This is a genomic window from Fluviispira sanaruensis, assembly GCF_004295685.1.
GTDB classification, from domain to species: Bacteria; Bdellovibrionota_B; Oligoflexia; order Silvanigrellales; family Silvanigrellaceae; genus Silvanigrella; species Silvanigrella sanaruensis.
On sequence record NZ_AP019368.1, the window covers coordinates 402,501 to 460,171 of the forward strand.

At 33.4% G+C, this 57,671-nt stretch carries 55 protein-coding genes and 3 tRNA genes (2 of these 58 cut by a window edge); 43 read left to right on the forward strand and 15 right to left on the reverse strand.

Translation table 11 applies throughout. The annotated features are described in order from the left end of the window. Nucleotides 1-711, forward strand: partial view of a DEAD/DEAH box helicase gene (locus tag EZS29_RS01680; RefSeq protein WP_130605905.1) — the 3' end only. Its footprint begins 819 nt before the window's first position; 711 of the gene's 1,530 nt are visible here — the last part of the coding sequence; its start codon lies off the left edge, out of view; its stop codon occupies nt 709-711. An 8-nt stretch (nt 712-719) separates the two neighbouring features. Here the strand turns inward: EZS29_RS01680 and EZS29_RS01685 are convergent, their stop codons facing one another. Then, nucleotides 720-2,009, reverse strand: a complete 1,290-nt coding sequence (locus EZS29_RS01685) for a YihY/virulence factor BrkB family protein (RefSeq protein WP_172603719.1) — start codon at nt 2,007-2,009, stop codon at nt 720-722. A 657-nt stretch (nt 2,010-2,666) separates the two neighbouring features. On the opposite strand from EZS29_RS01685, the gene EZS29_RS01690 reads away from it, so the two are divergent. Next, the gene (locus EZS29_RS01690) at nt 2,667-3,260 is read left to right on the forward strand and encodes a hypothetical protein (RefSeq protein WP_130605909.1); all 594 of its coding nucleotides are present in this window, start codon (nt 2,667-2,669) and stop codon (nt 3,258-3,260) included. 865 nt (nt 3,261-4,125) lie between these two features. Then, nucleotides 4,126-4,608, forward strand: coding sequence for a hypothetical protein (locus EZS29_RS01695; protein ID WP_130605911.1), 483 nt, complete (start codon nt 4,126-4,128; stop codon nt 4,606-4,608). 87 nt (nt 4,609-4,695) lie between these two features. On the opposite strand, the gene EZS29_RS01700 is transcribed toward EZS29_RS01695, so the two are convergent. After that, the gene (locus EZS29_RS01700; RefSeq protein ID WP_172603720.1) at nt 4,696-6,861 is read right to left on the reverse strand and encodes a DUF455 family protein; all 2,166 of its coding nucleotides are present in this window, start codon (nt 6,859-6,861) and stop codon (nt 4,696-4,698) included. A 163-nt stretch (nt 6,862-7,024) separates the two neighbouring features. Here EZS29_RS01700 and EZS29_RS01705 point away from each other — a divergent pair, with 163 nt between their 5' ends. From EZS29_RS01705 to EZS29_RS01775, 15 genes are read left to right on the forward strand one after another with little or no spacing between them, the layout of a single operon-like run. Next, nucleotides 7,025-7,837, forward strand: coding sequence for a flagellar basal body-associated FliL family protein (locus EZS29_RS01705; RefSeq protein ID WP_130605915.1), 813 nt, complete (start codon nt 7,025-7,027; stop codon nt 7,835-7,837). A gap of 3 nt (nt 7,838-7,840) precedes the next feature. After that, a complete protein-coding gene (gene fliM, locus EZS29_RS01710) occupies nt 7,841-8,818 on the forward strand; it encodes a flagellar motor switch protein FliM (protein ID WP_130605917.1) in 978 nt (325 codons plus the stop codon). Nucleotide 8,819: 1 nt separating this feature from the next. Beyond that, nucleotides 8,820-9,269 (forward strand): flagellar motor switch protein FliN, encoded by a 450-nt coding sequence (gene fliN / locus EZS29_RS01715; protein WP_130605919.1) that lies wholly within the window; start codon nt 8,820-8,822, stop codon nt 9,267-9,269. Between the two features lie 26 nt (nt 9,270-9,295). Continuing rightward, nucleotides 9,296-10,294: a flagellar biosynthetic protein FliO gene (locus EZS29_RS01720; protein ID WP_130605921.1), complete on the forward strand. Its 999-nt coding sequence runs from the start codon at nt 9,296-9,298 to the stop codon at nt 10,292-10,294. A 24-nt stretch (nt 10,295-10,318) separates the two neighbouring features. Further along, entirely contained in the window at nt 10,319-11,152 is an 834-nt protein-coding gene (fliP, locus tag EZS29_RS01725; RefSeq protein ID WP_246035207.1) for a flagellar type III secretion system pore protein FliP, read from the forward strand. An 11-nt stretch (nt 11,153-11,163) separates the two neighbouring features. Continuing rightward, the gene (gene fliQ / locus EZS29_RS01730) at nt 11,164-11,442 is read left to right on the forward strand and encodes a flagellar biosynthesis protein FliQ (RefSeq protein ID WP_130605923.1); all 279 of its coding nucleotides are present in this window, start codon (nt 11,164-11,166) and stop codon (nt 11,440-11,442) included. Nucleotides 11,443-11,449: 7 nt separating this feature from the next. Beyond that, entirely contained in the window at nt 11,450-12,268 is an 819-nt protein-coding gene (locus tag EZS29_RS01735) for a flagellar biosynthetic protein FliR (RefSeq protein WP_172603721.1), read from the forward strand. A gap of 14 nt (nt 12,269-12,282) precedes the next feature. After that, nucleotides 12,283-13,374, forward strand: a complete 1,092-nt coding sequence (locus EZS29_RS01740) for an EscU/YscU/HrcU family type III secretion system export apparatus switch protein (protein WP_130605927.1) — start codon at nt 12,283-12,285, stop codon at nt 13,372-13,374. A 3-nt stretch (nt 13,375-13,377) separates the two neighbouring features. Beyond that, nucleotides 13,378-15,492 (forward strand): flagellar biosynthesis protein FlhA, encoded by a 2,115-nt coding sequence (gene flhA, locus EZS29_RS01745; RefSeq protein WP_130605929.1) that lies wholly within the window; start codon nt 13,378-13,380, stop codon nt 15,490-15,492. A 31-nt stretch (nt 15,493-15,523) separates the two neighbouring features. Further along, nucleotides 15,524-16,927, forward strand: coding sequence for a flagellar biosynthesis GTPase FlhF (gene flhF / locus EZS29_RS01750; protein ID WP_130605931.1), 1,404 nt, complete (start codon nt 15,524-15,526; stop codon nt 16,925-16,927). Between the two features lie 26 nt (nt 16,928-16,953). Continuing rightward, nucleotides 16,954-17,871, forward strand: coding sequence for a MinD/ParA family ATP-binding protein (locus tag EZS29_RS01755; protein WP_130605933.1), 918 nt, complete (start codon nt 16,954-16,956; stop codon nt 17,869-17,871). Between the two features lie 17 nt (nt 17,872-17,888). Continuing rightward, nucleotides 17,889-18,710: a sigma-70 family RNA polymerase sigma factor gene (locus EZS29_RS01760; RefSeq protein ID WP_216678700.1), complete on the forward strand. Its 822-nt coding sequence runs from the start codon at nt 17,889-17,891 to the stop codon at nt 18,708-18,710. Nucleotides 18,711-18,737: 27 nt separating this feature from the next. Further along, the gene (locus EZS29_RS01765; RefSeq protein ID WP_130605935.1) at nt 18,738-19,130 is read left to right on the forward strand and encodes a response regulator; all 393 of its coding nucleotides are present in this window, start codon (nt 18,738-18,740) and stop codon (nt 19,128-19,130) included. Nucleotides 19,131-19,176: 46 nt separating this feature from the next. Beyond that, nucleotides 19,177-19,644: a hypothetical protein gene (locus EZS29_RS01770; protein WP_130605936.1), complete on the forward strand. Its 468-nt coding sequence runs from the start codon at nt 19,177-19,179 to the stop codon at nt 19,642-19,644. Beyond that, nucleotides 19,641-20,249 (forward strand): hypothetical protein, encoded by a 609-nt coding sequence (locus EZS29_RS01775; RefSeq protein ID WP_130605938.1) that lies wholly within the window; start codon nt 19,641-19,643, stop codon nt 20,247-20,249. Before EZS29_RS01770 ends, EZS29_RS01775 begins: the two co-directional genes overlap by 4 nt. Nucleotides 20,250-20,251: 2 nt before the next feature. Here the strand turns inward: EZS29_RS01775 and EZS29_RS01780 are convergent, their stop codons facing one another. Together EZS29_RS01780 and EZS29_RS01785 are read right to left on the reverse strand one after the other, a co-directional pair. Then, entirely contained in the window at nt 20,252-21,340 is a 1,089-nt protein-coding gene (locus EZS29_RS01780) for a substrate-binding domain-containing protein (protein WP_130605940.1), read from the reverse strand. After that, nucleotides 21,337-22,398, reverse strand: coding sequence for a substrate-binding domain-containing protein (locus EZS29_RS01785; RefSeq protein WP_172603722.1), 1,062 nt, complete (start codon nt 22,396-22,398; stop codon nt 21,337-21,339). The genes EZS29_RS01780 and EZS29_RS01785 overlap by 4 nt, the downstream gene beginning before the upstream one ends. Nucleotides 22,399-22,703: 305 nt before the next feature. Here EZS29_RS01785 and EZS29_RS01790 point away from each other — a divergent pair, with 305 nt between their 5' ends. Both EZS29_RS01790 and EZS29_RS01795 read left to right on the forward strand, forming a co-directional pair. After that, on the forward strand, nt 22,704-23,222 hold the full coding sequence (locus EZS29_RS01790) for a hypothetical protein (RefSeq protein ID WP_130605944.1): 519 nt from the start codon (nt 22,704-22,706) through the stop codon (nt 23,220-23,222). Between the two features lie 370 nt (nt 23,223-23,592). Continuing rightward, the gene (locus tag EZS29_RS01795; RefSeq protein WP_130605946.1) at nt 23,593-23,838 is read left to right on the forward strand and encodes a hypothetical protein; all 246 of its coding nucleotides are present in this window, start codon (nt 23,593-23,595) and stop codon (nt 23,836-23,838) included. 125 nt (nt 23,839-23,963) lie between these two features. Here EZS29_RS01795 and EZS29_RS01800 read toward each other — a convergent pair whose 3' ends face one another. Then, nucleotides 23,964-26,861, reverse strand: a complete 2,898-nt coding sequence (locus EZS29_RS01800; protein WP_130605948.1) for a TIM-barrel domain-containing protein — start codon at nt 26,859-26,861, stop codon at nt 23,964-23,966. 947 nt (nt 26,862-27,808) lie between these two features. On the opposite strand from EZS29_RS01800, the gene EZS29_RS15825 reads away from it, so the two are divergent. Continuing rightward, nucleotides 27,809-27,964: a hypothetical protein gene (locus tag EZS29_RS15825; RefSeq protein WP_172603723.1), complete on the forward strand. Its 156-nt coding sequence runs from the start codon at nt 27,809-27,811 to the stop codon at nt 27,962-27,964. Here the strand turns inward: EZS29_RS15825 and EZS29_RS01810 are convergent. Both EZS29_RS01810 and EZS29_RS01815 read right to left on the reverse strand, forming a co-directional pair. Further along, nucleotides 27,954-28,640, reverse strand: a complete 687-nt coding sequence (locus EZS29_RS01810) for a hypothetical protein (protein WP_130605952.1) — start codon at nt 28,638-28,640, stop codon at nt 27,954-27,956. The genes EZS29_RS15825 and EZS29_RS01810 overlap by 11 nt on opposite strands. Nucleotides 28,641-28,916: 276 nt before the next feature. Beyond that, nucleotides 28,917-30,644: a M3 family metallopeptidase gene (locus EZS29_RS01815; RefSeq protein ID WP_130605954.1), complete on the reverse strand. Its 1,728-nt coding sequence runs from the start codon at nt 30,642-30,644 to the stop codon at nt 28,917-28,919. A gap of 112 nt (nt 30,645-30,756) precedes the next feature. On the opposite strand from EZS29_RS01815, the gene EZS29_RS01820 reads away from it, so the two are divergent. From EZS29_RS01820 to EZS29_RS01830, 3 genes are read left to right on the forward strand one after another with little or no spacing between them, the layout of a single operon-like run. After that, the gene (locus tag EZS29_RS01820) at nt 30,757-31,128 is read left to right on the forward strand and encodes a hypothetical protein (protein WP_130605956.1); all 372 of its coding nucleotides are present in this window, start codon (nt 30,757-30,759) and stop codon (nt 31,126-31,128) included. Between the two features lie 58 nt (nt 31,129-31,186). After that, nucleotides 31,187-32,122 (forward strand): chemotaxis protein CheX, encoded by a 936-nt coding sequence (locus EZS29_RS01825; protein WP_172603724.1) that lies wholly within the window; start codon nt 31,187-31,189, stop codon nt 32,120-32,122. Between the two features lie 23 nt (nt 32,123-32,145). After that, nucleotides 32,146-33,108: a class I SAM-dependent methyltransferase gene (locus EZS29_RS01830; RefSeq protein ID WP_130605960.1), complete on the forward strand. Its 963-nt coding sequence runs from the start codon at nt 32,146-32,148 to the stop codon at nt 33,106-33,108. A gap of 1 nt (nt 33,109) precedes the next feature. Here the strand turns inward: EZS29_RS01830 and EZS29_RS01835 are convergent, their stop codons facing one another. The 3 genes from EZS29_RS01835 to EZS29_RS01845 form a co-directional block, all read right to left on the reverse strand. Then, nucleotides 33,110-33,904 carry a matrixin family metalloprotease gene (locus EZS29_RS01835; RefSeq protein WP_130605962.1) on the reverse strand — a complete coding sequence of 265 codons (795 nt, stop codon included), beginning with the start codon at nt 33,902-33,904 and terminating at the stop codon, nt 33,110-33,112. Nucleotides 33,905-33,986: 82 nt separating this feature from the next. Beyond that, nucleotides 33,987-34,706 (reverse strand): hypothetical protein, encoded by a 720-nt coding sequence (locus EZS29_RS01840; RefSeq protein WP_130605964.1) that lies wholly within the window; start codon nt 34,704-34,706, stop codon nt 33,987-33,989. A gap of 154 nt (nt 34,707-34,860) precedes the next feature. Continuing rightward, on the reverse strand, nt 34,861-35,943 hold the full coding sequence (locus tag EZS29_RS01845; RefSeq protein WP_130605966.1) for a L,D-transpeptidase family protein: 1,083 nt from the start codon (nt 35,941-35,943) through the stop codon (nt 34,861-34,863). Between the two features lie 173 nt (nt 35,944-36,116). On the opposite strand from EZS29_RS01845, the gene EZS29_RS01850 reads away from it, so the two are divergent. From EZS29_RS01850 to murA, 6 genes are all read left to right on the forward strand, one after another. Further along, nucleotides 36,117-37,172 carry a hypothetical protein gene (locus EZS29_RS01850; RefSeq protein ID WP_130605968.1) on the forward strand — a complete coding sequence of 352 codons (1,056 nt, stop codon included), beginning with the start codon at nt 36,117-36,119 and terminating at the stop codon, nt 37,170-37,172. After that, entirely contained in the window at nt 37,148-37,828 is a 681-nt protein-coding gene (locus tag EZS29_RS01855; protein ID WP_130605970.1) for a hypothetical protein, read from the forward strand. The genes EZS29_RS01850 and EZS29_RS01855 overlap by 25 nt, the downstream gene beginning before the upstream one ends. A 12-nt stretch (nt 37,829-37,840) precedes the next feature. After that, the gene (locus EZS29_RS01860; protein ID WP_130605972.1) at nt 37,841-38,839 is read left to right on the forward strand and encodes an amidohydrolase family protein; all 999 of its coding nucleotides are present in this window, start codon (nt 37,841-37,843) and stop codon (nt 38,837-38,839) included. A gap of 11 nt (nt 38,840-38,850) precedes the next feature. After that, nucleotides 38,851-38,927 (forward strand) — tRNA-Val (locus tag EZS29_RS01865). Nucleotides 38,928-38,988: 61 nt separating this feature from the next. After that, nucleotides 38,989-39,065 (forward strand) — tRNA-Val (locus EZS29_RS01870). Between the two features lie 164 nt (nt 39,066-39,229). Beyond that, nucleotides 39,230-40,630, forward strand: coding sequence for a UDP-N-acetylglucosamine 1-carboxyvinyltransferase (gene murA / locus EZS29_RS01875; RefSeq protein WP_172603725.1), 1,401 nt, complete (start codon nt 39,230-39,232; stop codon nt 40,628-40,630). Between the two features lie 3 nt (nt 40,631-40,633). On the opposite strand, the gene csrA is transcribed toward murA, so the two are convergent. After that, nucleotides 40,634-40,945, reverse strand: coding sequence for a carbon storage regulator CsrA (csrA, locus tag EZS29_RS16175; RefSeq protein WP_130605976.1), 312 nt, complete (start codon nt 40,943-40,945; stop codon nt 40,634-40,636). A 273-nt stretch (nt 40,946-41,218) separates the two neighbouring features. Here csrA and EZS29_RS01885 point away from each other — a divergent pair, with 273 nt between their 5' ends. From EZS29_RS01885 to EZS29_RS01900, 4 genes are read left to right on the forward strand one after another with little or no spacing between them, the layout of a single operon-like run. Further along, the gene (locus EZS29_RS01885) at nt 41,219-42,022 is read left to right on the forward strand and encodes a tetratricopeptide repeat protein (RefSeq protein WP_130605978.1); all 804 of its coding nucleotides are present in this window, start codon (nt 41,219-41,221) and stop codon (nt 42,020-42,022) included. A 23-nt stretch (nt 42,023-42,045) separates the two neighbouring features. Further along, a complete protein-coding gene (locus tag EZS29_RS01890) occupies nt 42,046-43,518 on the forward strand; it encodes an outer membrane protein assembly factor BamB family protein (protein ID WP_130605980.1) in 1,473 nt (490 codons plus the stop codon). Nucleotides 43,519-43,537: 19 nt separating this feature from the next. Continuing rightward, nucleotides 43,538-44,098, forward strand: coding sequence for an rRNA maturation RNase YbeY (gene ybeY, locus EZS29_RS01895; protein ID WP_130605982.1), 561 nt, complete (start codon nt 43,538-43,540; stop codon nt 44,096-44,098). Between the two features lie 14 nt (nt 44,099-44,112). Beyond that, a complete protein-coding gene (locus EZS29_RS01900; protein WP_130605984.1) occupies nt 44,113-45,408 on the forward strand; it encodes a hemolysin family protein in 1,296 nt (431 codons plus the stop codon). Between the two features lie 27 nt (nt 45,409-45,435). On the opposite strand, the gene EZS29_RS01905 is transcribed toward EZS29_RS01900, so the two are convergent. Together EZS29_RS01905 and dnaX are read right to left on the reverse strand one after the other, a co-directional pair. Next, entirely contained in the window at nt 45,436-45,777 is a 342-nt protein-coding gene (locus EZS29_RS01905; protein WP_177615573.1) for a hypothetical protein, read from the reverse strand. A 172-nt stretch (nt 45,778-45,949) separates the two neighbouring features. Then, a complete protein-coding gene (gene dnaX / locus EZS29_RS01910; RefSeq protein WP_130605986.1) occupies nt 45,950-47,851 on the reverse strand; it encodes a DNA polymerase III subunit gamma/tau in 1,902 nt (633 codons plus the stop codon). A gap of 997 nt (nt 47,852-48,848) precedes the next feature. Here dnaX and EZS29_RS01915 point away from each other — a divergent pair. The 4 genes from EZS29_RS01915 to EZS29_RS01930 all read left to right on the forward strand — a co-directional run bounded on the left by EZS29_RS01915 (nt 48,849) and on the right by EZS29_RS01930 (nt 52,303). Next, on the forward strand, nt 48,849-49,817 hold the full coding sequence (locus EZS29_RS01915; RefSeq protein ID WP_130605988.1) for an ABC transporter substrate-binding protein: 969 nt from the start codon (nt 48,849-48,851) through the stop codon (nt 49,815-49,817). 3 nt (nt 49,818-49,820) lie between these two features. Next, on the forward strand, nt 49,821-50,555 hold the full coding sequence (locus EZS29_RS01920) for an ATP-binding cassette domain-containing protein (RefSeq protein ID WP_130605990.1): 735 nt from the start codon (nt 49,821-49,823) through the stop codon (nt 50,553-50,555). Further along, nucleotides 50,545-51,375 (forward strand): ABC transporter permease, encoded by an 831-nt coding sequence (locus tag EZS29_RS01925; RefSeq protein WP_130605992.1) that lies wholly within the window; start codon nt 50,545-50,547, stop codon nt 51,373-51,375. The genes EZS29_RS01920 and EZS29_RS01925 overlap by 11 nt, the downstream gene beginning before the upstream one ends. Nucleotides 51,376-51,634: 259 nt before the next feature. Then, nucleotides 51,635-52,303: a M24 family metallopeptidase gene (locus EZS29_RS01930; RefSeq protein WP_130605994.1), complete on the forward strand. Its 669-nt coding sequence runs from the start codon at nt 51,635-51,637 to the stop codon at nt 52,301-52,303. Nucleotides 52,304-52,689: 386 nt separating this feature from the next. On the opposite strand, the gene EZS29_RS01935 is transcribed toward EZS29_RS01930, so the two are convergent. Beyond that, nucleotides 52,690-54,210, reverse strand: a complete 1,521-nt coding sequence (locus tag EZS29_RS01935) for an L-lactate permease (protein ID WP_130605996.1) — start codon at nt 54,208-54,210, stop codon at nt 52,690-52,692. Nucleotides 54,211-54,636: 426 nt separating this feature from the next. Between EZS29_RS01935 and EZS29_RS01940 the strand changes: the two genes are divergently transcribed. Continuing rightward, nucleotides 54,637-54,981, forward strand: coding sequence for a nuclear transport factor 2-like protein (locus EZS29_RS01940; protein ID WP_130605997.1), 345 nt, complete (start codon nt 54,637-54,639; stop codon nt 54,979-54,981). A 179-nt stretch (nt 54,982-55,160) separates the two neighbouring features. Here the strand turns inward: EZS29_RS01940 and EZS29_RS01945 are convergent. Beyond that, a tRNA-Ser gene (locus tag EZS29_RS01945) sits at nt 55,161-55,251 on the reverse strand. A gap of 203 nt (nt 55,252-55,454) precedes the next feature. Here EZS29_RS01945 and rplU point away from each other — a divergent pair. The 4 genes from rplU to rsfS form a co-directional block, all read left to right on the forward strand. Then, the gene (rplU, locus tag EZS29_RS01950; protein WP_130605999.1) at nt 55,455-55,781 is read left to right on the forward strand and encodes a 50S ribosomal protein L21; all 327 of its coding nucleotides are present in this window, start codon (nt 55,455-55,457) and stop codon (nt 55,779-55,781) included. Between the two features lie 105 nt (nt 55,782-55,886). Further along, nucleotides 55,887-56,153 carry a 50S ribosomal protein L27 gene (rpmA, locus tag EZS29_RS01955; RefSeq protein WP_130606001.1) on the forward strand — a complete coding sequence of 89 codons (267 nt, stop codon included), beginning with the start codon at nt 55,887-55,889 and terminating at the stop codon, nt 56,151-56,153. Nucleotides 56,154-56,378: 225 nt separating this feature from the next. Beyond that, complete coding sequence (gene obgE / locus EZS29_RS01960; RefSeq protein ID WP_130606003.1) at nt 56,379-57,407, forward strand: GTPase ObgE; 1,029 nt, start codon at nt 56,379-56,381, stop codon at nt 57,405-57,407. 15 nt (nt 57,408-57,422) lie between these two features. Continuing rightward, on the forward strand, nt 57,423-57,671 hold the 5' portion of the coding sequence (gene rsfS, locus EZS29_RS01965; protein ID WP_130606005.1) for a ribosome silencing factor. It continues 231 nt past the right edge of the window; the window shows 249 of its 480 coding nt (coding positions 1-249); its start codon is at nt 57,423-57,425; the stop codon falls past the right edge of the window.

The following is a 57,671-nucleotide window of genomic DNA, read 5'->3' on the forward strand; positions in this document are numbered from 1 at the left end:
TTAAAGAACTGTGAAAAAGCAAGCCATATAGGCAAAGGAATTATTTTTTGCCACACGCGTGAAACATCACATCAGTTAGCAGAGTCTTTAAAAAATGAAGGATTTTCTGCAGATGCGCTTTCAGGTGAACTTGGACAGGTACATAGAAATAGCATTATGCGAAACTTTAAAAATGGCAGCTTAAAATATTTGGTTGCAACCAATATTGCTGGCCGAGGAATTGATGTCGCTAAGCTTTCTCTTGTTATTCATTATGATATTCCATATACACAAGACGAATATATTCACAGATCGGGAAGAACAGGAAGAGCGGGGCACAGTGGTTTAGCTCTGGCTTTATGTGAGCAAAAGGTTCAAGGATATTACTTGAATTTAATGAAAGAATTAAGCTTAAAAGCAAGTGAATTCGACAAATCTTTTTTTCAAAATACAAAAAATGTTGATGAAATAAAAGAAGTTGATTTCTCTTATAATGAAAAAATTAAGTTTTCAAAAATACATATCAATAAAGGTAAGCAAGATAAAATCCGTCCTGGCGATATACTTGGGGCATTTATTCAAGAGCTTTCCTTAGCAAAAGAAGATATTGGAAATATTTTCATATTTAACAACTTCACTCATGTGGAAATTAATACAAGTAAAGTAGAATTAGCAAAAAAGAAGAACTTTAAAGTTAAAAATTTGCAAGTGAAAATAACTGACGCAAAATAATCATCGGGTTACTTTTTATGCTTTTCAAATAATGTCGATATTTCTGCAAGCATAATGTCTTTTTCAAGGTCATCATTTGTTAGTAATTCCTTAAGAAATGAGGGTCTATTTTTTTCTGACATAATAGATTTATAGGTTGGAATATATAAAACGTCGTTAGATATTTCACCAGAAGCACAAATGAACTTATGATGAAGCAAATACTCAACCCAGTCCTCCGCATCTTTTTTATTTAAATACGAAACTTTTACTATATGTTCTATGGTTGTAGCTTCATTCAAATTTTGAAATTGCTGCGATATTATTTTATAAACTGTCAAGCAATCTGCGAGACTTTTCCTTGGATAAAGCTGTTTTGACAGAGAGTGCTTATAATAAATTATTCTTTGGCAGGAGACTGTTAACGCTGCACCAAATAAAGTAATAATCCAAATAATCCTGAGCCAAACGAAAAATAAGACAGCTATAAGTGGTGCTGTGCCGTACATATGAATAGGATCCCCAGAAAAAGCTCTGCGGGCGAGATAGACATTTAAAAACTGCAGCCCCTCGAAGAGCAAACTTGAAATAACCCCACCAAATAATACGACTTTAAAATTTAATCTTTTACTTGGAATAATATAATAAATAATAACAAAAAAAAGGGCCTGAAAAAACATACCAAAGCCCATACGAAAGCTTTTGATAGCAAGGGTATTATATGAATCAAAATCTTTAATCGTTATCCAACTTATAAATTGATCCGATTTGATAGAGGCAAGACCTAAAATAAAAGGTGTGATCGTTAAAATAACCCAGCATTTGGTAAGTCGGTTAAAAAGACTTAATTTACCTTTGATATCCATAATTTCATCGAAAGTATCTTCTATTCTAAGAAGCAAAAGAACAACAGTGACTAGAAAAGTTACAAGAGAGATAATCCCAAGTTCTTTTACTTCTAAATTTTTAATTAAAATATGTAGATATTCTGAAATCTGCAATCCAGCAACAATACCAAAATGCTTGATAATAGTTGGAGATATTGTTTGAACAAAAAAATCATTTAAACCATTTACTGTGTGGATAAAAGTAAATAAAATTGCTAGTAACGGAACAACTGATAATATAGAAGTATATGTCAGCTGTGCCGATTTTTCGGATAGATTGGAATTTCTTAAAACAAAAATGCTTTCTCTGAAAACAAGCTCACATTTTTTTATGAATAACCCTTTTTTTATAGCAAAAATAATCTCTTTGTGGCGGGGCCTTTTTAAAGTTCTATTTATAGAATAAATAATTTTATGAAATTGAGGAATCAATTGGACACCTAATTTTATTGATCTTTTATGATTAAGCTTTAAACTTCATAATCATCAATGTATTTATTATCTCTATATGTATGCATTTTGTAAAGATCAGCTGAACTTTTTTGCCTACATTAAGTGTGAAGAGTACATATTTTGCCGATATGACAGAGAAAAGTATGCTGGCTTAAATTTTGGAGCTAAACTCAATTGTACAACAATAATTTGAATTCCAAATTGCCAACGTAGCTGGTTAGAATTAATTGCTTCGATGCTCCATGAAAGAAGCCCTACAAATGGAATTTTTTTTTATTTATATAAATGGGATTAATAATTTATTATGCTCTTAGCAAGAAGTATTTTATAAACAAACTTTTTAATGATAGAAATGAAGAAGAAAAATCTGAAGATGCAGAAGTAAATTCTCTTTTGGAAAAAATAAAAAGATAAAATTATTGATTATTACTAAATTAAAATTAGTTTCTTTTCTTAGAAAGTGATGAAGATGGAGAATTTTAAGGCATAATAATATATTAATAATAAATAATTATTAATAATATAAAAAATAATTTTAATTATATATTTTTATTAAAAGATAAAAACAATTTAAAAAATATTGAATACTCTATTGAGTTGTTATATATTAATCCTTAATATTATAGGGAGGGCGTAATGAAAATTCATAGTAACTTACTTTATTTATTTATATCCATTTCAGTAAATATAAATGCCTATTCGAATAGCATAAATGATAATTCATTAATTCCTGATTTTCATGGAGATCCTCTAATATATTGTAGTGCTTATTTAATGCTTTCGATATCTACAGAGACTTCAAGTATTGAAGGTTATATTTCGCCTGAGAAACCTATCTTCTCAAGCTATTCTTATTTGTCAAAAGTATCGTCACCTTTAAAAGTAAGAACAAAGTATTTTAAACTGGAACCAGAAGACAATAAGCCATGTGGATCAAACGTGAGAGAAAATGATCTTTTCTATTTCACTTTTGCAGGAAATCTAAGTAATTTAAAAATAGATCTTGATAATGGAAGGTATTATCTAGCTAATACGGATCTCAATCAACCCAGTCATGCATTTTTTCTATTTAGTTTAGTTCTAAATTCTGGCTCAACTTATGTTTTAAAAAATGACTCAAATTTTTTAAAGTGCTCTTCGTATGGGAAATGTGAATTAACTACAGATATTAATGAATCTACGCATATAAAATTTATTCAGTTAAATACATTTTACTATCAGAAGGCTTAGATGACATTAACAAGAGATATATTATTTTATCTTGAAAATTAAGCTTTAAATTTAACTTATTTATTTTTTAGACATTGAATAATTAAAATTGAAATTATTGAGAATAGAATCACTAAAAAGAAAGATTTAAATATTCTCTTGCATCGATTGTAATATTTAATTTTTTAAATTATACATTATTATTTAACGAAAATGATAATATTTATAGAAGATTATCATCCGTTTTTTCTGAATTGATATTTTTTATTGATAGTTTATTTTCCTATGTAGCGAATGGAAAATAGAATGACATTGATTTTTGGGGAAATATTAAGTGTAAATTATCTTTATTTTATAAAGTCATTGCTTTAAGTTCTATCAGACACGCTATTTTTTTTATAATAAGGGTACGGTTGCATTTTTTTTAAAAATGGCAGAAATACTAAAAATATTATTGATTTAACTTTTAATTCTTTTATTGATATATTATCATATTAAATATATAAAGAAATGAGTTAATAAAGAAAAATATGAGGATTTGTGCAAAATTATTTTACATTACATTTAACATGATTTTTATTTGATCATTTAAATTAATTTAACTATTTTTTTTGCTCATAATTTTAATTTTATAAAATTTTATTTCCTTGGAGTTAGTTAATGGATGGGATTAGTATTATATGTATTGCTGTAAGAGAGTTAATTATAATTTTTATAATTTCAATTGTATCTATTAGAAATGTTAGAAAAAAATGAAAAATATTTAAATTATTAAATAAAATATAATATAATATATAAATAATTGTAATATTAATAAGTGTGAGGATTTTAAAAAATAATTACTGCATTTATTAGGTCTGAATTCTATTTTTCTATAGGGGATTTTATGTATTTTTGGAGCATCAAAAAATTAAAAACGCAAATTATTGAGAACAATTTCAATGAAAAAGATAGATTAAAATACTTTTTTTTAACAAATGCATTAATGCTTCTATATTTTTTCTTTTTGGAATTTATATATATTAAAAGTGATATTATCTATGATCAAATTGAAAGAATTATTTCTAGTTTGATAACTTTACTGACTATTTATATCACCTATGTAGCAAATGGGAAAAAAAGCGGCAGTGATTTTTTAGGTAAGTTCACAAGTTTATATTTTGTTTTAAATATTAAATTTTTTGTTTTAAGCATTTTAGGTTATTTATTGTTATCCATTATTTTAATTTCTTTCTTCCATATACCATTTGAAAGTGAGAATAAACTTAAAAGTATTTGCGAACTAATATTTTTTTCTATTACGAATATATTATTATTATGGAGAACATATTATCATATGAAAGACATAAAACGAAGACAAATAAGTTGATAAAAATTTTTATAGAAAAAAATCTGCGTTTAAAAACTCAGCATAACACTGATTCCTAACTCTTATTGAAACCAAAACTCTTAAATCTCAATGCAAAATTTTTAATCCAGAAAAACTCATAAACTCTTGCAGAACTTTTTTGCCAACAATAAGAGTGGTGAGGACAAATTTTGCTGATTTGGGATCATTAGTAAATAGAATACCTTCTTTGATTAGAGGTTTTAAGCTATCTTTTTTAATAACAGGAAATTTAGATTCTATCTGTGTGGTAAAATCTTCGAGAGAATGAAATCCTTTCTTAAGAATATCTTCGATCCTGATATGTGCCCAAACAGCAAATGCACCACTTTGTATGCGTTTTGAAATTTCTAAGGCAACCCGGCCCATAGTGTAGCGAGGATTTATTTCGGACAAGACTTTAAATCTAAAACCGTACTTTGAGTTTTTATCGCTGTAGATAAAAGCATCGATGCCAGCGGGGCCTTCATAATTTGCATTTTTCAATTGCTCTGCGACATACTCAGCAACGCATTTAAAAAAGGTCAAAATATCCTTATATTCATTGACGGGATTATAAATAAATTTAATGAGGTTTTCGTCTAGATCGTCTGATTTCCTCCCGACAAACGTGGCTTTGTATTGCCCTCTGAGATCTGTCAGGAATCGAGTCGAGCCTAATAGAGAAATTTGTTCACCATCTATTTTAAACTGGTAAGAAAACTCGATAGCTTTGTTAAACCATGGTTCGACGACTAGGGAACCTTGTTCCCTTAATATTCTTTTGATCCAATTGATTTCGGATTTATCCTGCTTAGTCGATTTAATTCTGCGCATATTTTGTCCCGAAGAACCAAAAGGTGCTTTTAAAACACACATGCTGTATTCATTTAAAGAAAAAATATCAGCAATGGCGTTCTGAGTTTCCTCTAGAGTGTGAACAACCCTTCCTAAAGTAACTGCAGCGGGGAGAATATCCTGCATATCTGAAAATTTTGCGTTTATTTTTTGCGAAATTTCAGCAGCTAAGCATTTGGAATAGAGAGGTTTCGTATTAATTGCAAAAAAGTCGTTTACAAAAATGTTGTTTTGAAAAGGAATATTGCCAATTAATTTTTCTTTAAAGTTCTTAAACAAATGGATACTTTCAGGACTCCAGCCCCAGGGATTGAGGGATCCATAATAACGCTGTGGAATTGTATCACTCTTGAAACACTGCAGACTGTTTTCATACCATTCAGGGAGATCAAAGCCACAATCTTTTAGGGATTGTAAAAACTCGACACTTGGTTTTTCAGGAGTGAGAATAATATCATCTTTTGTTGCAATATATAACATAAGTGAAGAGCAGTCATGTTGAAGATTCTCGACAAATTTATTTGGAGAAAAACCAATTTTGCCTCGTGCGACTTCGGCATCACAGGCAGGGTTAAAATAGAATATGTGGGGAGGTCTGCCTTTTGAAGAAGAAAAAATAGAGAGTTCGTTAATATAGTCTTCAGATAGTCCTGCTAATTTTCTACCTTCTCGATCATAAATTGTTCCCTTAGCGCGTGCAGGACTCAATGGTAACTTTAAAGAGGAAACATAAGCTTCCCATTGGCTTTGCTGCGGATCGCGCAAGCGCTCAAACCAAGTGACTCCGTGTTTTAAGTGACCAATTTCTTCTTTATAAACGATATCCAATATATTCGCAGTTTTAAAATCATTTATTTTAAGCATAAGATCTTTGTAAAATAAGGAATAATCAATATTTGCTTGTTCAAAAGTCATACTCATATGTGTTACGAAATCCAGTGGACTTTCCATTTGTGAGAGACAATTCCAAAAGAAATCATTGACAGGTATTTCGCCAAATTCAACATTTAATTCTTGCATACGGTTTAAATAAAGTGACATATGCTTTTGTTCTTCAAGAATGGTTCGCGCAATTCCCATACGAAAACTTTTAGGTGCATTGGGAAATTTTAACAGAACCAAAGCCATAATTTCCATGGCAAGCAATTCATGATTGGCAAAAAAATGCAGAACAAAACCTCTTTGTTGTTCGGATTTTAACTGTTCAATATTGGGAAATGGCAATTTTTTTTTGAGTTTCATTTTTTCGAAACAAAGATGATTGGGACGGCCGGGAAATTTGGGTGCAATTATTGCCTGATATGAAATATCATCTGTAAGCAATTTTGGTTCCAAAAGTTTGTCACTCGCAATATTTGTCCCAAATAATATTATCTCAGCAAATTCCTTTAATTCCATTCTAAATTTCCCTTTAAACAGGCAGAAATTGCTCTCTCTGGAAAAGATTGCCGATCGTTTTTGCGACATTAAGAACAAACCTGCTCAAGCATTTTATGGCAAACTCATTAAAAGAAGGCAATAAAAAATTCACCCATATTTTTATCTTAATTAGGAAGAACGTATGGCAGATGCTGAAGAAAAAAAAGGGGATGCAAAAAAAGATGACAAAGCGAAAGATCCTAACGTAAAGGAAGAGAAAAAAAGTAGATTTGCCTTATTTGCAGGAATCGGTGGGGTTCTCTTAGTCGCACTCGGGGTGGGTGGCTTTTTTGTATTTAAAACGATCAGTGCAAAAAAACAGATGGCACTTGCTGCGCAAGGTGCAGATGGTGCAGCTATGGCGGATCCCAATGCGGATCCACATGCAGATCCTAAAGGAAAAGATGATCATGGAAAAAAAGATGATCATGGGAAATCTGAAGAAAAGAAGGATGATCATGGAAAAAAAGATGATCACGGAAAGCCAGAAGAAAAGAAAGATGACAAAGGAAAAAAAGATGAAAAGAAGGATGATAAAGGAAAAAAGGATGATCCGAAAGGAGCGCCTCCTGCGGATCCAAAAGCTGCGGCAGCGGACCCAAAAGCTGCGCCGGTCGATCCAAAAGCCGACCCAAATAAAGGAACAGCAAACTTTGGTGATACGTTCTCGATTCCGCGCTTGGATTTAAATTTAGGTAATTCAATTGAAAATCGTTTTATAAGAATTGCTATCGCCATTGAATATCGTGGTGGTGAAATCCAAGGGATGGAACTTAAAAAAAGAGAAGCACAAATAAAAGATATCATAATAACTGCAGTCACAGCTAAGACAAGATCGGATTTAATTTCAGATAACGGAAAAGAAAGTTTGCGTAGAGAAATTTTAAACAGAGTGAACGAAGTTTCGGATCGCCCTGTGCAAAATGTTTTCTTTACCGAATTCTTTGTGGAGTAAGGAATGGATCAAGTATTAAGTCAAAACGAAGTTGACGCCTTATTAAATGCAGTTTCGGACGGACGGGTTGAAGGACCTGATGCGGGGAAGCAGGATGCATCGGGTATTGTGCATTATGATTTAGCAAATCAGGATAGAATTATCCGTGGGCGTATGCCTACACTGGATATTATCCACGATCGATTTATTCGTTTATTTCGTATTTCTTTATCTGCTGCACTCAGAAAAGTGGCGAATATTGGAGTGAATAGCTCTGGGCCGATTAAATTTGGTGAATTTATGAATTCACTTCCATTGCCGAGCTGTTTAAATATTTTGCGCATCGAACCTTTGCGTGGCTCTGCAGTGATGGTTATAGAAAGTAAACTGCTATATGCGCTCGTTGATAGCTTATTTGGTGGAAATGATGTTCCTTATACAAAGATTGAAGGTAAAGATTTTACTCAAATAGAAATCAAAGTCGCAAGACGAATTGTTATGTCTGCTGTAGATGATCTGGAAAAAGCTTGGGCACCTGTTTTTCCAATTAAAATATCTTACTCACGTACAGAAATTAATCCACAATTTGTTGCAATTGTTCCTCCAAGTGACGTGGTAATTTCAACTGCATTTGATATTGAACTTGAAAAAATGAGTGGTTCCATAAAACTCGTCATACCTTATTCAACACTCGAACCTATTAAATCAAAATTAAGTGTTGGATTTCAAAATGAGCAATTAGAAGTAGACCATATTTGGATCAATAGAATTAAATCTCAATTGATGGGAACGAGTGTTAACTTAACTGTTAGCTTAGGAAATTGCTGGATAAACTTAAGGGATCTTATGGAAATTGCCAGTGGAGATGTTCTAATTTTGGAAAGAGATTGCGATAAAGCGCTCGATGTTATGGTGGAAGGTATTCATAAATTCAGAGGCATTCCAGGAATTATAAGAGGAAATAAAGCAATTAAAATAACAGAATTAATCGGAGATAATTAATATGGCTGATCTAAATGAAGGCTTTCGACCTGAAGATTTTGGTTTAGGAGATGAAGGGGCAGAAGGAGAAGCACCTGCGGCGGAAGCTGCACCCGCCGAAGCAAGTTCGGGAGGCGGGGGTGGCGGAGGCAATTCCTCTCAGGCGAGTAAAGATGATGAGTCATTAAAAAATCTTGATATATCACGCATGAAAATGGTTCTTGATGTTCCACTTAAAGTCACAGTGGAGTTAGGCAGAACAAAACTTTTAGTAAATGATTTGCTGCAATTGGGTCAAGGTTCCGTTATTGAACTTGATAAAATGGCAGGTGAACCAATGGAAATATATGTCAATGATAAGCTTGTGGCAATGGGAGAAGTTGTTGTCGTTAATGAAAAATTCGGTGTGCGTCTCACAGACGTAATGAGCGGTGTTGGAATGGATGCATCTTCATCGGGTGATTCTGTTTGATAGCGCGTTGGATAAAAGGGGTTATTATGAAAATTCTATTTATTTTCTTTAATTTAATTTTAGTTGGGAGCAATGTTTTTGCTCAATCTTCCAATGAAGCTATTGTACCACCCATTCAATTTCCAGAGCAAAAAATAGAAGACACTGTGCAGAAGTCTGAGCAGGAAAAAGGGTTCTCTAACTCTGAAAAACTAAAAGAAATAAATTTGGAGAATCAAATGCAAATGATTCTATCAAATAAAATCCCTGAAAATGAAGCCATAAAAAACTTAAAGACAGAAATAGAAACTAAGAAAAGCAAAACGAGTGAAAAGATAAAAACTAAAGAGAGTGATTATGACTTTTTAAAAGAAGATACTCCTAAAAACAAATCAGGTTCTGATTTATTGAAGTTTTTTACTTTAGCAATTTGCTTTACTTCTATTATAGCTGTTTGTGGGTATTTTCTTGTAAAGATGAAAAAAAGAGGGGCATTTGCAATGACTCGCCCCGATAAAATTATGGATGTTGTTTCGAGCTTATCCATATCGCCAAAAAGACAAGTTTTAATATTAAGGATTCGTGATCAAGAGATCGTAGTGTCCAACACAGAAGCTGGGATTAATTTTTTAACTGAAATTAGTGGGAATAGTGGATATCAAAGTAAACAGATTGTTGAAAAAAAACCAAATTTAATCAGTGATAAAATGACATTTTCTAAGTCTGACAGATCATTTATAGAAAAACCAGAGCCTAGAAAAGAAAACGTCATAAATAACTCCGACAAAGTAGCAGAAAAGAAATCGGACATTCTTCTAAAAGCATTAAAAAGTTTAAATACGAATTCCCTCACTCAGAAGTTAAAAAATAGTGAAGAAAAAAATGGAGAAGAAAATAAACCAGGAAACTTTCCTAAATATTTAGCGAGTCAATTTGAAGCAGAAAGCAAAAAGGATTTAAAAAAGAAAGAAGAAGATGGAGATAGTGTAGAAAACGTAACAAATTTAATTAGAGAAAAACTTCGCTCGATGAAACCGCTCAACTAAGTGTACTTATTAACAGGAGATGATATGAGAATTATTCTTTGTATTAAGATATTGCTCCTATCATTTTCTTTATTTTTTACACAAAATAATTTTGCGCAAAATAAAAGTCCTGAACAGAAATCTGAAAAAACTTGGCAAAGAGACAATGCTAATGTGCAAAATAAATTGGATCTCAGTAAAAGTCCAATGCCTATTTTTTCAATAAATATTGCCAATGGTGAAAACCAAGATGATTTTATTCCTGCAATAAAAGTAGTCGCAATCCTTACATTGCTTACTTTTGGGCCAGCTATATTACTCTTAATGAGTTCCTTTACGAGAATTCTTATAGTGCTTTCTTTTTTAAGACAAGCATTGGGAATTCCGACAATGCCACCCAATCAAATTCTAATCGCTCTCTCTCTCTTTCTTACTTATTTCATCATGGCACCGACAATTACAAAAATTTATGATTCTGCGGTTGTCCCTTATATGCAAAAGGATATCACCACTCAGCAAGCTCTCGATGTGGGTCAGAAACCTTTACATGACTTTATGATTGCTCAAGTAAGAAAAGACGATCTGAAATTATTCTATCAAATGAGTAAACTAGAGCGCCCAGAAAGTAGAGATGATGTGCCAATGCGTGTTCTTGTTCCTGCATTTGTCATCAGTGAATTAAAAATGGCTTTTCAAATTGGTTTCTTAGTTTATTTACCATTTATTGTGATTGATATGATTGTCAGCAGCGTTTTAATGGCAATGGGTATGATGATGTTACCTCCAACAGTTGTCAGTTTGCCTCTAAAATTAATATTATTTGTCGTCGTAGATGGTTGGAATTTATTAGCAGGATCATTGATTAAAAGCTTTATTTAGAAGGATAGTATATGAATAATCAGCAGGTCATCGATATTATTCTTTCTGTTCTCTATATAACAGTAGAAATTTCGTTACCTCTATTGGGTGTCGCTCTTGTAGTTGGTTTACTCGTCAGCGTGTTTCAAGCGGCAACTCAAATAAACGAATCGACTTTAAGTTTTCTCCCTAAAATTGCTGCGATGTTGGTTGTACTCGTTTTATTGTCGCCTTGGATGTTGAGAAAATTAAATGACTACACTCACAAAATATATGACAAAATCCCAGAATTATCAAGGCAAAATAAGTGAGAAAATAATGGATATATTATCGGTCATACAATTTAAACCCGAAACTTGGCCCATGCCGATAATGGCCTTTTTGCGAATTACGACAATCTTTTTTTTCTTACCTATTTTTGGTGATCAAGTTGTCCCGACTAGACTCAGAATATTATTAGGCTTAGCATTTACATTTTTTTTATATCCATTAGTTTCAGATAAAATGTATCATACAGATAAGTTATTACAATGGAGCGCTGTAACCTTAGCTATGGCGACTTTGCATGAAGTATTTTTTGGTTTTGCTGTAGGTTTTGCTGCTAAACTCGTTATTTATGCTGTTTCAGTAGCATCGCATACAGTTGGAATAAATATGGGTTTTCAAGTCGCATCCATGTTTAGCCCAGGATTAAATGACCACGAATCTTCATTTTCAGTTATGAAAAATTGGTTTGTCATTATTTTAATATTAACTTTAAATATTCATCATATTTTTATTGAAGGCATTGTTAAATCATTTCTAACGGTGCCAATAGCCGGAATTCCCGATAAAGTTGCTTTAACTAGAGTTGCAGTTTCTGTTATTCAAGAAGCATTTGAATTGGGAATACGCCTCGCGGCCCCACTTCTAGCCGTGCAAATTTTAATTAATATTTCTTTGGGTCTACTCAATCGAGCTTTGCCATCTTTAAATGTATTTATTGTTAGCTTTCCATTAAGCTTTCTCATTTCTATGATTATTTTATTTATAAGTATTACATCTTTTATGAGCTTGCTTGGAAATTATGGAATGGAAAAAGAAGTGGCTTGGTTTGAATCGATGCGGCGGGTATTTGTGCCTGTGAATTCACCTTGATTTTTTGAGGAAAAATGGAACAACGAGAAGAAAAAGGACAAGAAGATAAAACTGAAGAAGCGACCGAAGAAAAGCGGAATCAATTTCGTGAGGAAGGAAATATTGCCAACCCACGGGAAATTGTCGCTTGCGTCACTCTTATATTATTTACATCTTATTTCTATTTTTCTTCTCAAAATCTCATTCTTGCATTTCAAGAATGCTTTCGGCGTGCATGGTTTGGTTTCCCCGGCTATTATGTTGATTACTCAAGTCTCTTAAAAGTTATTTTTTATGCAATATCACCCATATTACCACATTTTATTTTTATTGTTTTGGCATGTTCTGTTTTTCCAACATTTATAGGTTTAGCTGTCACTCGTTTCAATTGGTCATGGAAAAAATTGAATTTTAATATTGGAAAATTAGATCCAATCTCAGGTTTTGCCAGAATGTTCAGTGTGAATTCATTTGTGGAAATGATCAAAGTTGTAACGAAATGTTTAATCTTTAGTATTCTCATTTTTATAGTATTGAAAAGTGAAATTTTTTCAGCAAGTGAAAACTATTTTTACAATAATTTAGATTATATGAAAAATATTGGGAATTCAATATCAAAATTAATGCTTGTTATGTGCGCTGCAGGTGTAGTCATTGGGGGTGGAGATTTTTCTTATAATTTCTGGAAAATTAATAGAGATATGAAGATGACTAAGCAAGAATTAAAAGAAGAAGTAAAAAAGCATGAAGGGGATCCTCTATTAAAATCCCAAAGAAAAAGAATGGCGCGTGATTTTGTGATGCGGAAAAGTTTGAGAGAAGTGCCTAAAGCAAGTTTTGTTGTGACGAATCCAGAACACTTTTCTGTAGCTATTCGCTATAAAAAAGGAATGACAGCACCTGTTATCATTGCAAAAGGACAGGATCTCATTGCTTTTAAAATTAGAGAAATTGCGAAGCAACACGACATTATGATTGTTGAAAATAAACCACTGGCAAGAACACTTTATAAAACTGTAAAAGTTGGGCAAGAAATACCGCCCGTTTTATATCAAAGTGTTATCGAAGTGATCAAATATATACATAAAATTAGAGGTAGAAAATACTTTGAAAGATTTGAGGCATAATGTATGGCAAAAAGTTCGACGCAAGTTGCTACTAATTCCCCGACAAGTTCATTGACTGCGCAAGCAATGACAAAAAATCCAGATCTTATTATGGCTGTTGTTGTGGTTGGCACAGTCCTCATGATGATTTTTCCCTTGCCAGTATTTTTTCTCGACTTTTTATTGGCAATAAGTATATCTGTTGCATTAATTATATTACTGGTAAGTATTTATATAACAAAGCCACTTGAGTTCGGTGTTTTTCCAACTTTATTATTAATTTCGACTTTATTTCGACTTTCTTTGAACGTTGCAACGACTCGAAACATTCTTTTGCATGGTGCTGATGGAGAAGTCGCAAACTTAGTTGTAGGTTTCGGTAAGGTCGTTGTCGGTGGTAATTTTGTCGTTGGTTTTGTTATCTTTATAATTTTAATGGTGATCAATTTTATCGTGATCACCAAAGGTGCTGGGCGCGTTGCTGAAGTTGCTGCTCGATTTACCTTGGATGCCATGCCAGGAAAGCAAATGGCGATCGATGCGGAATTAAACGCGGGGCATATCAATGCTGACGAAGCAAAAAAAAGGAGAAAGTCAGTTGAAAAAGAAGCCGATTTCTATGGTGCAATGGATGGTGCGAGTAAATTCGTTCGCGGTGATGCCATTGCAGGAATTATTATTACAGTTGTAAATATAATTGTAGGTTTTTCCATTGGCGTTTTAATGCATGATTTAACACCTCAAGACTCTGCCGCTCGTTTTACTCTGTTTGCTGTGGGTGATGGATTAATCAGTGCCATTCCCGCACTTATGATTTCCACTGCAGCTGGTATTATCGTGACAAGAGCGACGAGCGAAGGAAATTTAGGGAGTGAAGTCTTAAATCAAATAAGAATTCACCCTAAAGCATTTTATATTGCTGCTGGATTGATTTTCTGTTTAGCATTAATACCAGGGTTTCCAAAATTATCTTTTTTTATCTTGGGATCAATTCTCGTCATCTTTGGAAGAATGTCGCATAATTGGATTGATAATAAAAAGAAAACAGAAGAAAGTATGAAAGATGCAGATGAGCGGAAAAAAGATGAAAAAGACGTAAATAACCTAGATAGTATCATGAAAATTGACATGCTTGCCATAGAGGTTGGGCATGGTCTTGTTCCTTTAATTGACCCTGCGCAAGATGGAGAGGTTGTTGATAGAATACAAGGTATTCGTAAACAATTTGCTCAAGAAATGGGAATAATCATTCCACAAGTTCAATTGCGTGACAATCTTCAGCTCGATCCTGGATCTTATCAAATTCTTTTGAAATCCAATAAAATATCTCAAGGAAATTTAATGGTCGATTATTTTCTTGCGATGGATCCTGGTGGTGTTGATTTACCTATCAGTGGCGAAACCACGAAAGATCCTGTCTATGGATTGCCTGCAATATGGGTGCACAAACGCGATAAAGATGAGGCTGTCTTTAGAGGATACACAGTTGTGAATTGCTCCACAGTTATAGCGACGCATGTAACAAAAGTTTTAAAGGAACATGCGGCAGAACTTATCACGCGGCAAGATATGCAATATTTAATCGATAAATTAAAAGAATCAAATCCAAAAGTGGTCGATGAAGTGCTTCAATCAGATAGACTTTCATTAGGAGAAATTGTGAAAGTCGTGCAAAACCTGCTTCGTGAAGATGTGTCAGTGCGAGACATTCTTACCCTATTTGAGTGCTTAGCGGATCATTGTAGAATTATTAAAAATCCCGATGTTCTTTCTGAGCAATGTCGCAAAAGTTTTGGCAGAAATATTGTGCAAAAACTTTTGAATGAAAAGGAAGAAGTTTTGGTTGTTACCTTTGATCGCTTGATTGAAGATATTTTATCTGGAGGACTTGTGACTACCGAAAATGGGACTTCCTATATAAATTTAGATGCTAAGAATGCACAAGAAATATTGCAAAAATTAATGAAAAGCATTGCTGCTTTTGAGCGCGAAGGATCGCAACCTGTTCTTCTCATAAGTGCCAAAATGCGCCAGGCATTTCAGCGCTTAGTTTCACGCTATATTCCTCATTTAGTTGTTCTATCATACGATGAAATTCCTGGGGATGTTAATATTAAAAATTTAGAAATGATTATTTAAATTTTACTGTTTAGTTATGAAGGAATAAAAAATGGAAATTAGAAAGTTTGAATCGTTTTCACTTCAAGACGCAATAAAACTTGTTAAGTTAGAGCTTGGTCGAGACGCAATCATTCTTTCTACCAAAGAAAAAGAAATATATTCTGAAGATCTTGATAAAAATTGTCGGATCTATGAAGTCACTGCAACTGCAAATGCAACTATGAATGGACGTGTGATTTCTCCTAAATCCGGACAGAATTTACCTAAAGTTGATTTTCCAAGAATCAAACCCAAAAATGAAGCAACTGTTGTAAAAGGGGACACAAAAATATATCGTCCACAAAATAGTCCAAGTCTGGTCAATTTAAATTCTGAGACGCGTATTATGGCAAAAACCTTAGCGAGCGCATTGCAAAAAGATAATTCAAAAGAAAGACTCTTAGCTCCTGAACAAAATCGCGGGAAAAGTTATTATGATAATGCTGAGAATATAGAAGATATTGGCGTACTTCGAAGTGAAATTTCTAAAGTAAGAAAAGAATTAGAGGCTTTACCCCAAGTCGATATTTCAGAACAAATGCAAGAGATTAAACTTCTTTTGCATGATATTATGAAGGAAAAGTATAAGAAAACAGTTGATGGTTCTAACACGCATATCACAGACATAGGTATAAGGCTTAGAACTGCAGGAGTTTCAGAGAATTTTATAAGTCAACTCTCAACCTTTTTAAAGGGATTAGAGGATCCTAAATTAAGTGAAGAGTTGGTTGCATCCCCAGAAAAAACAAGAGATTTTTATTTAAGCAATGCTATTAAATTTATCTTTAAATATTTAAAAGTAACAGGGCCTTTCCGAATTGAGAATGGAAGAAAAAAAATAATCTGTCTTGTCGGACCAACTGGGGTTGGTAAGACTACGACAATCGCAAAAATTGCGGCAAAATTAAAAATCACGGATGGAAAAACAGTTGAATTAATTTCGATGGATTCCTATAGAATTGCAGCATCAGATCAATTGCGTGTGTACGCAAAAATTTTAGAATGTCCTTTCGCCGAGACAAGTGATAAAAATGAGTTATTAAAATATATCTCAAAAAATAATAATTACGATTATATACTTATCGATACTGCAGGAATTAGCACGCGCTTTAATGAACAAATGGAATTTTTAAGAAAAATGTTAACTGTTCCTTTGCCGATCGAGTTTCACCTTGTGATGTCTTGCACAATGAAACAAAGAGATATTGATGAAACAATTAGAGGATTTAAATTTTTATCACCAAGCAGTTTGATTTTTACAAAACTTGATGAGTCGTGGGCATTTGGAGAAATATTAAATAGCAGTGTGAGTGCAAAAATCCCATTAAGTTACTTTACGACCGGTCAACGTGTTCCAGAAGACTTAGAAATTGCATCTAAGGAAAGAGTTGTTGAGAGATTACTAAAGTTATAAATCGGTAAGATTTTAGGAGGGGAGCAGTGTTTGATCAAGCTTCAAGTCTAAGAGAAATAATGAAAAATATTGAGAAAGAAGGCGTGAATAAAATAATTCAGCCTCAATTTACGCAAAAGATACCTACTGTTATTGCTGTATCTGGTGGAAAAGGTGGGGTTGGCAAAACTTTGACCACGGCAAATCTAGGACTGTGTATGGCTAGGCTCGGAATGAGAACATTGCTTATTGATGGTGATTTTGGTTTAGCAAACTTAGATGTAGTTTTAAATTTACGACCAAAATACACTTTAGATGACGTGCTTTGTGGTGAACGACATCTAAAAGAAATTATCATGACGGGGCCTGAAGGTGTGCGAATTATTCCTTCCTCAAGTGGAGTCATGAAAGTCCCTGAATTGGATAAACTACAGAAATTAGTTTTGCTTGATCAAATAGAAGCTTTAGATGAGGAATTTGATGTTGTGATCATCGACACACCTGCAGGAGTTTCAAAAAATGTACAATATTGGACGACTTCTGCTGCGGAAATTATAATGGTTGTGACGCCCGAACCAACAAGTTTGGCAGATTGTTATGCAAGCATAAAAATTCTTGCGCAAGTCACTTCTGAAAACTCATTCAAGCTTATTGTAAATATGGCTCACAATGATCAAGAAGCAAAAAGAATATATGAAAAAATATCTACATTAGCGGATGAATATTTGCAAGTACGCGTTGAATATCTTGGGTTTATTCCTTTTGATGAATCCGTTAGAGCTTCTGTGCGCGAAAGAGTGCCTTATGTGCAGAGATATCCATTTTCTTTGGCTTCTCAAGGTTTAAGAGATATTTCACGTCAGATAGTTACACAAAGTACAGTGGGTCAGCTTAAAGGAACAATGCAATTTTTTTGGCGAAGAATGATTGCAGCCAATAATAATGAAGTTTTTGCATATAAATAATGTTTTTTGGAGGCATAATGAGCACATCGGGAGCCACACAAAAAAAACAAATTTTTGTTGATGATAATGCTGAACAACCAAAACCAAAAAAAGTTGCACAAAATCAAACAAGAGCTGTTCCTTTAACGAGTGATCCTATGAGAAATCAAATCATTATGGATTATGCCCCTCTTATAAAATATATTGCTCAAAAGATTGCAGCGCGGTTGCCATCTAACATTGATTTAGACGATCTTTTTTCAGCAGGTGTCATTGGATTAATGGATGCGATTGATAAATATGACCCTAGTCGAGATAATAAGTTTAAAACCTATGCAGAATTTCGTGTGCGTGGAGCTATGTTGGATGAATTGAGAAATCAGGATTGGGTACCTAGAAGTGTGCGAGAAAGTAACAAAAAAGAAGATAAAGCTAAACTTGAACTTGAACATAAACTTGGTCGTCCTGCAACTGAGAGAGAAATTGCTCAGTTTCTTGAGGTTCCTTTAGAGGAATATCAAGAGCGTATGGGAAGGACGCGCGTTTCAATGATGAGCCTTGAAGAATTGGGTGGGACACATTCTAGTGACAAAAAATCGTTACTTGATTGCCTTGAAAATCCAAATTCAAAAAATCCTTTTATTCAACTAAAGAATAAGGGAGTTCGTGATATTATTATGAAAACAGTGGAAGAATTGCCAGAAAAACAAAAATTAGTTTTAAGTCTTTATTACTATGAAGACTTAAATTTAAAAGAAATTGGCCGAATATTAGATGTAACAGAATCTCGTGTATCTCAGTTGCATACTCAGGCTGTTCAAAAAATGAAGTTAAAGCTGAGACACCTCTTGCAGGAGTAAGGCTTTTGAGAAAGGAGTGCCTTTAAAATGGTTTATCCAAACCCCCAGATGAATATCTTAATCGTAGATGATTTTCCAACCATGAGAAAAATAGTTAAGAGCGTTCTCAAACAGCTTGGCTATCAAAACATTTCAGAAGCAGAGGACGGACAACTTGCTTTAAATTTTTTGAAGGTCAATCCTCAAATAGAATTTATTGTTAGTGATTGGAATATGCCTAACATGACGGGAATTGAGCTGCTCAAAATGGTGCGAGCCGATCCAAAGCTGAAGCATCTGCCATTTCTTATGGTAACAGCGGAAGCAGATAAAGATAATATTGTTGAAGCAGTAAAAAGCGGAGTGAACAATTATATTGTTAAGCCATTTAATGCTGCAACAATGAAAGAAAAAATTGATAAAATATTTATTAAGAAATAAAAATTTTAAGCATATAAGTAGAAAATGCTGAATGGAGTTTTTTCATATGCAAAAAAACCTCACTATTGAGGATATTGAAGAAATTAATCAAGCTGGTGCTTCCGCACAAATACAGCCCACTCCTTTTGATCTAAGACTCATAACTAAAAAAATTCCAATCCGTTTCTGTGAATATAAAATTTCAAATTTACCAAATAAAATGCTTAACTCTGAGACTGTTGGCATATCTAACAAAGGTGTTTTATTTTTATCTACAACTGAATTTAAGAAACAAAGTTTACTGCGTGTTTGGGTAGAAATTCCAGATTATTGGTCAAGAAAATCTCGCAAAGTAGAATATAGACATACAGAAGCTCCTACCTATTTCCAAATTCTCACCCGTGTCTTAAGTGTGGAAGAATTTTTAAAACGTGGAACTAAATATCAAACCCTATGTGAAGTGTTAAGTATTGATCCAATAGATGAATCTGTGTTGGAAGATTATTTGAATAACAGTGGAGTGATTCAAAAATGAATTCTATAGCTATTGTGCTATGTATTGGATTTATTTTTTTAATAATTCAATCCATTTTCATTACATTTTGTTTGAGATGGCTTGCCAGCGGTAAACGAAAAAGAGACAAAGAATTTGCAATACTCGATGCTGAGAGAGGGCAATTAATTGAGATGCAATCTGCATTAGCAAGAGAAGTACAAGATGCTAAAAAATTAGCAAATGAGACCTTAAATAAACTAAGAATAATAGGTTCAGAAGCGCATGCAGAATGGGAAGACGTCACAAAAAAAATAAATAGCGTACTGCTCGAAGTTGATAAGCACTCAGGAATGATTTTGGAAGATAATTTGTCAAAATTAGCTATGCGGAGTATGTCTCTTGAAAAAATTATGAAAGATGCAAGTCAAATAAATGAAAAAATTTTAGAAAACACAAGAAAAGCTCAGAAAATTCTTAAATTATTTGATACAAACGTGCCAAATGAAGAGATTTTTAAAGAGATTCAAAGCGATAAATATTTAGAAGCGAAAAAACTGCTCAGTGATGGTATTGATGCAAGTGCTGTTGTAAAAAAGCTTGGTTTAAGTATGTCAGAAGTTCTATTGTTGTCGGCTTATAGATAATTTTATTTTTTTATTTGCCATATTTTTAAATAATATTTTTCATAATTCAAATCAGAATCTATTTCATTATCTTTTAATTTATCAAGTAACTTTTTTGTTACTAAAATGGGTTTACTAATATATGTACTGCTTTCTTTTTCTGCAAATGCTCTATTAAGTTCATCAGCAAGCTGCCAACCTTGGGAATTGAGAGGCTCTGCTACAGTCGCAATTTGACTGGAAGAGCCAAACCGTATCCGTCTTAAAGCCTTTATAGAACCGTCACCCGCTGAGACACTTTTTATATCTTTTCTCCCAATACTTGCGAGAGAATAGTGAATATTATCAAAGTAAATATCATTAATCGCCAGAATATGTGTCAATGACTTTCCAAATTTCTCATTCAAAAGTGGAACTACAGATGGTATTTCTTCTTCAGCATTTGAAATTAAAACATTTTCAATGGAGAGAAGTTTGCAATTTTTGCACGCATTTATAATTTCCTTCATATGGTTTGTTTTGGCATTTGCGATTTCAAATTGATTATCATTAAAAATAACAACTCCTGCTTTACCCTTTGAGTCATTGATAACAAAATTTGCTGCAATCTTTGCAACGTCGAGTGCATTGGTAGATACGTTGACAAAAAGATCCTTTGTAGCTCCAGCTTTCTCACTTGCATGCCATCCAACGAGAATAATTTTATTTTTTTTGGCTTCAAGCACATAAGAACTGTTCTCATCTGGTTGAAAACCTCCAAGGACAATTGCATGTGGTCTTGCATTGACTGCTTCAATGAATTTTTTTCTTATCGTTTCAATCTGACCTTGCCCATCTAAAATTTGAATACTCCAATTTAAATATTTAGTAGCACTTTTAAAACTTCTAAATATTGCAGATACTCCACCATTTCTTAAGTCAGAAGAAATAAAAATAATTTTTTTTGACATTTGTGCAGGAGGACCTGAAGTAGGCCCTTCCCATTTAGCATAAATATTTTTATCTAAGAAAAATTGAGTGATGAAAAGTGTCACAATTAATGTGTAAATTAATTTGCTCAGATATTTTTGCATTTTATTTTCCAGATAAAGAGAATTAAATTGTGAATTCATTTATTTTTCTTCTTATTTTGACCCCATATTTTTATGTATGCATCCTCATAGCCAGAACCAGAATCTACATATGATTTTTTTAATCTTTCTAATAAATTTTTTGTCACTAATACAGGTTTATTTATAAAGCCACTTGGAGGTTTGCCTGCAAATGCTCTGTTCAACTCATCAGCAAGTTGCCAGCCTTGGGAATTTAAGGGTTCAGCTACTGTTGCCAATTGATAGGCATAGCCTGAACGGATACGTGTGAGGGCTTTGAGTGAACCATCTCCTGCAGAAACATTTCTAATATCTTTCCGTCCAGAATTGGCTAAAGCATAATTAATTTTATCGAAATAAGAGTCATTTATTGCTAATGTGTGAGTCCAGCTTTTACCAAATTTTTCGTTTAAGCGGGGAACGACAGATAAAATATCTTCACTTGCATTTGTTAGTGGGATGTTTTCAACAGAAAGCACTTTACATTTTTCACAGCTTTCTATGATTTTGCGCATGGCCTCAGTTTTTGTATTTGCAATTGGAAATCTATCGTCGTTAAGGAAAACAACTCCCGCCTTTTTTTTTCCATCTTTAATAGCATATTCCGCAGCTATTTTTGCGACTTCTTTTGGGTCTGTTGTAATATTCGTAAAAACATCTTTATATGGGCCTGGTTTGTCAGTCACATGCCAGCCAATTAGAATTATTTTTAATTTTTTTGCTTGCTCAATTTCATCTCCGAGTTCTTCTGGGGGAAATCCACCAAGAACAATTGCATGTGGCCTTAATTTTAATGCATCAATAAATAATTTTTTCGTATTACTTTTTCCTCCATCTGCATTCACTATTTTTACATTCCACGATAATGCTTCGGCGGCGGCTTCAAAGCCGCGATAGACAGAAGAGACGCCACCATTCCTAAAATCTGCTGAGATAAAAATGATATTCTTGGCTGATTGTCCTGATGGTCCATCCGTCGGGCCATCCCATTTAGCGAATAAGTTTTGCTTAAGAAATAATTGAATAGAAAAGAGAAATAGAAAAATAAAAAAAGCAATTTTTGCTGATCTAATTTTCATATCGGATGAGCCTCCCTGAGTAAACACTATAAAAGACATAAGTCCTCTTTTGTATTTATTTTATATATTTGAGGATATTCCATTCAATATGGTATTTCAAGTTTTGTAAAATTATGAACAAAAATATAAAAAATTTGCAACTAGTGAATTTTTTAATTATACGAAATTTAAAAAAATTTATAAAAATGGTTATCTATTTAATAAAAAATTAAAAAATTGTTTGACTTACATATGTATATACAATATATATTAAATTACTTTCAAGTATTTTATTCTATTCTCAAATTATTTAAAGGAAAATTATAATGAACATAATAATTAATAATATTTTTAAACTATTTTTCCTTTCTCCTATTGTACTAAGTGCAACTGCATATTCCTCCGTAAGCGCCTATGTTTATTGCTACTCTCCTCAAGAGGACAGATGGGAATGGCTAACAGATAGTAATAGCAACTATGTTACAGCAGATGGCGTATGGAGAACAAAACAAATAGGGAAATATATATTGCGATTTTTTCAAATATCTTCTCAGAACTCAGATGAAATCGAATCGTTTAGAAATCAATGTATTTCAAAATATGGAGAATCCTATAAATTTGTTCAACCTTCAACAGATAGAAGTTTTAATTTTCAGTGGAGACCATTTGCATTGAGTGAGCATCTTATTGTGAATGGGAGAATTGAAGTCAGAGATTTTAGGTTTTTAGGAGGTAGGACATTTAATCATTTTTGTAAAATTACATTGCCTTACTCTCCTGATCAGATCCGCTATTTATCTATACCAAATATCATTCAATTGAGTGATAATGAAGCTTGTAATTGAGTGCTTAAAATTTCGCTTCAATATTTCCGCCATAACCTCCTCTGAAAATGATTTAAAAGCTTTAACAGTGGTTAATTTTCCTTATTCAGAAATTTTACTTTAGTTTAAGATATATTCTAATAGATATCAAATAATACTTTATATAAATATGTGAGAAATTAATTAGAAATAATAATAAACTATTTTATTATTATTTTTTTAATTTAAGTATTTATTTAAATTTTAAATCTTTATTGTTTTGGCTATCTATTAAATAAATTTTTATAAAATTATTTGACTAATATGTTTTTATTCAATATAGATTGTATCGCTGATCAGCATTTTATAATTATTTAAATTGGTTTTTAAAATTAAATGAGGGAAATTTATAATGAAAATAATTACTAAATATGTACTTAAATTTATTCTTCTTACTTCTTTTTCACTTGAAAATGCAAATGCATATTCAAGTGAAAAAGAAAATGCATATTGCTTTTCACCATTAGAAAACAAATATATTTTGCTGAAAAACAAAAAAATTAATTTATTGCCGACTCTTCGTGAAGAGAAAATAAATATAGATGGTAATAATTTATTTCGCTATCTTGAAACTTTATCGAAAAGTAAAGTAAAATAATTTGCCTTTGAAAAGTTGCTAATTATGCAGCATCCAATAATTTGATTCTGTTTATATCATAAAATAGTTTTGACTATCTCTGGAAAGTATTTCGCTTGAGTGAGAAGGAAATTCAAGTTCTGTTCTTAAAATCTCCCTTCAACATTTCCGCCATAACCTCCACGGGTGGTTTTAAAAATATTGTTTTGTCCTGCTTGCCATTGAACAACTTCACCGGTGCTTTCTTTCTTTTTCAGACATTTCCACTCAATATCTTTGTGTTGAGTGGAAATTTTTGCAATATAATTTGTCCATGTTGGGTATTCCACTGGAAAGAGTTTATGGGCTTGAGCTGTGTTCCAATTTCCTAATTCTGGAATATTTCCTACTATGTAAATAGATTCACCAAAAACGGTTTTTGCATTTAAACAGGAAAAATTATACTGCACACTGTCGGCCAGATTCTGTTGTAATGAAAATTCATAAATATATTTTTTACTAATATCCAAAGAACTTGTTTTTACTCGCGCCGTATTTTTAAATGTAACTTCCCAACAATTTTCTTGTAAATTATTATTGCATTTTTCTAATAAATTACCATTTAAATTCACAAAAGCGACGCTTTCATTCGGAATTGCTATTTCAATTTGCTGCTTTCTTGTCAAAGGCATTCCATTATATTTTCCTTGGGTAGGAGAAATTTCTACTTTTGCAATATTGTATGATTTGAATTGTGAAATATGTGTTTGAGCATAATTTTTTGCCAAATATTCCCTACTCCCTCCATCATCTTCGTATAGAACAAAGCTGCTCTCTTTTTCACTTGGTACAACTTTAATGATAAGATCATTTATTTTAGATCCATCCAAACGCAAGCCTTGCATATCCATCGTTTTTTCATCAACATATGTCTGTGGAATTATAGCGCCCTCTCTGACAAAAAGTGGAATTTTATATTTTCCATCTAAATAAGTTGGAAAATCAATAAATACTTTTCCAGTTTTAGTTACTTCATCTAGGGTATGAAAGTTAAGCCATCTTCCTTCGGGCAAATAAATATCTCTGCGAATAGGATCTTCATACTGGAATACGGCACTGGCAAGTAAGAATTTTCCGATCATTTTCTCACTGCTTATCTTTCGAACATTTTTATCATGTTGATAAAAAGTTATAAGTGGAGGAGTTACTGCTTCACCAAATAAATGAGCGCGATAAAATAGAGAGTAGTAATATGGTGCTAGAGCATAGCGTTGCAAAAGATTTTCTCTATTTGAAGTTATATCACCGATGAGAGAGGGAGATGTCTCTGAATTATTAGTTTCACCAACGACAGTATGGGGACGCACCGGAAAGTCGAAGGCAGTGGCATTGGCAAACCACATTGTGTAAAGTCGACCAATATCTTTCCCATCAAATACGTTGCGATGAAATCCACCTGTATCAGCGGAATAAAAATCAATACCACTTAAAGAAACATTCATCTGTGTATTGATATGCGCTTTGAGTCCACCTAAATTGGAGCCAATATCTCCGGACCACATTCCAGCACCATAGCGTTGCATACCTGGAGATCCTGCCCGACTCATATAATAGGGGCGATAGGAAAATTCTAATTGGTTTTTGTTTAATTCATAGCCTTTATCTAAACTTTCAATCCATTTTAGGGCATACAAATTAGCAATATCTGCGTGTCTGTTTTTAAGAACACCATTGATTTTTATTCCAGCATAATATGCATTTGGATCATACATTTCTGGCTCATTTAAATCTAACCAAAAATTGGTAATCCCTAATTTCACAAGGGGAACCTGCTTTTTTTGATACCAATAAGCCGATGCATCCTCATTGCTCCAATCAAGCATCCCCCCGCTCCCCCACCAATAGTTTTTAAAATAACTTGGGGCGCAGCCTTGAGCATATTTTCTCACAAGGTAACAACGGGAAACGAGGTCAGTAAAATCATTTATATTTGAATTTGGTATTAGTGCTGACTCAGAAATATAGGGCTCTTGAATAGGAATAAATTCTATGCCTTTTTTCTTATAATTTTTTATATTTTCTTTTGGATTTGGAAAGTTATTTTCATCAAATATTAAACTTCCCATTCCTTTTGTTCCACCAAACCAATAAAGATCAAGAGCAAAGCCATCAACAGGAAAATGATTCATTCTTAAACTTGTTAATTTATTGTCTATTTCATTCCAATTTTTGAAGCCATATTCACTGACCCAGAGACCAAGAAGTTTTTTTGGAGGAACTGTGGGATTGCCAACAAGTGAGATATATTTTGCTCTAAGATCTTCTATATTTTCGCCTGCAATTACGAAGTAGCGAATTTGTTTTTCCCAAAGATTCACATTCCAGTAATCTGTACGGGTAAAGTCCCAAGCCATTTTATATGTACTATCAATAAAAAGAGCATAGTTTTGTTTTTCATTACCAAGAGCATATAAAATTGGAAATTGTACTTTTGAGTTAGCTCCACCTGCGAATCCGACAAATGCATTGCCAAACTCACCGGGCTCCCATTTTCGACCTATCCAGTCTCCATCTGCAAAATTGGGATCATAAAAATATTGTCCCAAACCATAAGCATTTTTATTTTGATTAGAAATAATTTTAAGTGAATTATTATCTTTCTCGTTAAATGTGGGACAGAGTGTAGTTAAATCATAGCCAAGTTTTTTATTGAAAAATGATATGCATAATGATTCCTTGTCTACATTGATCGAGAGACTTTTTGTTTCAATTTTATTTTCTGATTTTTGGAATTCTGTTGCTCCATTATAGGGAAGATTTTTTGAAATCATAGGTGAACTATAAATGGGCTGGGGAGTATTTGGCAGAGTTCCTTGGGCCGTTTCAATATGAATAATATCATCAGATAGAGCTTCCAATAATATGTATTTATCATTTGCTGAAATGTGGGTTTTTGGAATTAAGTAATTGGGATTTTGATTTGCATAAATTCCTATCTTTCCCAAAAGAGAGAATGAAGAAATGAAACAGACTTTAATTATAAATGAATTGTTAACTCTTGTCATTTTTACCTTTCTATCATAATAAAATTATTAAAAATAATTTCGAAAAACATCAATAATTAATAGCGCAAAAATGAAAAGCTGTAAATTTTAAAATTAAAAAAGATATAAAATTGTTTAAATGCTCTTGGATAAAATTTTGCATAATTTCCTTCTAAGTCTTTTTCGCATAATTTACAAATTATCGAAAAATATGGAACAAAAAATATTTTAATAGATGATATTTAAATAATAAACTCAGAAGAAATAATATTGATTTTTATATCATCTATTTCATAAATTTTAACAAAAATAAAGTGGCCAAACGGAATTTCCGCAGTCAAATAGTCATGATAACTGATTCAATGTTCCCTCTGTATTGGCTTGGAGTGGCTGCAAAGCGAAGTTATGTCGTATCAATATTAAATAATGAAATTTCCGCTTAAAATAAAAACAAAGCACTGCAAATAGTATATATTTTCTGACTTAAACTCAAAATAAATATTGAAATTATAGTTAAAAATATTCCTAAGAAAATAGAGTTGTGTATACCGATTATTTTTTTTAAATTCTTTATTATCACAAAACTATTGAGGAGTATGCAAGCACCAATAGATGCTTCAAGTAAAGCAACATAATAAGCTTGTAACAAGGTGTCCTTTATGATTTGTATAGGCAAACAAATACCAAGAAAAATAAAGGAGATAAATTCTTAAGAATAGTGTAAAGAAAAAGTCTATGCCAAAATTGAAGTTTTTTTAAAAAAATACTTTTTAGCTTAACTTGTTACAATTTTTGTATATTTCTGGAGATTGTATGTAAAAATAAGTTTTATAAATTTAATAGCAAAATTTTATTTATTGTTATTGCTAAATTCAAAAGTCAAGTTAGCCATCATAACCTGAATTGTGATGCGTTGAGAGACTCCTTGCCAACTTAAAATGGAATTGAAAAAGGCAATGAGATTTTAAATGATTTGTATTTGTCGTAGAAATGTAAAGATAAGAGCCGTGATGGCAGAAATATTTGAACTGTTTTCAACAAGAAAAATTCGGTTACCGACCGATATTACAATTAAGGCAATTGTCTCTGTCACTCCACTCACTGTCATGCGGGTTATGTCATAAGTAATGGCAGAGCGAGTTGTAAGATTAAGCATGTTTGTGAATTTTCGCTCCCAGAAATTAATATTATAGCGATTGCCGATAAAGATATTTTCCCATGCACTGAGCATAAGTTGGGTAAGATTTTTCTTTGCGTGCATGAGTTTGATAAATGTTTTGTTAATTTTTTCTTTAAAAAAGAATGAGAAAATAATAATACAATGCTTGCCAGGAAATAGCAATAAAGAATTCTCAAAACTAAAGCAACGGCAATAATAATATTAAAAAAAGAAAACAACAGAATGGAATAGAGTTCATAAAGTAACTGATTCGCAGAATCAATAATATGATTACCTTCATTTGTCAACCAAGACTCGTGTTTGGCTTTGTCTCGGGGTTGTGCCCAAGTTGTCTTTCCGTAATTTATTTTTTTAAAATTTTGAATATATAGCGCAAGCGATTGTAAATGCCATTTTTGCAAATAAATAAGTGAAAGTGTGCTTGGAAAATAAATGACTATAAAACTGATGACAAATACGCAAATATTGATAATTGCTTCCTGCGGATTGCTTGAAGTTGCGTAGCGCATGCCTTTAGTAATAAACAAAGTCGACGCAGCTACTGTGAGCTGATGAATAGATGCCCAAAATAGGCAATAAAAACCATCCTTATTGCAAAGGTACGACATTGATTCAAGCATATAAATACTCACTTTAATAATGAAGTTGTTAAAATTATTAAGTTGTTATTTAATGGCTTGATCAGAACGGTATAAACAGAATCTTCATTGCTTTAAGAAAGTTTAATTGATATTTTTTATATGATCTTTTTAATTTTAGCAATTTTAGAACAAATAAAAAGGCAAAAGAATGTTTAAAGCAATTTTATCTTTTATAACTTCGCTCATGATAAGAATCAAATAAAAATAATTTCTACAAATTAAATCTTTAATCACTTTTTCAAAATCTGCACATCTTCAACTCACATCCTCTATGACTTTCTCAATTTCGTTGCATAATTCTTGAATCATTTTTTCACTGAAATCAAAATTAAGTCCTGAGGAAGTGAATAAATCCTGCAGCGAGCATTGGGCGCCTAAGCTGAGGCCAGAAATATAATTATGCACTGCTTGAGAGTAATTTTCTCTACTTTGTTTCCACAATTGTAGAGCTCCGACTTGAGCAATTCCATAGTCGATATAATAAAAAGGTGAGGTAAAAATATGTGGACGACTCATCCAGCCCAATTCTTCAAATTCTTCACAACCACTCCAATCCACTTGGGGGCGATATTTTTTAGAAATGTTGAGCCAGGCTTTGTTACGTTGTTTTGCATCACCTGTTTCTTTACCAGAATAAATAACATGCTGCCATTCATCCATCATGGCCATAAAGGGCCAAAAATGCAGCATATGAAACAGTTGAAAAGCGAGAGCTTTTTTTGCGTCACTTTTATTGTTCCACCATGCGGTAAAAAATGGACTGGCCAAAAGTTCTAGACCTATGCTTGCAACTTCACAGAATTCAAATCCAGGGTGACGTAAAAGAATATTATTGATATTTGAAACGGCATATCCATGCAAAGCATGGCCAAATTCATGGACAAAAGTAATTGCATCCCTAAAATGACCGCTGAAATTTGCAAAAATAAAGGGAACTTTACTCTCTTGAAAGGTAACGCAAAACGCTCCAGCAGCTTTATTTGCTCTTGGCGAGATGTCTATTAAACTATTTGCTTTCATTTCATGAAAGAGTTTTCCAAAGCTTGGGTGAATTTTGGATGTTATATTTTGCATACTTAAAACAAGTTTATCTAAATCTCCATTTACTGGATTTTTCTCAGGCATTAATTTAGGATAAATAGATATATCCCAAGGCTTAATTGAATCTGATTGTAAAGATTCTTTTTGTCCTAGTGCTAATTTATGTATGAGTGGCAAAGAAGCTCTATGAATAGAGTCTCTTAATTCTTTACATTCTTTTTCTCCATAATCAATTCTACCTAATTCAGAGAATGCGACTTCTATGTAATTTTTAGCTTGCACAACTTGTGCTTGTTTGCATCTATTTTCTAATAGAGCTGTGAAATTATCTTGATAAAAATTTTCATTTTCTTTCACAAATTTCCAATATGATAAAAATGCGGATTTACGAAGTTTGGGATCATTGTCATTTAGCTTACCAACTACAACAGAGATTGGAAGTATTCTATCATCAAATTTAGTTTTGGCAGAATTTACAAATTTTTTATATTCACGGATATGTTGATTCTCTTCGATTTGTAACAGTGATATTTTTTGATTTGTATATTTTCTGCGAATTTTAAAATCATTAAAAATTCTACCATTGTCATACGTGTGCATTGCATTTCGCCATGGTGAGGACATATAAATATCCATTAATTCACTGCGTGCAATCAAGAGCGGGGAAAGAATATTTTCTTCAAATTCATTTAATTTTGCCTCTGCCTCTGTATTTTTAGTATCAAAATAGAGATCAAGTTCTAAAATAGTCTGGGCTTCGGAAATAGCGCAAGAAGCTTCATGAAAAAGTCCATACCAATTTCCCGCACTTTTAAAACTATTTGGAAATTCAGCACTAAGTTTAGCAATCACTTCTTTCACATCATTTTTATTGAGCGGGTCAAAATTTTCGCTCAAATAGTTGCGTTTTGGTTTGTTTGGCAAAATATAAAATTGCGACATTTTTACCTTTCTTTAGGAACACTCGTCAGAGAATTGGCGTGGGGTATCACTTACTAAAATTAAGCGCTTATTAAACCTTTCCGATATTTGACAGAGATAGAGAGGGTTATAAATGCCAATTTGGAATCGGAAAATTAAAAATAACTTAAATACGTTGATAATATATATATCTGTACTTTTGCTCTTAAATGCTTGTAATACCGTACCTGTTGTCGTGAGAGGCCCTCCTCCCCAACCAGTTACTTTACCCTTTTTGAGATTAGAACAAGCTGGAGAATGCTACTATATTGATGATTTTCTGCCAACACCAGATTCATTGGTAAATGGAAAAACCTCAAATTTATATTTAAGATATTATACTTATTGGAATGCTCGCTATAAATATTGGTCAGAAGTTGGAATTATGTTGGCATTTTATAGCAAAGATTTAAGATGTTGGGCGCTTTTTGAAGAGTATGCTTTGCCAAGAATTGAAGAAAAGTAAGTTTATTTTTTTGGAGGCAACCCATTTTTGTCTGTATTTATTCTTTCTGGAAAAAGATATGGCTAAATTATTTATTGCAGAATCATCAAAAAAGTCAATAGAGAATTTAGAACATTTTTTACGTGCAGATGGGCATGATCCTTTTTTTTGGGATCATGCTGAGCCATTAGAAAAAATAATGAGTGAAAATAAATTTGATTTATCTATTATTGATCTTAATTTTAAGCAAATGCCAAGTTCAGAAATAATTAATTTAATCCTTAAAAACCCTGATTTTTCAAATTCACAAATCATCGTGACTACATCTTCTCCCAATAAAGATGCTTTAACAAAATATAGCTCACTTGGAGTTAATTTTATCTTTGTTAAACCATATAGATATAAACTTTTGGCAGATAAAATTAAATATATTATGAATCCAATAAGGGGTGATCACGGCGCTTTTGAGCCTGATATTTTAAAAATATTTTTGGAATCAACGATTCATATTTTTGAATCCGTTTCTGGAATTTCTGTCGAAGCGTCCAAACCATTTTTGAAGTCAGGCAATAAAAGTCTGAGTGAAGTCAGTGCTGTTATAGGCCTTTCTAGCCCACAGGTTAAAGGGTCGCTCTCAATCAATGTGACAAAAGAAGTTCTAACTCGCTGTCTTTTAAAGATTCTGGGTGCTGATATGGACGCCAGTCATGCCGATGATGCAGCTTTAAGTGATATGTGCGGTGAGCTCTGTAACCAAGTCATGGGAAGAGCAAAGCAGCAGTTTTTAAAGAAGAAAAGTATGAGTTTTGAAATCAGCGTGCCCACAGTATTGTCCGATCCGAATCATATTTTGGATTATAAAAGCTCGTCTCCAGTCCTTGTGATCCCTTTTAAAATTGAAAAAATTGAAGCGATATTTGTTGAATTTTGCCTTGAACTCAATGATACTTACGAACCCGTTGCCCCTGACAAACTTCAAGTTGTTGTTGAAGAAGGTGAGCTTATTCTTTTTTAGACTGCATTCCACAGGAAAAATAAATGGATTCAATGTTCAAAAATCGTCTCGAAAAAAACTTTAATTTTCATAAAAAATGGGCAAAACGAGATAATGTAACAGCATTTCGTATTTATGATAAAGATATTCCTGAATATTCTTATTCAATTGATTATTATGATGGTTCAATTATAGTTTATGAATATGAAAGAGGAAAAGCGGCCTTGCGTTATACTGAAGAGTATATGAAGGCGGATAAAGAACAACTTGAAGAAGTTATTTTATCAATCAAAAATTTATTTGCTATAGATGACAGCAAGCTCTTTTTAAAGCTTAGAAAAAGGCAAAAAGGATTGTTTCAGTATGAGAGACAGGATGAAAAGGAAATTACAAAAATAGTCTCTGAAGGCGAAATGAAATTCAAAGTCAATCTGTCAGATTATTTAGACAGTGGGCTTTTTTTAGATCATAGAAAGACAAGACAAATTATAAAAAAAAGTGTTGTGGGTAAAAATGTTTTAAATTTATTTGCTTATACAGGATCTGTAAGTGTTGCGGCTGCATATGGGCAAGCAGAGAGAATTACAACTGTTGATATGAGCAATACTTATTTAAAATGGGCAGAAGAAAATTTTAAAATAAATAAAATTTCTCTTGAGCAGCATGAATTCATTCGTGCAGATATCATGACTTGGCTTCCTACAGTTTCTTATCGGGCAAAAAAGTATGATTTTATTTTTTTAGATCCCCCCTCATTTTCAAATTCTAAAAAAATGCATGAAAGTTTTGATCTACAAAAGGATTATTTATTCTTATTAAATCAATGTGAAAAACTTTTAACATCAAATGGAAGTATCTTGTTTTCTTGTAATTTGCGTTCCTTTAAGTTTGCAAAAGAATTATTTGAAGATAAATTTGTTATTGAAGATTTAACTAAAAAAACCATCCCTAAAGATTTTCGCAATGAGAGAATTCATCATGCGTGGCTTCTTACTAAAAAAGCTTAATTTATTTTTGGAGGCAAGAAAACTTTGCTTCCTTTCCACCCATATAAATACTACGAATTCTGTAGATATCATTTTTGGATAAGCAACGTACAGTGCTGGGACTATCGATTGAGTCGGGTCCTGTATTAATAAATGGGTACATTACGCTGCTGCTTTCATTTAACATATGTCCTAATCCCAAAACATGTCCAAGTTCATGTAAAGCAATGCTTTCCATATCAACCAAAATCTGTTTTTCGTAGCTTTGATCTGTTTTTGTATTGCCGAAAATATAATTGTCTCGATTAAAACGAATTGCAGCTTTAATAATAATATTTTTATTAGAGCTAAAAATAGTGCTGGCAAGAATATTTCGATTTTTTCCTGTTCTTTCTTGCCAGCCATTGCTGTTGTCCTTTTTTCTATCAAAATATATTGCGGTATTTTTATAATTGAGAGGTGCATATAAACTTAAGAAATTATTTTCGGAATGTATTTTATCTACAAATTTAAGTGTTAAAATTTTTCTGCCGATTGCATTGTTCCATGTATTCATTGCATTTTGGATTTGTTTACTTATATTATTATTTTCTTGAATTATTTCTTTGCTTAAATGAACGATTATTGGATATTTATAGTGAATCCCCCATCCTTCTGAGTATATAATCTCTTGATTTTCATTATTTTCTTCATTGAGAGAAAATGAATTGACTTGTGAACCGCAACTTACCAGAAAAATAAAGCTGCAAATGTAAAATATAATTTTTTTAATGAAATTTTTAAAATTATTTTGAGTCAATAAATAAGTGATGGACATAAAAGCCTCAATGCCGAGATGAGGATTTATCGGCTATAAGGCGGCAAAAATAACACTGTGTCAAAATTTTGCTAAAACAGCTTTAAAAGCTATTCAAAACGACACCCGGTTTGTTTTTGTCTGAAAAATAAATATTTATTTTCTTAATAATAAATTCATTTTTGTCAATATTAATATTGAATTCCGATGGCCTAAGACGACTAAATTTGACTAAGTTTCCAGGACCACAAGTAAATGGGACTTGCTCTGTACTCAGTTCGAGATGATTAGGGATTTTGAATATTTTATTTTCCCCTTGGGGAGATGATCCAATTATAACTAAACAAATATTCCCTGAAATTGTTTTCACTGTACCTGTATTCAAAAGTGAAAAAGTTATTTTAGTTGAACTGTCAGATTGGACGAATTTTGGATTTTCAATTTTAATTCCACTATCTTCAAGTATAATAGCTTTTTTTTCATGTAAAACTACTGGTGGAATAATCGTATCACTTGGGTTCTTAGGTTTGGCAGTTTCTTGAGCAATATTATTAATTGGAGGATTGACGGGAGCGGTTGGAATGGTATTTTCAATTGCTTGTGTAGCGTTTAAATTTTTGTTTTCTATTTTTACTTCACTTTTTACAATGGAAGGGCTGGTAGTCATATTTTCTTTTTTAATTTCGTTTTCAATCATGGAAGCAATATTTTCGTGTTCCTTTTTTCTTTCATCTTTTAGATATGTTTTTTCAAAGTAATAATTTAATATATCTTTTTTGAAATTTACAATGTATTTTTCTTGGTTAGTGCTATTTTTTATCATAGAATAGCTTATATAAATAAGTATAAATGATGAAGTATTTAATAGGACAAAAAGTGTTATAACAATTTTTATAAATGTCAAATTGAATTTGTAATGGTGGGTTTTATTTGAATCAGTGAAATATATAATGTTAAATTTACGTGTTTGCTTTTTACTATTGTTTTGTATTGAATTCATTTTTTTGCCTAACTAAAGCATTTATATGTTCATTTTTTGTTGGTTCATTGAACCATTTTTCTGAAACAATTTTATACTTTGAATTCTCAAGTTGTAGATATAAAAATTTTCTCCCAAAATCTTCTTTTCCTTGAGCTTGATATTTTTGATAAAAAGAAACTAAAACTTGATTTTCAAAGGCAAGGATTTTGGGTTCACTGATTTCAATATTTATATTGCCATTGCGTATTGAGCTCAAACTCTTCTTCATATCGAGCCATTTCTTTTTATTTTTACCTTGTGCGTTAAAAGAATCAGAATAGAAATGATCATAACTATTTATATCTGAATTTTTCCATGATGTTCTCCAATCTGCAACAAATTCCATGATTTTTTCTTTTTCATCATCAAGATCTTGCTTAGAAATTGCTAAATTCATTTCTTTGGTGATTATAACTGGGGTTTCGAGTGGAAAAATATATTTTTCTAACTCGAGCCAGTCTTGATTTTTTAGAGCAATGCACCCATCCGTATCGAAGGGTTTGTCAGTTCGCGCGTCATCTTCAACACCATGGATCCAAATGCCGTAGCCAGTTTTGCTTGATCTTTGGTCAAAAATATTGGGATAATCTAAGACAAATGCTCCTGGACCGTATTTAGGGGGAAGCTTATTTCCATCTATTCTTCCTGTGATAAAGTAAATTCCTTCAGGTGTGCGTTTATCGCCTGTGTATTTTTTATCTCCTTGCTTTTTTCCTGTAATGGCTCGATATGTCTTAATCAGTTCATAATCGCCGCTTGAATTCGATTTGTACACTGTAAGTCTGTGTTGAAGTTTTTCCACAATAAGGGCATAGGCAGAAGGTTCATTGCCTAGGCTTATCAATGCTTTTGGTATTTGAATGGAATGGACGCTTAAAGATTCTTCGTTTAAAAGAATATTTGAACTTGGGACTTCTATCGGATGAACTTCTTGTTCTAAGCTTTCAAGCGAGAAAATAGCATAGGAATAAGATAAGCTCATGACTTGAATAGTGAGAAGTGCAATTGATTTGAAAATTGGATGATATCGCTCTGGCATGTTCTGCACTCCATATAAATACTTAATTGATTATATAGTTTAAGAGTAATTTGGCTTTATTTCTAGATCGTCAAACTCTCGTCAGTTTAAGTTGTTTTTGTGAAATGAGAAGTTTAGGTGCAAATGTTTCGTTTTTAGAGGTTTGAAAAATTTTTTATTGAAAGAGTTGTTAAATGATAAATGCAAGTTCAAGAGAGCAAATATTAAAAGGACTTGTTTATAACCTTAATGAATTAATAAAAAAAGTTAAAAAAGCAGGAACTTCAATCAACGCTAATTTTATTGAAGAGCTTATATCTCAGGCTCCTTGTCGGAATGAGTCTGCAAATCAAAATAAGTGTGAAGGCTTTCGACTTGAGTTTAATTTGCAAAAAAAAGAGTCTCCTTATCAATTTGACTGTATTTGCACACGTTTAAATAAGAAATTTAAAGCAAATATTTCGGCAAATTATTTGAAACGGCTGGAATCTCATTGGCCCTTAAAAAAAGGCATGGTTGATTCTAAATCTATAGCATGGCAAAAAGTAAATAGTGCATATGAAACGGTGCAAATTTCGATTGCTTTTATGATTAAATGTACTTCTGTTGAAAATTATAGAGAAAGTAATGAAGAAAATAAAAAACAATTAACTCAAGAAAGTTACTTTAAAAACTATGAAAATATGAATAGTTACTTCAGTTTTCTAATAGCATACGAAAAGGTTTTTATACATTCTTCAATTAAACTTTTTTTCTGGAGTGATATTAAATTAATGTATCACTCCTATTTTATAAAAGAAGATTTAAAAAAAGACGATAGAGTTCAATTTGTGAATTATATTCTGCCCAAAAAAACTGCAATCGTTTTATGCTTAGAAGACACACTGTTTCGCTTGCGTTCGGGTATAAATTTTGAATTACATGCCTTTGAGCTGTTTATAAATGATATGGTTTATGCTGACAATTCTTTAATCATTTTTTCTACACAGAATTTCATCCAAGAAAGTGATAAAAGTAAAAGTTATTTTCAAGATTATTCAGTGAGCTTTAAAAGAAATCTCGATGAAACTAAAATATCATTGCAACAAGCAATGGAACCTGACTATAAGATAGCTCAAGATGATAGATTTAATGAGCCTAATAAAACCGGATCATTTGATAAAATTGTTGAACTTCTTGCAAAAGGGCAGAAATATATTGAAGCCATTGAGAAGGACATTGTACAATGGAAAACAAAATTCGAGAATTGAGTAAAGAATATTATAAAAGAAAACATCATCTATTAAAAAAAAGAATTATTTTTATTTTTATTCTCACTTTTTCGGTGTCGTTTCTTTTGCTCTTAAGTATATCTGAAAGTTGGGCGTTGAAAATTTTTATTTCTAAAAGTTTTTCAATTTCTGATATGTTTGTTGTTTTATTCTTTACTTCACTTTATCTTTTTATCTATAATATTTTATTGTCAAGAATAACTTTACATATATGTTATCATTTTGAAAGCAAAAAAATTCCTTCCTTTATTATTCTGTTTCTATTTATTATAGTTTATACAATTATTTCATATAATGCCCCTGAATTTAAGAATATACTTTCTTTAGGTTTGAGTAAAATTTGTATTATTTCTCTTTATTTTCGTTTTTGGGTTTCTCGACTTTCTGAGACGCGTTTAAAATTAAGAATTACTAAAGCGCCATCCATTTATCTTGTCTCTTGGCGAGCTTTTTTTGTTTGTAGATGGGTATTAGTAGCATGTTGGTTGTTGAGCAGCTTAGGGTTTGCTCTCGCTCTTGTTGTTTCTCATCCTATTATAAATCTTGAAGGTTGGGAAGGAGTCCTTTTAATGTTAACTTATTATTTTTTATTTAGCTTTTTTGTTCGCAACCCAAATGCGCACACTCATTCATAAATAGGAACTTTTATGTTGATAGATTTTCATGTTCATTTAGCTGGATCTGGATGTGCACAATCAGGAATAATTTTAGGAAAATCTTTTGAAAAAAGGCCTACTTTTCGGTATTTAAAATACTCGCAAAAAATATCGAATGAGCAAATGTTAACAGATATTGACTTAATTTGGATTAAGCGAATTTCAGATCTTATCAAAAATTCAGGCTGTATTAGCAGAGCTGCGGTGCTTTGCTTTGATTCTGTTTATTTGGAAAATGGTGAGCAAAAACTTGAACTAAGTCAGCTTTATGTACCAAATAGCTGGGGCTTTTTTGCCGCACAAAAATTTAGTGAATCTTTTTTATTGGGAGCATCTATTCATCCTTATCGCAAGGATTTCTTAAATGAATTGGAAAAGTGCATAGAAAATAATGTGTTTTTGCTCAAGTGGCTTCCTTCTGTCATGGGTATAGATCCTGAAAATAAAAAATGTCTGGCTTTTTATGATTCTTTGCGTGCGGCAAAAATCCCTTTGCTTTCTCACGTTGATCGGGAGTTTACTTTTGCTGAGCCCGTATCGGGGTGGCTAAAATTCAATCATCTCAAAAAATTAAAAACAGCACTTGATATGGGAGTGACTGTTATAGCAGCGCATGCTGGAACACCTTCACAAATCGAGCTTGCAGAAGAATACGCAAGAAAATATGAAAATTTCTATTTGGACACATCGGGGCTTTTTAACCCAACACGGGTGCGCTCAGCAATCCGCTTATTTCGTTTAGCGCAAAAAAGTGTGCTAAAAGAGCGCCTTTTGTTTGGTACAGATTGGCCTGTGCCGGCTTTTCCTCTTCTGTTGATCGATAAAACGGGGATCGCTCTTTATAAAGAGATCTCGAAAATTGCAAATCCATTTCTACGTGATCTGCGCGTAAAAGAATTTTTTGGCTTTAATATCGATGAGTTCAAAAAAAATCAAGAAAGGCTGTTGACATTGCTTGATAGGTCGCATACTGAAGAAGTCCTAACTTGAATGTTCTGCACGGGTGCTTAGCTCAGTTGGTTAGAGCGTCGCCCTTACAAGGCGAGGGTCTGGGGTTCGAGTCCCTAAGCACCCACCATTTTTTAATGGGTTCCGTGGCAGATATTTTTCTTCTTAGAGCTAAGAAGTTTATCAAGTTTGGGTGCTTAGCTCAGTTGGTTAGAGCGTCGCCCTTACAAGGCGAGGGTCTGGGGTTCGAGTCCCTAAGCACCCACCATTTTTTACTTCCGAATCTATCTGCAAATAATTCCGTAACTTAAAACAAAAAATTCAACATATATATCGACTTAAAATATAATGTTTTTCTCATAGCTGGCGATAGTAATTTTTAGACTGCTGCATTATGAAGAAATGGTCCCAATCGTGCGGGGAAGATTAAATTTGCAAAAAAATAAAAAAAATTTGCAAAACGGAAAAGATGAAGGAAGCGGTATGTCTGTTGAACAGCTTTTTAGGATTAATGGCGGGAGAAAACTTTCTGGTGGAAAGGTTTCTATTGCAGGAAGTAGCAATCAAGTCACTAAATGCATTATCGCAGCTCTTCTAACGAACGAACATATTCTTATTAAAAATGCGCCAGCAGTGAACGAACGTAAAATTGCAGAAGAGTTATTCGCATTTTTGGGTGGGAGAGTTGAATATCTCGATGAGCATACCATTCGACTTTGTGCAAATGAAGTCATGAAAAATTCAATATCTAGGAAAATATGCCAAAAAAATCGAATTTCTATTTTAGCTGTGGGCCCACTTCTTCATCGCTTTGGCAAAGCATATATTTATGCTGCTTTAGGTGGTGATAAAATCGGTAAAAGACCCGTTGATTTTCACATCAATGGACTGATTGAAATGGGTGCTCATGTTGAGTTAGACGACAATCTTTATCATATCTCTGTAGATGAAAATGGTTTGCGGGGTGCTCACATCGTCTTGCCTTTTCCGAGCGTCATGACGACTGAAAATTTAATTATTGCTGCGACCCTCGCAAAAGGCAGAACAGTCATAGAAAATGCGGCCATTGAACCTGAGGTGATTGAACTCGTAAAAATGCTGCAAAAAATGGGTGCAGACATTACGATGAATGCAAATAGAACTTATATTATTCAAGGGGTAGATAAACTAAAAGGCTGTGAATTGCGCATTATGCCGGATCGCAATCAAGCCGTGAGTTTTGCCTGTGCTGCTTTGGCAACAGGCGGGAATGTTTTATTGGAAAAAATTCCCCACGATCCACTCTACAGTTTTTTAAATTATATACAGAGGATGGGAGCTGAATTTAGAGTGAATTCGGAAGGGATTTTTGTCTCCAGTCCGAAAGGAAAAAGGCTCAAACAGAGTCATATAGAAGTTGAAGTTCATCCTGGCTTTATGACGGATTGGCAACAACCTTTCATGGTTTTATTTACGCAAGCAGATGGCATAAGTATTTTACACGAAACAATCTTTGAAGATCGCTTGGGATATACTCATTTTCTCAATAGTATGGGAGCGAATATCAATCTTTTTTCGACTTGTTTAGGTGAAGCTCCCTGTCGATTTAAACATAAAAACCATACTCATTCGGCTATTATTCACGGACCGACTCCTCTAAAAGGCGGTAATTTTAGAATGCCTACAGATATTCGGGCGGGAATGTGTCTCGTCATTGCTGGCCTTGTTGGCAGCGGACCGACTATTTTGTCAAATATACAAGAATTACAAAGAAAATATGATAATATTGTTGAAAAATTAAATCAAATGGGAGCTGATGTCTCAATTATTCAAGGCACACTCACATCTGTTTAATTCTTATTTATTCTTGTCTTTGTCTGCCGCTCTCTTAATGATTCTGACACCTTTTTTTTCAGGTTTTGTCTTTATTTCATTTTCAGGAGAGTTTTGTAACAGTTCTTTTGCAACACTCGTCGAATTGACTGTGCTTTGAGCGGCAGCGTTGGTCTCTTGTTTAATTTTTTGATAAACTTCTTCTCTATGAACAACAGTTGACCTGTCCGCTTCTATGCCCAGGCGAACTTGTTTCCCTTTAATGGCCATAACGATAATTTTAATATTATCTCCAATGGCTATGACGTCTCCAACCTTCCGAGTCAATACCAGCACGATGCAGACCCTCCATGGCCAGCCAAGCTCTCTTATTGCGAGTCTTGTATGTTTTATTAAAGCTATTATAACGTATCCGATCTTTCTAGGGATGTCGAAATGTGAGGTATGTGCTATTCTTTTGTCGCAAGATCGGCAAAAAAGGGAGAAAGCATTGCTTTATGCTGGTGCTTACAATTTCTTTTATCTGTGTTAGTGAGTAGAGATAAGATAATGTTTGTGAGGGATCTCTCCAAACTGATTTCTAATTTTGTCTGATTTAGGGAGTCGAACGTGATCCGTCTATTACGCAATACTTTTCAGAATAATGAACCTTCTAAAACAGAAATAATCAATCCTAAAAGAAGTTCAGCAAATAGTCTTTTTGAAGAGACTTCTTATCGTGCGATACGGGTGGCACAAAGAAGAAAATGGACTTTAATAGGTTCTATTTTATTTGTATTTATAGCTGGTATTACTTTTTTAGTTTATAATAATATAGTAAAAAATAGAGAAGGTAAGCTCGCTGCTGAATTCGCCTCGATTGATTCCATTTATAATCTAGAAAATATGGCTTTTCAGAAACTTGCCAATGCTGCAAAAGAACATTTACCAAAAGATCAAATGCCTGATAACACAAATAGTATGAATTTATTTGCACAATTTGCCAAAGATCATCCAACAGAACCGAGTGGGTGGCAAGCTGCTGTGCGCGCTGCAAGTTATTTTATTACTAAGGGACAAAATAATAAAGCAAAAGAAGTGCTAGAGCCAATTGAAAATAATTTAAATAAATATCCTTTAGTCGAAATTCGTGTGCGCACTGCTTTGGCCACTATTTATGCAGCCGAACAAAATAATTCAAAAGCGCTCGAAGAATTAAAATTAGTTGAAGACATTCCTGCAAATCCAATGCCAAATCAAGCACGTTTTTTGCAAGGACAAATCTTATTTTTAGCTGGAAATAAGCAAGAAGCTCAAAAAATATTTAGTCAAATTATATCTACTAAAAGTGAAACAACTCCTCCAGAAATGTCTACTCAAGCATCCCAGATACAACAGCAAGCAAGAATTTGGTTGAATTATTTAGATATTTAACCAAATTGTAGTAGGATTTTTTAATGAAATTTTTTAATATTTGTTACTTAAGTGTGTTTTGGGGTGTGAGTGCAAGTGCCATTCAATTTCCTGAAATCAAGATTGTAAAATCTCGTCCAGAAATTTTCGAAGTGATTGGTGCTTATCCTCCAGGACAATGGAACTCTCCATCGGTTTTATCTACTGTGGTTATGCCGAATAAAAGAACTTTTTCTCAATTTGGCGGATTGACTCCTGAAAATACTTTTTCTTTAGAAAACCAATTGGAGTTAAGAAAAAAAGCGAATCAATCTTTTTTAGGAATCGTAAATAAAACGGTTCCGCTTATCCCCCGTCCTGTTTGCGGAGCTTCGCCAGAAACCAATACTTTAAATTGTTTTGATTTAAATAAATATGGCCATTATATGGCAAGTTTTCCTATACCTGGAGCACTTTCTACGACTCCTATTTTTTATGACAATGCCTGGCTATTCGGAACGGCAAAAGGATTTCTTTTTAAAGTCGAAGCAGATCCTAGCAATGCGTATCTACCAAAGCTTGGTAAAGACAATATTTACTTTTGGGGAACGTATGCGAGAAAAATAATGTCCGAGTTTAGACCTAAACCTGTCTATACAGAAGATGGAAAGATCACTGGTGCTAAACCAAATAAAATAGCTGCTTTGCCACAAGGTATGAAATGGGTTTTCCCTTATTCTTCCGAATCGGTTGGAACTCCTGTCGTTAAAAATGGTTATGTTTATGCATTTTCCGCTTCGGAATATTTACAAGCGATTGATTGGCAAACTGGAAAGTTAGCATGGGCGACTCGTCTCGCTCCCGATTCGAATTTACGTATGAGCAGCAATTCTCTTTTAGTCACATCGTCCGAAGTAATTGTGGGGACAGAGCTTGGGACAGTTTTATTTTTAAATCCAAAATCAGGTTCTATTTATTGGTCTTGGAAAATTCCATCTGCAAACGAAGAGCAAAGAGCTTTGACTCAATTGCCTGCTGGACCTGATCGCTTTTCTGCTGTCGTTGCTTTGCCACTTCTTTATAAAAGAAATGTCATCGTATCGAATGCAGAAAGTATGACGCAAAATCTCTCACTCGATTCTCGGGCTGCTATTTGGAGTTATCCTGTGGGGGCTGTCGCACAAGCTAAACTTTATGCGGACAATGTCATTATTGGTTCGTCTTCAGGTAAAGTGATTAGCTTAAATACAACTTCAGGTAAGGAAAACTGGACAACTCAACTTTTAAAAGATGCGTCGCCCATTGCAAGCATTTTTTTGAGCCGTTCTGGAGCGCTTTTCGCGGCCTCTTATAAGGGACAAGTTTTTATGCTTGACCCCAAAACTGGAAAGATACTTGCCGAAAATTTACCTATTGGTGATGTAAATGGAGAGTTTTTTGCTGGGTATGACAATGCCGAAGCCTGTTTGAGTTTTGCTCAAGAGGGATTTCGTTGCTTTTATGCTAAGATATCCAAGGATCAACTTTCTGGTTCATAAATTTTAGATAGTGAAAAAAATGCATAAAATAAAAAAGCTTAAATTTTCTACAAATATTATTTTTTCTACAAAAAAATTTAAGAAAATATTAAAGTCCCGTGATGGCAAGTATCTTGAACAAAAAGAAGTCGTTAAAATATCTGTGGATATGAATGATATTAAGCATAGACTAAAATTTATTCTCTCTCTTCTTTGTGACTTTTCCACTGAAGTGTCTATTCGTTTTTGTGACAGTGAAGAAATGTTATCGATTAACTCCCAATTTAGAGGAAAGCTTTACCCGACAGATGTCTTAAGTTTTCCTGCTCTAGATTCTGATCCAGCTTCGGGCTTTGACTATTTAGGTGATATTCTTATTTGTCTACCTGTTTGCTTTAATCAGGCAAAACGTGCACGTATGACTCTTTCTGAAGAATTAGAAAGAATGATAATTCATGGTATTATTCATTTAAAGGGATTTGATCATGAACGGAATGAACATGCTTGGAAAGTTATGTCGCATGTAGAAAAAATTATAAAAAAGGAAGTTATTTTAGCAATGGGAAAAGCAAACTGGTGTCATGCTGATCTTATAAAATAAAAGGAGACCCTGAATTGGAATCATTGTTGATTGGTCTCTTGATTGTATTTATCAGTTTAAGTCTTTCTGCATTCTTTTCTATGACAGAAACTGCTGCTACAAGTATTTCTAACTTAAAAGCAAAGCATATGTATGAGTCTGGGCAGAAATCATCTCAGATTTTAAAACTATGGTTGAACACACCAAATCGGGTCTTAGCTGCTCTTTTAATCGGAAACAATCTCGCAAATATTTTTGCCTCCGTTTTTGTTGATGATATTATCCGTAAACATTTTGGCTCATCTTCTATTTTTGTAGTCACTGCAGTCATGACAATAATCATTGTTTTATTTGCAGAAATTATTCCTAAAACATTTGCAAAAGCCAATGCGGTAAAAATAGTCGTTCCAGCTTTAAAAGTATTTAAAATATTTTATCTTATATTACTTCCTGTAACTTTATTGATGACTTTTGTAAGCAATTATATTGGATCATTATTTTCACGAAAAAATAAATTGTCGAATGATCCTCAAATCACCGAAGAAGAACTCGAATTTTTAATAAATGTAGGTGAAAAAGAAGGAGTCATTGCTGAACAAAAACATGATATGCTTTCTGGTATTTTTGAATTAGGTGACACAGTGGTGCGTGAGATTATGGTTCATAGAATCGATTTAACCGCAGTCTCTCAATCCATGAAAATTGTCGATGTGATCGATAAATTTAAAGAAACGGGTCTATCACGCATACCTGTATATGAAGATAAAATTGACAATATTATTGGAACAATTCATGCAAAAGATGCGCTTTTTTTCTTAAAAAAGCATCAACATGAATCTTCACGACTCGATGCAAATGTGTCTGAAATTCGACGTGAAGTGATGTTTATACCTGAAACAAAAGCAGTCGATCATCTTTTTCAAGAGATGAAAAGACATAAACAACATATGGCTATTGTACTAGATGAATATGGTGGAACGAGCGGTATTGTTACAATGGAAGATATTTTTGAAGAAATATTCGGTGAAGTGCGAGATGAATTTGACAACGAAGAAGATGCAATTAGGCCTACACAAGTTGCCAATCAATTTTTAGTAGAATGTAAAATACATATTGATGACTTCTGTGACTTTTTCGATATAAAAGTTGCAGACTTAATAAAGGGAAATGATAACCAAGAATTTGATACTTTAGCAGGACTTATCTTACATCATTTTGGACAAATTCCAAAATCAGGGGATAAATTAACAATCAACAATGTGATAATGGAAGTTGTTGAGGTCAGCAAAAGAAGAGTTCGCCGAGTCGTTGTGCGATTGAGCAATGCTTAAAAAACTCTTTGCAAAAGAATTTAAGAATCACTCATCCTCATCTTCATCTAAATCATCGTCGTCTTCGTCATCGAGATCATCGTCATCGTAAAAGTCGTCGTCTTCATCATCTAAATCATCGTCATCTTCGTCTTCATCATCATAATATTCATCATCTTCGTCTTCATCATCATAATAATCGTCATCGTCATCGTCGCCGTAGTCATCATCATCGTCATCGAAATCATCGTCATCATCTTCGTCATCATCGTCTTCGTCATAGAAATCGTCATCATCTTCTTCGTCTTCGTCGTCAGATTTTGCCATTTCGATTGATTGATTTACTTGATGAAGTAATTTTTCATCAATAGTGTCAGCATTTAGAACCATCAGAACCTCCAGAAATAAACCTTAATTTAGCGGAACTTATATATACTTCTTTTTAAAAATCGGTAATGAGATTGCCTCTGTCATATACCAGTAAAAAATGTAACCAAATCTTTTTTCTGAGTGCAAGAACAGAATTGACTTTTGTGCTCTTTTTTTAAAAAATTGCACAAATTTAATCGAGTGAAGTGATTTGAATCTCCGTTGCGAGTTTTTTAAGTTGTTGAATATGTTCTTTTTCAAGAATAGCTCTCTCTCTTTGTTGAAAATCTTGGCTTTTTTCATGGGTTTTAATTTCTGAGAGAGATATAGCCTTCTTTGTTGGTTGTTTACTTTCTGTTTTTGCATTTATACTTATATTTTCATTATATTTTTGAAAATGTTGAGCAACGCTTTGTTGGTTTTTGGGGGTCTTGAGTGAATGAGTTTGTCTGTCTGATGGATTTTTTGAATTATCATGCAGGGGTCGCTGTTCTTTGATTGATATTTTTCTTGTTTGCGGAGCCTTAGGTGTAAATGATCCTTTAAATTCAGCATCTTGAAAACCAATTTCCCGTATGCTTTCCCAAAAGTGAATTAAATCAGATTCATTAAAGGAAAGATAGGTTGAGTTTTCTGGCGAATCTGAAAATTGGACTGTTTTGGCAGTAAAAATATCGATTTTTGCAAATCCCAACCGTGTAGCTAATGTTTTGCTTCTTTTTTCGGCATGCATTACGAGATTTTTAAATGCGTCTAAATCAATAGAATTTGCTTTTACATTGCCAGGATTTTGTAGAGGAGGTGCTGTTACTCTTAGTTCTTCTTTTGTCAGTGTCTTTTCCTGACTTGCTGTATTGGTTTTTTGTGCTGCACTGCGCAGTGGAGGAGCACTCTGTCCTCCTCCACTGCGCATGAGTGACATGATTTCCGCCGCTGAGAGCCATTCTGCTCGGGCAATACAATCTGTGATTATAATTTCAGCCCACGCAAGGCCTGCATTGCTTCGAGCAATTTCTTTTACAGAACTTGAAAGCAGTCTAAATATTTCACTTAAACTTGCTATGGATAGCTTGTCTGCGGTCATTTTTAAAGAATCATATTCTTTTGGTAAGAGCTGAGTGAGACGAATGGTTCTTTCTTTATCATTTAGGCTCTTGATAAGCATACTATTGCGGAAGAGCTGTGCTGTGTTTTCTATCAGAGTTGCGATATCAAGGCTTGCGGTATCTGCTTGCTGCAAGAGTTCAAGTGCTTGGCCTATGTCTTGAGTGCAAATAGCAGAGAATATTCTTTCAGCTATTTCTTCTCCCTGTAAGCAAAGTCCTTTTTTTGTTTGTTCAGTTGAAATAAATGTGTGATCACAAATTGCAATGATCTGTTCGAGAAGACTGAGAGAATCTCTTAGAGAGCCTTTTGCTTCGCGCGCAATCATTTTCAGGGCATCGTCTTCAAATTGAATATTTTCTTTGTGCAAAATACCTTTTAAATGTTCCGTGATCACCGCAGGGTCTATTTTTTTAAAGGAAAAGATCATGCAGCGAGAGCGCACGGTGATAGGAACTTTGTGCAGCTCTGTCGTGGCTAAGATAAATACAACTTGCGGAGGTGGCTCTTCAAGGGTTTTCAATAAGGCGTTGAATGCACCCGTGCTGAGCATATGCACTTCGTCAATGATAAAAACTTTATAACGAGCCGAATTTGGATAAAAACGAGTTGCTTCCCGTAATTCCCTGATATTGTCAATGCCTGTGTTTGAAGCTCCGTCGATTTCAAGGACGTCATCGTGGGCGCACGCAGTGATTTGTGTGCAATGGACGCAAGTTTGACAAGGGGAATGGGTCGGACCTTTTTCGCAGCAGAGAGATTTTGCCAGGATACGTGCACTGGAGGTTTTTCCTGTTCCTCTTGTGCCTGTAAAAAGAAAAGCGTGGGGAACTTTTTTATTGGAAAGCATTCCTTCGATGGCTTTGGAGACATCTTCTTGGCCCACAAGCTCTGAAAAACTTTGTGGGCGTGTGCGTCGTGCCAAAACAATATAATTTTTATCCTCATGGAGAGGGGTAATATGGTTTTGGGAGTTGTTGTCTAAGCGCATAGTTGGGTTACCGAATAAAAATTTAAAAATAAGAGTTAATATTGATTTATCACATAATTAGAGATTATCAATCCTTGCAAAAAACAAGAATGATAACTTTCAATTAGAAATAGTATGTGTTCAGGAAAAACAAAAATCAAGAAAGTTCAAGGGAAGTACATAATTTTAACATGAACAAGTAAAATAAAAAAAACAACCATGAGGGGTGGCTGCAAGCTGGTCTTACCTGTCATCCTAAACACCGTTGCTGCCTTCCGACTCTGGCGGGTTCATTAGAAAAACACTAAGGGCCTACAACCACCTCTCATGGTTGCTTTGTATGTTTTTTAGGCATACTTACAATCCCGAGGGATTGAGCGTTTGAGGGTTTTATTCCTCAACCTAAATTGGTGTTACATCTTATTTCAGAATAAGTCAATGGGGAAAAGCCATACTTGTCGAGTGAGTGTATATAACTTTTGAGAAGCTTTAAAAGTTATTAAATATCTATTAGATAATGATAAAAAAGAATAATGAAAAATTATAAATTTAATTGATGCTAAAACTTAAAATTTATATCCTTTAAAAGAAGTGCAAAAAAGTATTAAGTTCCTTTAAACATAGCAACCAGCATTACGAACTTTTAAAAAAAATAATATATGTTTGACATAGTAACAATATTAGGATATTCAAAATACTGAGCCTTTTAATAAAGCTTTATTGCAATTTAATAGGATATAACAAACAATGGTAAACTTAGTAAATAAAAATTTGACAACTCAATGGTGGTGCTGGCGTTAATTCGTTTGTATGCGTTACTTTGTCAATTTTTAGTTTGTGGTTTATAAAATGTTACCTCTTGTTTTAGAATCCTCATTTCAAATATCCCCTATTTTTTTTATACTATGGCCTTTCGGCCTATCATATTATAATAGTTACTTATCAGTAACTGACCTTCATTAAAATTTATATTAATTACCTTTATCTATAAAAAATTAAATGTTGACATGGAGAATATATGAAAAAAACTCCCTACTTTATTGCTGTCTTTATTATTCTTATAATAGCACTCATTCTTTATAATAAAAAGACAAACAATGAGCTGCCAGTTATCGCTATAGCTAATTATGGCTCACACGCTTCACTTGATGCTGCCATACTTGGTTTCAAAGAGCAGATGAGAGTCGAAGGATTTATAGAAAATCAAAGTATACACTACGAAACTGCAGATGCTGGATTCGATCCAAGCTTGATCCCTCAAATGCTTATCAGCCTTAAAGCTAAAAACCCAAAAGCCATGCTGGTTTTAACCACCCCAATTGCGCAGGCAGCCAAAGGTAAGATTCATGATATTCCTTTAATTTATACAGTCATTACAGATCCTGTTGAAGCTGGATTGATTAAAGAGAAATATAAAGCTGAGGCAAATATTACAGGGAGTTCCGATATGCAAGATTTAGGGGCATTTCTGAAATTTGCTAAATCAATTTTACCAGAAGCAAGGAGAGTTGGACTATTGTATGCAACTTCAGAAGCGAACGATATTGCACTCGTTCATATGATGAAAGCAAGTGCATTAGAGTTTGATATTTCTGTTATCGCAATACCAGTGGAACAAGCTCGTGATGTCCAAATTAGAATGCAAGAATTTAAAAGCAAAGTAGATTTTATCTATGTTGGTACGAGTGGACCAATCCAACCAACATTACCAGTTATTAGCGCCGAAGCCCGTAAATTTCATATTCCTGTATTTAACGTAGAAGCACAAGCCGTGAAAGATGGATTAGCTCTTGCAAGTTATGGAGTTGATTATACTGCTGTTGGTAGAAATGCAGCGAAACTCACAGCAGAGGTTATGCGAGGACAAAATATCAGTGATTTAAATCCATTTTATCCAACTGCTGAGGAACATCATGGCGTGATTAATAAAAAGCTTGCAATAGAGCTAGGTCTTAGCTTTCCTTCCAATATAGAAATTATTGAGTGACTTATGATTCATATTGAAAAAGTGACCAAGTCATTTCATGGCCTTTTTAGGCCTGTGATAAATGAAGTGAGTTTATCGGTAGAAAAAGGAGATTTCTGCATTCTAATTGGAGCCAATGGATGTGGTAAATCTACGTTACTTAAGTTAATTAGCAATGAATATAAAGCGGATTCTGGCACGATAAAACTAAAAGGTGCTGTGGCCCAAGTTGTACAAGATGTAAACTTGGGTACAGTTCCTGAAATGACTCTACTTGAGAATATTGCCTTAAATGAAATAAATTCACCAAAATTACTATTTTATAGAAGGTATCGAAATCAAGTTATTCAAAAGCTAAAAGAATTAGATATTGGCTTAGAGGAATATATAGATCAGCCACTGAAAATGATATCTGGTGGGCAAAGACAAATGATTGCAACCCTAATGGCGATTCATTCTGGAAGACAAATTTTATTATTAGACGAACATACTTCGGCGCTTGATCCAAAAATGCAGACTCTGCTTATGGAATATACTCACAAGCAAACCAAGAATCTTGAACTCACTGCTATAATGATTACGCATAAAATGGATGATGCTATTAAATATGGTAATCGCTTAATTATGCTTCACCAAGGAAAAGTAGCGCTGGACTTTCAAGGGAAGCAAAAGAAGGCTTTGGCAGTGCATGATTTACTTGCAATGTTTCATCAGTATGAAGATCAACTCTTAGTATCCGGAGGTGAAAGTGGCAACTGAGCTTTTTCATACTGGGATATTGCAGGGTTTATTACTAGCCATGATTGCTTTTGGCATTATGATTCCATTCCGTTTCCTCAACTTCCCTGATTTGACAGCAGAAGGGGCTTATCCACTTGGAGGTGCAGTGTGTGCAAGCCTAATTGTTGCTGGTATTCCACAAATATTTTCTATTGTTGGTGGTGTGTTGGCGGGAGGATTGCTCGCAGTGGGGACATCGCAAGTAGCTTTGCGACTTAAAGTCAATAGTCTTCTAGCAGGGATAATACTTAGTACTATGGCTTATAGTGTTAACCTTAGGATTATGGGTAAACCAAATATAGCTTTGTTCGAGATGAGTGGCATAAAAATTGATCTTATATTGCTAATTATTGTTTGTGTACTTTGCATTATACCTTTCGCCTTGTTTTTGCAAACTGATTTTGGTTTGCAATTGCGAACTATTGGCAATAATCCTAAGTTTGCTATGAACCATGGGATCAGCGTAAACAAGTATACCAGCTTGGGATTATTCATTGCAGGTTCTATGTTTGGTCTTGCAGGCAGTTTAATAGTGCAAATGCAGAATTTCATGGATGTAGGCATTGGTGTAGGTATAGTAATTCATGGATTGGCAAGCCTTATGATTGGTGAAGCAATCATAGGAAATAAAACAATAACAAAACAACTCGCAGCCCCTTTTATTGGTGCACTTATCTATCAACAAATTCAGGGAATAGCCTTATCTTTTGGCCTAGCGCCATCAGACTTAAGATTTTTTACCGGAAGTATTGTGTTGATTGTGCTCGCAATACAAAAAGGAGGTAAAGATATGAATTGATAAATTGATCTCTCCTGAAGACAAAGTTTATTTGTATTGCCACTCTGTAGAGCCTAGAATTCAAATAACTTAAGAGGCAGTTAGTATGATTTGCCAAATATTTTAGACGCAAAAATAACTATACATCTGCCAGTGATTCTATAATTCTTAATACAACTTTACGTGTAGTTTTTTAGTGCAGTCTAAAAATCTTAAAAGATGCTAATAGAGTTTTGTATAATTTCTATTTCTTTAATTTTTCTCTGAAAGGTACGAAGTCATGTCCATTAATCAACTTGAAATTGAAAATATAAACTCAAATGCTATTTTATCGATGACCACGACATCTCGTAATAAAACTTGGGCCGCTATTGAAGCAATTAAACAGCAAATTTATCCAGGAATGACAGAGCTTGAAGCTATAAAAATGGCAAATCAATATTTTGCGGATTGTGGTGTTCGAAAGTTTTGGCATAAGACGCATATCCGCTTTGGTGAATCAACCATTTTAAGTTTTGATGATACCTATAGAGAGAATGTTACTTTAAAAGAGAATGATATTTTTTATATCGATGTGGGCCCTGTATGGGATGGTATTGAAGGTGACTGTGGCAATACTTTTGTTATAGGTGATGCGCAGCAATTTTTGCAAATTAAGAATGATATAAAAGAACTTTTTGACGACGTTCAACAACATTGGCGAAATACTCAGGCAACGGGCCAGAAAATATGTGAATACACGCGTTGGCAAGTCGAAAAAATGGGTTATGTACTGTTACCTGAATGTGTAAAAGGGCATCGGCTGTCGGAATTCTCGCACTCAAAATATTCAAATGCATGCTTATTTGACCTCGATTTTATTCCGTCTGCAGAAAGATGGATTTTGGAATTACAAATATGTCACCCAAGTATGAAGTTTGGTGCTTTCTATGAAGATCTTTTGTTGTGAAAAATTTATATCTTTACGATCTTTTTTAAATTTGTCATGAGAATAAAAGCTGTAAATAATAAAATAGGAGTAATATTCTTATTTCTTTTAGATTCAAAACTACAGACTAAATAAATTGAATAAAAAATAAAACGATTTTTTTAATTGATTTATAATTTTTCTTAGTTAAAAAAATAATTACTTTTATTTTCTTATTTTTATTTCCAATAAATGAAATCACTCAATCATAATTTTTTGTGAGTGACATCTTTAAATTAATGAAAAGTAAATATGCTTGAGTTTCATAAAGTATTTTTTTTATTTACAGCAAGTCTAAAAGGAAATTAAATTTTTCTAATAGATGGGCATTGATCTTGCTTAAAAAGGTTTCATTGCTAAGTCAAATCTCATATGATTACCTTTGATAATATCGTTCCAACAATGGTAGCTATTACTATATAGATCAGGCACGGTAAAAGAAGTTTTGATAGTATCTCAGCTTCTTTACCTGAGGATTCAACTGTGGATTGAACTGCTAAAATATTTTGTAAAGCTATCATATTTCCTGCACCTGCACCCACCAACTGGAACGCAAGAATCCATCCTTCGGAATAAAATATTTGCTGAGCAATTTGTGATTGAATTGGTGCGAACACTAAATTCGAAACGGTTGCACTTCCTGATAAAAAGGCCCCAAATGCGCCAATTAAAATTGAAAAATATGGAAAATAATTTGACTTTAAAAAAATGACAATTTCTTCAAACATGCCTGGTAAGGGGGTTATTCCTTTCCCCGTAGCGATCATAATCTGAACCAAAGAGCAAACAGAAAAAATTGCAATTGCAGTTTTAAATAAGGGCTTAATAGATGCATTTAAGCATAGTTTAAATTGTTGATTATTTATCCGTTTAAAAAATAAAGTAATTAAAATGGTCATTAAAAAAACTATACCTGGATTAAATAATTGAAGGGAATAGGACAAGTCAGCAGGTAAGCTGACTGAGAATATTTTTGAATTTTGAAAAAAGAATTTACCAATTAATAATAAAAATAATAAAATAATATATGGATAAATTCCATTAAAAATCGAGGATTTTTTCTGTTCATTATTAAGTATTACTTCATCAGAAAATTTAAAAATATTTTTAGGAACAAATATTTTAAACTTAGTGATAATTGTCATTAAGAGCAAACCGATTGTTGAACCTAAAATAGATGATAACTCAGGAGCATATAATGACGTAATAAAATAAGGTACGAGAAAACAGATTCCTGAGAATAATGCAAAAGGTAAGCATTCTATAAAGTTTTTCATGCGATCTTTTTTATGTGTCATAATAACAAAAAATAATATCATACATGGAACTATCATTCCTGTTATTAAATTGATAAAAGCAGCATAAAAGGAAACATCTGCGGTTTTTAATCCTTCAAAACCAATTCGTACTGGAGTTCCAATTGCGCCAAATGCAACTGAAGCATTGTTTGCAGTTAATGCAACTATTATTGCTAGAAAAGGCGTAAATCCAATTGCCACTAAAAATGGAGCTACGATTGCTGCGGGTGTTCCAAAACCGGCTGTGCCTTCAATAAATGCACCAAAGAGCCAAGAGATAAGAAGTGCCTGAATTCTCCTATCTGGCGATAATGCTTTAAGATGCAACTCGATAACTTGTATTGTTCCAGCTTGCGTAAGGTATTTTAAAAAGAAAATTGCGCCAAATATGATTAAAATAATATCTAAGGAAATAAATGCACCTTTGAGCAGGGAGCTTAAAGTATAGATTTGAGGTAAGGACCAAAAAATTGAACTTATTAATATCGTATATATTAGAGAAATAATGCCAGACATAGCTAATGATAATCTAAATACAAATAAAACAAATATTAAAATAATAATGGGAGAAATAGATAATAATAGTGTCATATAATTCACTCTTAAAATGAGGCTTAAATGTTATTTTATTATTTGTAAAGAAATAATAAAATAACATTTAAATATTAAAAATTTAAAATAAAATATACAAAATATATAATATTAATAAAAAATGTATACTATACCATATAATTGGATCATACTAATTCATTTTTAAGGATTTTAAAAGTCTCTTTTGAAAAAATAAATAATCTATTTCTTTGAATCGGGAGATGGAAAGGTGAAGTCTTTAAAGACTTATTTGAAATTGCAGAAATTAACCTATTATTGTTAAGGTATTTCAATTGTAAATTTATATGAATTAATTGCATTATAGCATATAATTTTTTTCTATAAAAAATCTTGACATACATTATATGCAATGCAATATTTATGTTGAAATGCGATATTTTTTGGCCATTTTATGGGGATATAAGTATGACAAATAAGAATTTAGATATGGCACTTAATTATTATTCATTTATTGTTCAAAAAAAAATAAATGAAATTGAAAAATTATTACATCCTGATGTAGAGTTTATAAGCCCAATCAAAGCGTTAAATGGTAAAGAAAATGTAACTCCGTGGATTGCCGATTATTGTAATTTTGCGCAGGAGATAGAGGTAAGAGCAAAGTTTAGTCATGATGATCAAGTGATGCTTGCATTTGATTTAACAAGCGTAGCTGGGAAATCTAGAGCTGCTGTGCTCATGACTTTTTTGAATCAATCCATTAAAAAAATAGAACTCTTTTTTGATGCATCGCCTTTTTTAAATAAATAGCAATGCGAGTAGAAAATATAAAAAAACAGTTTGTCCGGCAAGATTCCCGTATTGATAAAATAAATACTACTGATTAGTAGGTATTTAAATTTTTTGGCCTGTCGTTTTTGCTTTAGATTAAATGCACAACAATGCGCGGGCGATTTCTGTTAAGGTACTGTATAAACAGCCATATAGAATGGCGGAGAGAGAGGGATTCGAACCCTCGTTACGGTATTAGCGCAAACACGATTTCCAATCGTGCTCCTTCAGCCACTCGGACATCTCTCCACTGAGATTCAAATCCCTACCTGACCGTTTCAGAAATTGCAAGCATCTTCCTAAGAAAAAATAAACTTCTTGACCTAGCTGGAAAATTGCACTATGAGCTAGCTTCCGACTCTTGTTGAGCCGTATTTATGGCGTGGTAGCGCTTACCTAAAAACCATATGTTAGCACAAAGTTAACATAAAAAGCGTATAAGGAATTCTATTGTGAGCAGTAAGACAAATTACGCAGTCGTTAATATCTTTGGTCGTCAGTACAAAGTTGCTGAAGGCGATAAAATCAAAGCAAGCTATATTGAAGCAGATGTAGGCACAACATTGCCTTTCTCTGAAGTTTTAATGATCAATAAAGCTGGAGAGTTAAAAGTTGGAGCGCCAACTATCAGCGGTGCAAAAGTAACTGCTCAGGTTGTTGCTCACGGTCGCGAAGACAAAGTTCTTGTTTTTAAATATCTTCGTAAAAACAAATCCAAGAAAATGCACGGCCACCGCCAACCATTTACAACTTTGTCCATCACTCACATTGAAGGTTAATTCTTTCTTTGTTGTTTAAGATAAAGAAATTATTGAATTTTTGAGTGTTTTTTTAAATTAAATCTCCCATGTATCTTATGGGATACCAAATAAGGATCTCGTACAATGGCAAGTAAAAAAGCCGGTGGTTCGACCAAAAACGGACGCGATAGCAATCCAAAATACCGTGGTGTAAAAACTTACGGTGGTGAAACTGTAAGAGCTGGCAATATCATCATTCGCCAAGTTGGAACAAAAATTCACCCAGGCACAAACGTAGGTATGGGTAAAGACTTTACTTTATTTGCAAAAATTGACGGTGAAGTTAAATTTGAGCACGTAACTCGTGAACGTCAATGCGTTAGCGTTTATCCAGTAGACGCAAAAGCTTAAGAGTTACAGTTCTGAATTTGTAGCTTCAATCTTTTTACTAAAAGCCAAGGTGCGTTTATAGTCTTTATGCGCATCTTGGCTTTTTGTTTTGTCTCCTCCTTTGATATAAGTAAGTTATTTTTATTATTAGCTTTTTTATATAAATGGGGGTATCGGGTTTGTAGAAAATCCTGAATTTATTCTCAGCTTTTACTCATTATTCAATTCCTTATGGTGGCTTTTTTTATGAAATTTATTGATACAGCAGAGATTAAAGTAAAAGCCGGCGATGGTGGGCTTGGTATGTCACACTTTCGTCGAGAAAAATACGTTCCAGCGGGAGGCCCAGATGGAGGCAACGGCGGCAATGGAGGAGATGTTTATCTCTATGCAACCGAAGGTTTGTCTACACTTCTTGACTTTCGTTACCAACGTTTTCACGAAGCAGAAGCGGGCGGAAAAGGTGGAACAAACAATCGTCAAGGCCGTTGCGGTGATGATCTTATTTTAAAAGTACCCTGTGGGACTGTGGCATTTGACTCCGAGAGTGGCGAAATAATTGGAGAAGTTCTCTATGAAGGACATAAACTTCTCGTTGCAAAAGGTGGAAAAGGAGGAATTGGCAACACCGTTTTTACTACGGCGCGGAACCAAGCTCCGACAAAGACCATTGCCCCCATAGTGGGTGAAAGCAAATCATTGCGCCTTGAGCTAAAAATGATTGCAGATGTTGGTATCATTGGCAGCCCCAATGCTGGAAAAAGCACGTTGATCACTGTAATTTCTGCTGCACGTCCTAAAGTCGCAGATTATCCGTTTACAACTCTTGTTCCAACGCTAGGAGTTGTAAGTCACAAAGAATCCAATCCATTTGTCGTGGCCGATGTGCCAGGCCTTATTCCTGGAGCAAGTCAAGGAAAAGGTTTGGGACACGATTTTTTACGCCATATAGAAAGAACTCGTGTACTTGTTCACCTAATTGATGGTAGTCAAGAAACTGCTGAAGCCATGATTTCAGACTTTGATGGTATTTTAGAAGAATTACGTCTTTACGATAAAGCTTTATTAGATCGTCCTAGAATCACAGTGGTGTCTAAGGTTGACTCTTTATCAAATGAGGAAACTGAAGAACCTCTTAATAATATCGAGGCCTTAAATGGCTTTCGCAATTATTTAAAATTAAAGAAAACGCCCTATCTTGAAATCAGCTCTGCCTATCGCATTGGTATAACTGAAATGCTTGATAAACTTATAGAAGTTCTTGGGCAAAAATAACATTGGAGAGTTTTGATGTCAGATTATAGTACAAGCATGTCGATTGGTGACAGAGTTTTTAGTCACGAAGAAATAGCAATGTTAGCCATTGCTGCGGCTGAAGAGAAAAAAGCAGTTCGCCCTGTTATTATGGATTTGAGAAGTCAAGGTGCATTCACAGAGCTTTTTGCAATTGTGAGTGCTTCCAATACGCGTCAAGTGTATGCAGCAGCTGAATCAGTCCGTCACTTTTTTAAGAAAAACTTTGGAATGTCGCCTGTAACA

Bases quoted from the DNA above. Each gene is read 5' to 3' on its own strand.
- EZS29_RS01905 (WP_177615573.1), bottom strand. From the start codon at position 45,777: ATGGTTCTAAATGCTGACACTATTGATGAAAAATTACTTCATCAAGTA.
- EZS29_RS01780 (WP_130605940.1), bottom strand. From the start codon at position 21,340: ATGAATTCACAATTTAATTCTCTTTATCTGGAAAATAAAATGCAAAAA.
- fliN (WP_130605919.1), top strand. From the start codon at position 8,820: ATGGCTGATCTAAATGAAGGCTTTCGACCTGAAGATTTTGGTTTAGGA.
- EZS29_RS01920 (WP_130605990.1), top strand. From the start codon at position 49,821: ATGATTCATATTGAAAAAGTGACCAAGTCATTTCATGGCCTTTTTAGG.
- EZS29_RS01695 (WP_130605911.1), top strand. From the start codon at position 4,126: ATGTATTTTTGGAGCATCAAAAAATTAAAAACGCAAATTATTGAGAAC.
- fliQ (WP_130605923.1), top strand. From the start codon at position 11,164: ATGAATAATCAGCAGGTCATCGATATTATTCTTTCTGTTCTCTATATA.
- EZS29_RS01795 (WP_130605946.1), top strand. From the start codon at position 23,593: ATGAAAATAATTACTAAATATGTACTTAAATTTATTCTTCTTACTTCT.
- EZS29_RS01850 (WP_130605968.1), top strand. From the start codon at position 36,117: ATGATAAATGCAAGTTCAAGAGAGCAAATATTAAAAGGACTTGTTTAT.
- EZS29_RS01855 (WP_130605970.1), top strand. From the start codon at position 37,148: ATGGAAAACAAAATTCGAGAATTGAGTAAAGAATATTATAAAAGAAAA.
- EZS29_RS01740 (WP_130605927.1), top strand. From the start codon at position 12,283: ATGGAACAACGAGAAGAAAAAGGACAAGAAGATAAAACTGAAGAAGCG.
- EZS29_RS01735 (WP_172603721.1), top strand. From the start codon at position 11,450: ATGGATATATTATCGGTCATACAATTTAAACCCGAAACTTGGCCCATG.
- EZS29_RS01915 (WP_130605988.1), top strand. From the start codon at position 48,849: ATGAAAAAAACTCCCTACTTTATTGCTGTCTTTATTATTCTTATAATA.
- EZS29_RS01790 (WP_130605944.1), top strand. From the start codon at position 22,704: ATGAACATAATAATTAATAATATTTTTAAACTATTTTTCCTTTCTCCT.
- EZS29_RS01845 (WP_130605966.1), bottom strand. From the start codon at position 35,943: ATGCCAGAGCGATATCATCCAATTTTCAAATCAATTGCACTTCTCACT.
- EZS29_RS01930 (WP_130605994.1), top strand. From the start codon at position 51,635: ATGTCCATTAATCAACTTGAAATTGAAAATATAAACTCAAATGCTATT.
- EZS29_RS01760 (WP_216678700.1), top strand. From the start codon at position 17,889: ATGAGCACATCGGGAGCCACACAAAAAAAACAAATTTTTGTTGATGAT.
- EZS29_RS01825 (WP_172603724.1), top strand. From the start codon at position 31,187: ATGGCTAAATTATTTATTGCAGAATCATCAAAAAAGTCAATAGAGAAT.
- EZS29_RS01705 (WP_130605915.1), top strand. From the start codon at position 7,025: ATGGCAGATGCTGAAGAAAAAAAAGGGGATGCAAAAAAAGATGACAAA.
- EZS29_RS01815 (WP_130605954.1), bottom strand. From the start codon at position 30,644: ATGTCGCAATTTTATATTTTGCCAAACAAACCAAAACGCAACTATTTG.
- EZS29_RS01820 (WP_130605956.1), top strand. From the start codon at position 30,757: ATGCCAATTTGGAATCGGAAAATTAAAAATAACTTAAATACGTTGATA.
- EZS29_RS01720 (WP_130605921.1), top strand. From the start codon at position 9,296: ATGAAAATTCTATTTATTTTCTTTAATTTAATTTTAGTTGGGAGCAAT.
- EZS29_RS01700 (WP_172603720.1), bottom strand. From the start codon at position 6,861: ATGGAATTAAAGGAATTTGCTGAGATAATATTATTTGGGACAAATATT.
- EZS29_RS01770 (WP_130605936.1), top strand. From the start codon at position 19,177: ATGCAAAAAAACCTCACTATTGAGGATATTGAAGAAATTAATCAAGCT.
- fliP (WP_246035207.1), top strand. From the start codon at position 10,319: ATGAGAATTATTCTTTGTATTAAGATATTGCTCCTATCATTTTCTTTA.
- rpmA (WP_130606001.1), top strand. From the start codon at position 55,887: ATGGCAAGTAAAAAAGCCGGTGGTTCGACCAAAAACGGACGCGATAGC.
- EZS29_RS01810 (WP_130605952.1), bottom strand. From the start codon at position 28,640: ATGCTTGAATCAATGTCGTACCTTTGCAATAAGGATGGTTTTTATTGC.
- dnaX (WP_130605986.1), bottom strand. From the start codon at position 47,851: ATGCGCTTAGACAACAACTCCCAAAACCATATTACCCCTCTCCATGAG.
- EZS29_RS01840 (WP_130605964.1), bottom strand. From the start codon at position 34,706: ATGATAAAAAATAGCACTAACCAAGAAAAATACATTGTAAATTTCAAA.
- EZS29_RS15825 (WP_172603723.1), top strand. From the start codon at position 27,809: ATGATTTGTATTTGTCGTAGAAATGTAAAGATAAGAGCCGTGATGGCA.
- flhA (WP_130605929.1), top strand. From the start codon at position 13,378: ATGGCAAAAAGTTCGACGCAAGTTGCTACTAATTCCCCGACAAGTTCA.
- EZS29_RS01835 (WP_130605962.1), bottom strand. From the start codon at position 33,904: ATGTCCATCACTTATTTATTGACTCAAAATAATTTTAAAAATTTCATT.
- EZS29_RS01940 (WP_130605997.1), top strand. From the start codon at position 54,637: ATGACAAATAAGAATTTAGATATGGCACTTAATTATTATTCATTTATT.
- EZS29_RS01830 (WP_130605960.1), top strand. From the start codon at position 32,146: ATGGATTCAATGTTCAAAAATCGTCTCGAAAAAAACTTTAATTTTCAT.
- EZS29_RS01890 (WP_130605980.1), top strand. From the start codon at position 42,046: ATGAAATTTTTTAATATTTGTTACTTAAGTGTGTTTTGGGGTGTGAGT.
- EZS29_RS01800 (WP_130605948.1), bottom strand. From the start codon at position 26,861: ATGACAAGAGTTAACAATTCATTTATAATTAAAGTCTGTTTCATTTCT.
- flhF (WP_130605931.1), top strand. From the start codon at position 15,524: ATGGAAATTAGAAAGTTTGAATCGTTTTCACTTCAAGACGCAATAAAA.
- fliM (WP_130605917.1), top strand. From the start codon at position 7,841: ATGGATCAAGTATTAAGTCAAAACGAAGTTGACGCCTTATTAAATGCA.
- EZS29_RS01775 (WP_130605938.1), top strand. From the start codon at position 19,641: ATGAATTCTATAGCTATTGTGCTATGTATTGGATTTATTTTTTTAATA.
- EZS29_RS01785 (WP_172603722.1), bottom strand. From the start codon at position 22,398: ATGAAAATTAGATCAGCAAAAATTGCTTTTTTTATTTTTCTATTTCTC.
- obgE (WP_130606003.1), top strand. From the start codon at position 56,379: ATGAAATTTATTGATACAGCAGAGATTAAAGTAAAAGCCGGCGATGGT.
- EZS29_RS01935 (WP_130605996.1), bottom strand. From the start codon at position 54,210: ATGACACTATTATTATCTATTTCTCCCATTATTATTTTAATATTTGTT.
- EZS29_RS01690 (WP_130605909.1), top strand. From the start codon at position 2,667: ATGAAAATTCATAGTAACTTACTTTATTTATTTATATCCATTTCAGTA.
- EZS29_RS01765 (WP_130605935.1), top strand. From the start codon at position 18,738: ATGGTTTATCCAAACCCCCAGATGAATATCTTAATCGTAGATGATTTT.
- EZS29_RS01860 (WP_130605972.1), top strand. From the start codon at position 37,841: ATGTTGATAGATTTTCATGTTCATTTAGCTGGATCTGGATGTGCACAA.
- ybeY (WP_130605982.1), top strand. From the start codon at position 43,538: ATGCATAAAATAAAAAAGCTTAAATTTTCTACAAATATTATTTTTTCT.